The sequence below is a fragment of the Pseudonocardia lutea genome, from assembly GCF_042658055.1.
Taxonomy (GTDB): domain Bacteria; phylum Actinomycetota; class Actinomycetes; order Mycobacteriales; family Pseudonocardiaceae; genus Pseudonocardia; species Pseudonocardia lutea.
This window is the reverse complement of record NZ_JBHSQK010000043.1, coordinates 1-54,139: the sequence shown is the minus strand read 5'-3', so window position 1 is coordinate 54,139 and position 54,139 is coordinate 1. Positions and strand designations below refer to the sequence as shown.

The window sequence follows — 54,139 nt, the reverse complement described above, 5'->3', positions numbered from 1 at the left end:
GTAGAGGATCGCGATGTCCTTGGGGTCCGTCGTCCGCAGCATCCGCACGAACGTCGAGCCCTTCCCGGCCCGTCGTGCCGGGTACGCGCGGGTGGCGGTCGGTCTCGACTCGGTAGCGGTCATGCGTTCGCTCCGTCTCGTGAGTTCCGTCGCGGCGGCGCGACGACTCCCTCGGAGCCGCCGTCGCGGCCGACCGGCCCCCGGGTGAGGTCCGCCCGTGGGCTCGGGTGCGCCCGGGCTGCCGCCCGCGCGCCGACGCTCTACCCCCTCGTCGACGGAGTACTCATCCGCCGGGGGTGCCGGGATCGGGACGGCGCCAGATGTCCCGCTCGTGCAGGAGCTCGATCTGCCTGTCGGTGACCTCCCGCCGGTACTCGTCGTGCGAGTACGGCTTCCGGTCCAGGTAGAGGTTCTTCGGGTAGATCGGCTCCCGGTAGATGACCCGGTACTGCTCCGTGGTGAGGTCCTTGAGCCAGTTGCCGAACTGCGCGCGGGAGCGGAAGTCGCGCAGCGCCTGGATGTCGATCGTGCCCGCGACGTAGGTGGAGTGCCCGGCGTAGCCCACCTGGCCGACGACGGTCCCGCGGTAGTCGCAGACCATGCTGGGGGAGCCGAAGGTGTCGATGGGGATGTCGGACTCGGCGTCCAGGTAGTACGTGCCGACCTGGTTCGCGATCACGTACATGTTGTTGTCCAGCGCCCGGGCCCGGTTCTGGATCTCGAAGAAGCCGTTGCCGGCGTGCGGGTGCGGGTAGGGGCCGCGGTAGGCGACCTCGCAGCCGTTCATGGCCAGTCCGCGCGCGTTCTCCGGGTACGAGGCCTCGTTGGCCATCATCACGCCCAGCCGCCCGATCTCCGTGTCCGCCACCGGGTAGAAGGCGTCGAGGCCGTCGCCGTAGAGCTCGACCCAGCGGTCCCACACGTCGTGCGGGGTGACCGAGTGCTCCACGGGCTGCAGCGGCACCACCTTGTGGTGGACGAGCACGATCTCCTCGGCCGGCGAGATCGCGAAGCCGACGTTGAAGAACCGGCCCGGGAACTCGGGGTGCCGGGCCTTCGCGGTGGCCATGACGTAGGCGCCCCACTTGGCGGCCAGGGCGCCGAGCGCGTCGGTCTCGGGCCCGGGGATGTCGATGGCGCACTCCGCGGCGAACCACTCGTGGTCGTGGTCGAGGACCTCGTCGTTGAAGCCCTGCAGCGCGCCCTCGGGGATGGTGATCAGCCGGACCGGGAGAGCCATCGCCGACAGCCAGGACGCCGCCTTCATCAGGTGGCCGAGATGCTCGATGTTGCGCTTGATCTCGTCGCGGTACCGGATGCCCCGCATCGTCGGGATCAGCCCGACGACCTGGTAGGGCTCGATCACGGCGCTCCCTCCTCTCGCCCCCGCGTCACCCTGGGCGGGGTCGACGAAGTTACGCCGTTCGGCGGCGCACGGCCAGGCCGCTCCGTCCGCGGTGTCGAACTTCCCGATGCCTCTGGGGGACAGGGGTGTCCGGCCGGTTCGGGAGGCGGCGTCCCCGCCCGTGAGCCGACGCCGGACCGCGGGCCTGCAAACGCGCTCCACCGTCGGGTCACGCGGGCGGCGCTGTGCCGACACCGGCGCAAGCCCTCGACCGTCGCAGGGCGAGCGGCCGTCCGCCCGACACGGTCCGGCACGCTCATGGGGTCGCTCGGCGGTGTCCGTGCCGCCGTGCCCTGGCCCAGAGTGGGACCGCGCGGCGGCGCACACCTGCGTCGTGGCCCGACGACATCGGAGGCAGCGCATGGCCACGATCACCACGGTCGACGGGACCGAGATCTTCTACAAGGACTGGGGGACTGGCCGGCCCATCGTCTTCAGCCACGGCTGGCCGCTGTCGAGCGACGACTGGGACACCCAGATGTTGTTCTTCCTCCAGCAGGGCTACCGCGTCATCGCCCACGACCGCCGCGGCCACGGGCGCTCCACCCAGACCGCCGACGGCCACGACATGGACCACTACGCCGACGACCTGGCCGCGCTGACCTCGTACCTCGATCTCCGGGACGCCGTGCACGTGGGGCACTCCACGGGTGGTGGCGAGGTCGTGCACTACATCGCGCGGCACGGCGAGGGCCGGGTGGCGAAGGCGGTGCTGATCAGCGCCGTGCCGCCGCTCATGGTGCAGACCGAGGCGAACCCCGGCGGACTGCCCAAGAGCGTGTTCGACGACCTCCAGGCCCAGCTGGCCGCCAACCGCTCCGAGTTCTACCGCGCCCTGCCCTCCGGGCCCTTCTACGGCTACAACCGCCCGGGGGCGGAACCGTCCGAGGCGATCATCGCCAACTGGTGGCGGCAGGGGATGATGGGCAGCGCGAAGGCCCACTACGACGGCATCGTCGCCTTCTCCCAGACCGACTTCACCGACGACCTCAAGCGGATCACCGTGCCCGTGCTGGTGATGCACGGCGACGACGACCAGATCGTCCCCTACGCCGACTCCGCGCCGCTGTCGGCGGAGCTGGTGCAGGACGGGACCCTGAAGACCTACGAGGGCTTCCCGCACGGGATGCCGACCACCGAGGCGGCGACCATCAACGCCGACCTCCTGGCCTTCATCCGATCCTGACCGGCCCGGAGGACGCGGAGCCCGGCGCCCCGCACCTCGCCCCGGAGGAGAACTCCCGACACGGCCGGCTCGCCTTCCGGCCGCAGCCGCCGCTCGTCCCGTCGGCGGGGCCCGGGCTGCAGGCCTTCACCGACGACGACGGCGGGCAGCTCGGCCTCGCCTACGTCCCGCCGCCGCGCGAGGACCGCCCGCTGCGGCTCGTGCTGCTCCTGCACGGGGCCGGCGGGTCGGCGCGCCAGGGGATCGAGCTGCTGCACCCGCTGGCCGACCGGTACCGGCTGGTGCTGGTCGCGCCGAAGTCGCGGCTCGCGACCTGGGACGTCATCGCCGACGGCTACGGCCCGGACGTGCGCCGCATCGACCGGCTGCTCGACCAGGTCGCGGCGACCCGCCCGGTCGACCGGTTCACCGTCGGCGGTTTCTCCGACGGCGCCTCCTACGCCCTCTCGCTCGGCCTCGCCAACGGCGACGTGTTCGACTCGGTCCTCGCGTTCTCCCCGGGCTTCGCCGCGCCGCTGGTCCGGCACGGCAGCCCGCGGTTCTTCGTCTCGCACGGCACCGAGGACCGCGTCCTGCCCGTCGACCGCTGCAGCCGGCCGCTCGTCACCCGCCTCGAGCGGGCCGGGTACGCCGTCGAGTACCACGAGTTCGACGGCCCGCACGTGGTCCCCGCCGAGGTGGTCGAGCGGGCCGGGACGTGGCTGACGGGGGACGCGGGCGAGACCGGCTGAGGGCCGGGCGCGGCGGGCGAACGGCCTTCCGGAATAACCACGGATCGGCCGTCGCGGCAGGCCGCTTCCCGTCGGATCCTGGGGGTCCCACGACAGCCGACCAGGAGCAGGGATCACCGTGTACGTGCCGACCCACTTCGCCCCCGACGACCGGGACGTGCAGCAGCTGCTGACGCACCACGGCGCCGCCGACCTGGTCACCCACGGGCCGGAGGGACTGGAGGCGACGATGCTGCCGTTCGTCCACGACCGCGACCGGGGCACCCTGCTGGGCCACCTCGCGCGCAACAACGACCACTGGACGCGGGCGGACGGGTGCCGGGCGCTGGTGATCGTCCGCGGTCCGGACTCCTACGTCAGCCCGTCCTGGTACGCCTCGAAGGCCGAGCACGGGCGCGTCGTCCCGACCTGGAACTACGTGACCGCGCACGTGCACGGCACGGTGACCGTCCACGACGACGTCGACTGGCTCGAGGACGTGGTGCGGCGGCTGACCGACCTGCACGAGGCGGGCCGCCCGGCGCCGTGGCGGGTCGAGGACGCCCCGGAGAAGTACTTCCGCGGCCAGCTGCGCGCGATCGTGGGTGTCGAGGTGCACATCGAGCGGGTCGAGGCGAAGTTCAAGCTCAGCCAGAACCGGCCGGCCGCGGACATCGACGGCGTGGTCGACGGCCTGTACTCGGTCGGCGACACCCGGGGTGCGGAGGCGGTCGCCGCGCACCGGCCGTGAGGACCCCGCCCGGCGCCCGGCCGGCTCGGCGGATGAGCCTGCCGGCCGGGGAGCGGGCCCGGCCGTCAGCCGACCAGGCGGGCGACGAGCCGCCGCTGCAGGGCCAGGGCGGCCTCGGGGGCGCCGGGACGGGCGGGGCCGGCCGGCGGGCGGGACCCGTCGCGGGAGCCCCGTTCGACGGGAACGGTGCGGGTGGCGGTGGCGCTCATGGCGGCTCTCCTTCGCACGTGACCGGGGCGATCGCCCCGCACGGAGAACCGTCCCGCGGACCGCGGCCCGGCACCGTCGGCCCGGTGGTCGACGCCGGGGCGGACGCCGGTGTCGGGCGATCGGCCGACATCCGTTCAGGCGCGCGGGACCTGCAGCGCGAACCACAGCTCCGCCCGCACCCCCGGCGAGTCCAGGTCCCGCCCGAGCAGCTCGGCCGCCTTGCCGATCCGGGCGCGCAGGGTGTGCCGGTGCACCCCCAGCGCCGCGGCCGCGGGGTCCCACTGCCCGTGGTGGGCCAGCCACTCGCGCAGGGACGCGACCAGGTCGCCGCGGCCGCGCGCGTCGTGCCGCACCAGCGGGTCCAGCAGCGCCTCCGCGAAGGCCGCGGCGTCCCGGGCGGGCACCAGGTCGCGCAGGCCGCTCCCGGCCAGGTCGGCGAACCGCACCCGGGCGCGCCCGAGCCGGCGGGCCGCGTCGAGCGCCCGGCCGGCCTGCTCGACTGCGGTGTGCAGCGGACCGGCGGGCGGGCCCGCGCCGTGGCCGGGGAACGGGTCCGGGGCCGGGCCGCGCACCGGCTCGGACATCCCCGCGCGCACGTCCGGGACGCGCTCGGCCGCCGCCAGCGCGTCCGCCGCCAGCCCCGGATCGGCGACCACGACGACGGCGCCGTCGAGCTCGGCGGCGAAGAGCGACTCGTCGTCGAGCGCCTCCAGGGCGTCGAGCAGCTCGTCCGCCGAGCCGGAGCGCCCGCGCAGAGCCAGGACCAGCGCACCCTCGCCCGGCGGCCGGCCCCAGAGCGGTTCGGCGATCGTGGCGGCGCCCGCGCCGGGGAGCTCGACCATCGCGCGCAGCACCGCCGTGCGCAGCGCCCGCTCGGCCCGGCCGACGGCGGTCGCGCGGGCGTGCAGCAGCGTGAGCACCGAGACCGCCGCCCCGACGACCTGCAGGTCCACCGGGCTGAACGGTGCCGGGCGGCCGACCGCGAGCACGCCGGGGCCGGGGAGTCGCAGCCGGTGCAGCACCACCTGGCCCGCGCCGTCCGCGCCCTCCGTGGTGGTCGCGCTCGTCGCGCCGTGTCGGCCGCGCACTCGCGCGAGCTCCGGCCGCAGCCCGGACAGCCGCCGGGCCGCGGTGCGCGGCGCGCAGACGCGGACCCGGTCGCCGGCGTCGACCACCGCGGCCCAGCCGCCGAGGAGCTCGGCGAGGCGGCGGACCACGCCCCCGGCCCCGCCGCGGCCCACCGCGGCCGCGGTGAGCGAGCGTTGCGCCTGGTCGGTGCGTACGACCTGGGCGTAGGACTCGGCGGCGAGCGCGGCGGACACCGCCTTCGCGATCGCGAGGAACGGGGTGCGCTCGGGCACCACCAGCAGCGGCAGCCCGTGCTCGGCGCAGGACCGGACGAGCGCCGGGGGAACCTGCGCGTAGCCCAGGTCCGTGCCGAAGCCGAGGCCGGCCAGGCGGTGGGCGGCGAGGCGGGCGGCGTAGTCCTCGGCGGTGGTGCCGGCGAGGGCGAGCCCGGTGGTGAGCAGCAGCTCGCCGCCGTCGAGGTACGGGGTGGGATCGGCCAGCTCGCTGCTGTGCACCCAGCTCACCGGCCGGTCGAGGCCCGCGCCGGCGGCGGCGACCGACAGCCCGAGCCCACGGTCGGCGAGCAGGTCCCCGAGCGTGACCGGCATCGGCCCCCCTCCCCGCGACGGGTGGACGAAACGTCCCGTCACGGCCGGAGAACGGGACGAACTGGACACTAGTGCATCCCGGTGGTGTGGATCACCCTGGCGGGGCCCGCCGTCCCACTCCTCGACCCGCGAAGGACGTGATCCGGTGACCCAGACCGCCGAGCGCTACGTCGGCCGGAGCCTGCCGCGCAAGGAGGACGCGGCCCTGCTCACCGGCCGGGCCACCTGGACGGACGACATCACGCCCGCCGGGACGCTGCACCTGGCGATGGTGCGCAGCCCGGTGCCGCACGCCCGCATCACCCGGACCGACACGGCCGCGGCCCGAGCCGTCCCCGGCGTCGTCGAGGTCCTCACCGCCCGGGACGTCGACGGCGAGTTCGCCGCCGGCATCCCCTGCGGGTGGCCGGTCACCGAGGACATCAAGATCCCGGACCACCGGCCGCTCGCGGTCTCCGAGGTCAAGCACGTGGGGGACGGGGTCGCCGTCGTGCTCGCCACCAGCGCCGCCGCGGCCCGCGACGCGGCCGACCTGGTCGAGGTGGACTACGACCCGCTGCCGGCCGTCGTCGACGTCGAGGCGGCGCTCGAGCCCGGCGCCCCGCTGGTGCACCCGGAGCTGGGCACGAACCACTGCTACACCTGGCCGCTCGCGACCGGGGACGTCGACGCCGCGTTCGCCGCGGCGGACGTCGTGGTGGAGGGCCGCTACCTGCAGCAGCGGGTGATCGCCTCGCCGATGGAGCCGCGCGCGGTCGTCGTGGTGCCGGAGCCGGTCGGCGGGCGCTTCACGATGTACACCTCCACGCAGGTGCCGCACTTCGTGCGGGACATCCTGGCCGCGATCTGCGGGGTGCCGGACACCGCGCTGCGGGTCGTGGCACCGGACGTGGGCGGCGGCTTCGGCGCCAAGCTCAACGTGTACGCCGAGGAGGCCCTCGCGCTCGTCCTGGCCCGGCGCACCCGCCGGCCGGTGAAGTGGACCGAGACGCGCTCGGAGCACCACCTCGCCACCACCCACGGCCGCGGCCAGGTCCAGCGGATGGCGGTGGCCGCCACCCGGGAGGGCCGCATCCTCGGGATGAAGGTCGAGCTGCTCGCGGACATGGGCGCCTACCTGCAGCTGCTCACGCCCGGCATCGCGGTGTTCGGCGCGTTCACCTACTGCGGGCTCTACGACTTCGGCGCCTACTCCTTCACCTGCCGCGGCGTGTTCACCACGCTCACCCCGACGGACGCCTACCGCGGCGCCGGGCGCTCGGAGGCGGCCTACGCCCACGAGCGGATCATGGACGACCTGGCCCGCGAGCTGGACATGGATCCCGCGGAGCTGCGGTTGCGCAACCTGCACCCGAAGTTCCTGGAGCCGCGCACCGTGCCGTCCGGGGTGCTCTACGACTCCGGGGACTACGAGGCGTGCATGCGCAAGGCGCTCGCGCTCGTCGAGTACGAGGCGCTGCGCGAGGAGCAGGCGCGGCGGCGCGAGTCCGGCGACCCCGTCCAGCTCGGCATCGGCATCGGCAACTTCACCGAGAGCGGCGGGCTGTCGCCGTCGAAGGTGGCCGCCGGGGTCCGGCTGCAGTCCGGCGGCTGGGAGGCCGCCACGGTGCGCATGACCACCAGCGGCAAGGTCGAGGTCGTCACCGGTACCTCGCCGCACGGCCAGGGTCACGAGACGGCGTGGTCGCAGCTCGTCGCGGACGAGCTCGGCGTGCACCCGGACGACGTGGTGGTGCTGCACGGCGACACCGCGATCGCCCCGTTCGGCCGGGACACCTACGGCTCGCGCAGCCTGGCCGTCGGCGGCACGGCGGTGCACCTGGCCGCGGGCAAGGTGCTGGCCAAGGCGCACCGGATCGCCGCCCACCTGCTGGAGGCGGACGAGGCGGACGTCGAGTTCGTCGGCGGGCGGTTCTCGGTGGCCGGCACGTCCGGCCCGGGCGTGACGATCCAGGAGGTGGCCGGGGCGGCGTCGCTCGCGGCGGACCTGCCGGAGGGCATGGAGCCGAACCTCACCGCGGAGCACCACTTCGACCCGCCGAACTTCACCTGGCCCTTCGGCACGCACGTGTGCGTGGTCGAGGTGGACACCGAGACCGGCTTCACCCGGATCCGCCGCTACGTGGCCGTGGACGACTGCGGGCACGTGGTGAACCCGCAGATCGTGGAGGGACAGCTGCACGGCGGGATCGCGCAGGGCATCGGGCAGGCGCTCTACGAGCAGGCGGCCTTCGACGCCGAGGGGAACCCGACCACCGGCACCCTCGCCGACTACACCATCCCGTGCGCGACCGACCTGCCGTCCTTCGAGCTGGAGCAGACCGTCACGCCCTCGCCCACCAACCCGCTGGGCGTGAAGGGCATCGGCGAGTCCGGGGCCATCGGCTCCTCGCCGGCGGTCGTCAACGCGGTGATCGACGCGGTCGCGCACCTGGGCGTCCGGCACGTGGACATGCCCGCGACCCCGCAGGCCGTGTGGCGGGCGATCACCGGGGCGCGCGGGCAGACTCACTGACACACCTGCGACAACCCGACCGGGGAGGGAGAGCCGGCGATGGTGGCGATCAACTGCGACATGGGCGAGGCGTTCAGCATCTACCGCTGCGGCGACGACGAGGGGCTGATGCCCTACATCACGGTCGCCAACGTGGCGTGCGGCTTCCACGCGTCGGACCCGCGGGTGATGGCGCGCACCGTGGCGCTGGCCAAGGAGCACGACGTCAAGGTGGGCGCGCACCCCTCGCTGCCGGACCGGGAGGGCTTCGGCCGGCGCGAGATGAAGATGGAGCGCGACGAGCTGACGGCCGCGGTGATCTACCAGATCGGCGCGCTGGAGGGCTTCCTGCGGCGCGAGGGCATGGAGCTCAACCACGTCAAGCCGCACGGCTCGCTGTACGGCATGGCCGCCCGGGACCCGGAGGTGGCGGCCGCGGTGGCCGACGCCGCGGACGTGTTCGGCGTGCCGTTGATGGGCATGTCGGGCACGGTCCACGAGGAGGTCTGGGGCGCGCGCGACGCCGGGTTCCTCTCGGAGTACTACGCCGACCTGGACTACCGGGACGACGGCTCCCTGATCATCACCCGCGAGCACGAGGCGTTCGACCCGGAGACCTCCGCGCAGCGGGCGGTGCGGGCCGTCACCGAGGGCAAGGCCACCTCGGTGAACGGCAAGGAGCTGACCGTGCGCGCGGACTGCGTGTGCGTGCACTCGGACACCCCGAACGCCGTCGAGCTGGCCCGGGCGGTCCACGCCGCCCTCGAGCCCCACCTGTCCTGATCCCCGACCCCAGCAGGAGCGTGCAACGGTGGCCCGACACGAGGTCCGATCCCCGATCCCCGGCGTGTTCTACCGGCGTCCCGACCCCGGCAGCCCGCCGTTCGTCTCCGACGGCGACGAGGTCGGGGCCGACTCCCCGGTCGGCCTGGTCGAGGTCATGAAGTCCTTCCACCAGGTCCCGGCGGGCGCCGGCGGGCGGGTGGTCGAGTTCCTCGTGGAGGACGAGGACGAGGTCGACGCCGGGCAGGTCGTCGCGGTGGTGGAGAGCGGATGAGGACCCTGCTCGTCGCCAACCGCGGCGAGATCGCCGTCCGGGTGATCCGGGCCGCGCGGGACCTCGGGATCCGCACCGTGGCCGTCCACTCGAAGGCGGACGCGGACGCCCTGCACACCCGGCTGGCGGACGTCGCGGTCGCGATCGGGCCGTCGCCGGCGTCGAAGAGCTACCTGGTGGCGGACGCGATCCTGGGCGCGGCGAAGGAGACCGGGGCCGACGCGGTCCACCCCGGGTACGGGTTCCTCTCCGAGCGCGCGTCGTTCGCGGCCGCCGTCGCGGACGCCGGGCTGACCTTCGTGGGCCCCGACGCGGCGGTGATCGAACGCATGGGGGACAAGGTCGCCGCCCGCGAGGTCGCGCGGGCCGCCGGGGTGCCCACGGTGCCGGGCACCCCCGGCGGGGTCGCCGGCGTCGACGAGGCCCTGGCCGCCGCCGACGAGGTCGGCTACCCGGTGATGCTCAAGGCGGTCGCCGGCGGCGGCGGCCGCGGCATCCGCGTGGTGCAGGACGCCGACGCCCTGCGCGCCGCGTTCGGGCAGGCCTCGGCGGAGGCGGAGAAGGCCTTCGGCGACGGGACGATGTACCTGGAGCGGTTCGTGACCCGCGCCCGGCACGTCGAGGTGCAGGTGCTCGGCGACGGCACCGCGGCCGAGCACCTCTACGAGCGGGAGTGCTCGCTGCAGCGGCGCCGGCAGAAGCTGGTCGAGGAGGCCCCGGCCCCCACGCTCGCCGAGGACACCCGCCGGGGCATGACCGAGGCCGCGGTCGCGCTGTGCCGGGAGGTCGGCTACCGCAGCGCGGGCACCGTGGAGTTCCTGGTCGACGACGAGACCGGCGAGTTCTTCTTCATCGAGATGAACACCCGGATCCAGGTCGAGCACCCGGTCACCGAGCTGATCACCGGCGTGGACCTGGTCGCCGCGCAGCTGCGGATCGCGGCGGGGGAGCCGCTGTCGGCGGTGCTGCCCGAGGTCCCCGCGGTGCGCGGGCACGCCGTCGAGTTCCGGGTGCTCGCCGAGGACCCGGCCCGGGACTTCCTGCCGTCCCCGGGCAACGTCGGGCGGGTCGTGCTGCCCGCGGGCCCGTGGGTGCGCTGCGACACCTGGCTGGAGCCGGAGGCGGCGGTGCCGCCCTTCTACGACTCGCTGGTGGCCAAGGTCGTCGTGTGGGGCGCGGACCGGGAGGAGGCCCTGCGCCGGAGCCGCCGCGCGCTCGCCGAGTTCTCCGTCTCCGGCGTCCCCACCACGGCCGGGCTGTTCGGCGAGCTGCTCGACCAGGACTGGTTCACCGCCGGCCGGTTCCACACCGGGACCCTCGAGCGCTGGCTCGCCGAACGGGAGGAGAGCGCGTGAGCACCGCTGTGCAGCCGGCCCGCTACAGCTGGGGCGGCGACGAGTTCGTGTTCGTGGAGCTGGCCGAGGAGATGAGCCTGCAGGCCAACTTCCGAGCCATGGCGATCACCGCGGCGCTGCGCGACGAACGCCCGGACGGGCTGCTGGAGATCTGCCCCGCGAACGCCTCCTACCAGGTCCGCTACGACCCGGACGTGCTCGACCCGGGCAGCCTGCTCGAGCACCTCAAGGAGCTCGAGCGCAAGGTCGGCGACGCCCGGGGCGTGGCGCTGCCCAGCCGGGTGCTCGACATCCCGGTGCTCTACCGCGACCCCTGGACCACCGAGACGCTGCTGCGGTTCCGGGACCGCCACCAGGACCCGGACGCCACGGACATCGAGTACGCGGCCCGGATCAACGGCTTCGCGGACGTCGACGAGTTCATCGCCGCGCACTCCGGCTCGCCCTGGTTCACCTCGATGGTCGGCTTCGTGGCCGGGCTGCCGTTCAAGTACCAGATGGTGCCCCGGGAGCGGCAGATCCTGGTCCCGAAGTACCTGCGGCCGCGCACGGACACCCCGAAGCAGACCGTCGGCTACGGCGGCTGCTTCTCGTGCATCTACTCGGTGCGCGGGGCCGGCGGGTACCAGATGTTCGGCATCACTCCGGCCCCGATCTACGACCCGACCCAGACGCTGCCGGACTTCACCGAGTTCATGGTGTTCTTCCGCCCCGGCGACATCGTGAGGTTCCGGCCGATCGACCGCGAGGAGTACGACGCCGCCGTCGCCGAGGTCGAGGCGGGCCGCTTCCGCATCACCGCCCGCGAGGTCGAGTTCGCCCTGCAGCCCTTCCTCGACGATCCCGACGGCTACAACGCGCGCCTGCTGGAGGTGCTGGCATGAGCGGCACGATCGAGGTCCGCAAGCCCGGACTGGCCACGACCGTGCAGGACACCGGCCGCACCGGCTACTACCACCTGGGCATCCCGCCCTCGGGCGCGCTGGACCAGTACTCGTCGACGGCGGCGAACCTGCTCGTCGGCAACCCCGCCGGCGCCGCCGTGCTGGAGATGGTCTACATGGGGCCGGAGCTGCGCTTCACCGCGGCGGCCACGGTCGCGGTGGCGGGCGCCGAGATGGTCCCGAAGGTCAACGGCGAGGAGCGGCCGGTTTGGGAGTCGTTCCCGGTCGCCGAGGGGGACGTGCTCGACTTCGGCTACCTGCAGGCGGGGGCGCGGGCGTACCTGGCGGTGTCCGGCGGGATCGACGTGCCGGAGGTCCTCGGCAGCCGCTCCACCTACGGGCTCGGCGCCCTCGGCGGCCTCGACGGGCGCCCGCTCGCCGAGGGCGACGTCCTGCCCGTCGGCGGGGGGCCGGGGCGGCCCGGGCTGAGCGTGCCGGCCGAGCTGCGGCCGGCGTTCGGCAAGGAGGTCGAGGTCCGCGTGCTGATGGGGCTCTACGACCACCGGCTCACCGCCGCGGGGCGCTCGACCTTCCTCGACACCACCTGGACCCTCACCCCGGTCGCCGACCGGATCGGCTTCCGCTACGGCGGGGCCGAGCTGGAGACCGTCGAGCGGGAACCGCCGTTCGGCGCCGGGCAGGACCCGTCGAACATCGTCGACGCGCCCTACCCGATCGGCTCGATCCAGGTGCCGGGCGGGGTGGAGCCGATCGTGCTGCACCGCGACGCCGTCTCCGGCGGCGGCTACATGATGGTCGCGACGGTGCTCTCCGGTGACCTCGACGTCGTCGCCCAGTCGGCGCCGCGCACGAGGACCCGGTTCGTGGAGGTGGATCTCGACGGGGCCCTCGCCGCGCGCGCGGAGCGCCGCCGCCGGGTGGAGCGGCTGCGGGAGGCCCTCGCACCCTGACCGCGGCCGCGCTCCGGCCTACAGGAACCGCTGGTCCGCGGTCACCTTCGTCGAGGAGCTCCGGCCGCGGTGGGAGCCGCTCCCCTCGGCGGACTCCTCCGGCAGGACGTCGTGCTGGCTGGGGAGGAGGACGGTGTCCCGGTGGTGCAGGGCCAGGGACCGGGCGTAGCGCCGGGCGATGTCGGGCATCGGGGTGTCGGTGTCGCCCACCCCGAAGACCGTGCCTGCGTAGTCGAGCGGGCCCAGCAGCTCCCGGATGCGTTCGTGCTCCCCGGGGGCGACCAGCTCGGCCGGGTCCCCGCCCGCGAACCAGCCCATCGGCACGAAGGTGCCGGCCGGGACGCGTGTGTTGACGTGCACGACGGCGTGGAAGTCGATCTCCGCGCCGACCTCGACGCGGGCCCCGTTGAACACCACCGCCCCGGTCGCGATCCGGGTGTCCCCCTCGATCACGCAGCCGGTCAGGGACGCGTGCGGGCCCACGAGCACGTGGTCGCCGAGCCGGGCCGGGTGCCGTGCGACGCCACGGACCACGGCGTTCTCCATGATCACGCAGTGGGCGCCGATCTCGACCGGCCCGCCCTCCGCCGTGATCACCGCGCCGAAGAGGACCCGGCTGTGCGGACCGACGGTCACGTCCCCGCACAGCACCGCGTTCGGTGCGACGTAGGCGGACTGCGCCACGCGTGGGCTGTGCAGCCGGTGCCGGATGAACACCGCGTCGCGGCCCACGGGCGGCGGAAGCGGCTGGTACTCCTCGGCCATGTCGGTCTCCCCGTGTACGCGGGACGTGCCGGGGTCCACGCTGTGGCGGGCCCCGGCCGTGCCCTGCCGGTCCTCGCGCGGAGGGCGATTGTCCTCGGGTGCCCCGGGCCCCGACAAGGTGCGGACGGCACCCGGGACGGCACGGCCGGCGACGGGATCAGCAGGACCGCACCCCGGGCCCGACCGAGACCGCCGTCCGGTGCACGTACCCGCCGCCGTCGGCGCCGGAGACACGGAACCAGGTCTGGTTGTTGCCGAGGGCCTGGCCCTCCGTGGAGCAGAGGAGGTGCACGTAGGTGCCGGGCGAGAAGGGCCGGACGGGCACTGCCCGGTCCGACGGACCGGTGTACGAGATCGTCGGCACGCCGACCAGCCCGGTCGGGTCGGCGGGCTCGGTCGCCGCGGCCACAGCGGCCAGTCCGACGACGCCGACGGCGGCCAGTCCGGCGGCCGCCGCGAGGAGGTGACGCCTGGTCATCCGGGGGTCCCTTCGGTCGGTGGGCCCGGCGGGCACCGGGTCCTGGAGAAGGGTGCGGGCGGGCGCCCGCGACCGGGACCGGGTGAGCGGCGGAGGGCGCGGGGGACCCGCGGGTGCCCGACCGGTGGACCCGTGCGTCGGTCCACCGGCCGGCGGGTCAGTCCCGGCGGTAGGCGGGGGCGCGGTGCGGCGCCCGGCGCGGGCCGCTCTCCAGCAGGGGCCGGGTGCGGGGCGGGACGACGACGGAGAGCACGACCACGCTCGTCGAGCGCCCCACCGCCGGGGACCGGTTGAGCGCGAGCAGCGCCTCCTGCAGGTCCTCGTGCGAGGAGGCGGCGAGCCGGCAGAGCACGTCGGACGAGCCGGTGGTGGCGTAGGCCTCGAGCACGGCGGGCTGGGCGGCGAGCTCCGCGGCGACGTCCGCGAGCGCGCCCTGCGCGATCTCCAGGCTGACGAAGGCCTGGACGCCGTGCCCGGTCGCGGCGAGATCCACCTCCGGCCCGTAGCCGCGGATCACGCCCGCGCGTTCCAACCGGTCGAGGCGGGCCTGGACGGTGCCGCGGGCGACGCGCAGGGTGCGCGAGAGCTCGAGGACCCCGACGCGGGTGTGGTCGCGCAGGGCGGCGAGCAGGTCGACGTCGAGCGCGTCGAGTTCCATGCGGGCGGACTGTACAGCGGAGAGCCGGCGAGACCGCCCGGGATGAGCGGAACGGCCAGCTCCGCTCGGCGTGGTTGCCGGGATCCCGCCGACGGGGTGTCCTTGATGTGCAGCGCAGCCCGAGGAGGCCCGTCGTGAGCATCGACCACACCCTCACCAGTCAGGAGCGTCTCGCCGACCTGGACCTCGACCAGCTCCGCCGGCTGGTCGGCCTCGTCGAGTACGACCACGAGGGCGATCCGTTCCCCGTCACCGGCTGGGACGCCGTCGTCTGGGCGGTCGGCAACGCGACCCAGACCGCGCTGCACTACCAGCTCGTGTTCGGGATGGAGCTGGTCGCGTACTCCGGCCCGGAGACCGGCAACCGCGACCACCAGGCCTACGTGCTGCGCTCCGGCGCCGTCCGGTTCGTCTTCCAGGGCGGCGTGGACCCGGCCAGCCCGCTGCTCGACCACCACCGCCGCCACGGGGACGGCGTCGTGGACATCGCGCTCGAGGTGCCGGACGTCGACCGCTGCATCGCCCACGCCCGCGCGCAGGGCGCCACGATCCTCGTCGAGCCGCACGACGTCGTCGACGAGCACGGCACCGTGCGCACCGCCGCCCTCGCGACCTACGGCGAGACCCGGCACACCGTCGTCGACCGCTCCCGCTACACCGGCCCGTACCTGCCCGGCTACGTCGCCCGCACCGCGGACCACGCCGGACCCGAGGGCCGGCCCGAGCGGCTCTTCCAGGCCCTGGACCACGTCGTCGGCAACGTCGAGCTCGGCCGCATGGACGAGTGGGTCGACTTCTACAACCGGATCATGGGCTTCACGAACATGGCCGAGTTCGTGGGCGAGGACATCGCCACCGAGTACTCCGCCCTGATGAGCAAGGTGGTGGCCAGCGGCAACCACCGGGTGAAGTTCCCGCTCAACGAGCCGGCCGCGGGGCGGAGGCGGTCGCAGATCGACGAGTACCTCGACTTCTACGGCGGCCCGGGAGCCCAGCACCTCGCGCTGGCCACCGACGACATCCTCCGCACCGTCGACGTCCTGCGGGCCAGGGGGATCCGGTTCCTGCCCACCCCGGCCTCGTACTACGACGACCCCGCGCTGCGGGCGCGCATCGGTGAGGTCCGGGTGCCGATCGAGGAGCTGCGGTCGCGCGGGATCCTGGTCGACCGGGACGAGGACGGCTACCTGCTGCAGATCTTCACGAAGCCCCTCGGCGACCGCCCGACGGTGTTCTTCGAGCTCATCGAGCGGCACGGCTCGCTGGGTTTCGGGAAGGGCAACTTCAAGGCGCTGTTCGAGGCGATCGAGCGCGAGCAGGCCCGCCGCGGCAACTTCTGACGGCCCGCCGACGGAGTTCGGCGCGCAGCGGCTCACGGGAGCCGCCGAGGCCGTGCCGGAGGCCGGCTACGCCTGGCCGGTGAGCGCGCCCGCCAGCGGCCCGAGCGGCGGCGCCCACTCGCGGATGTCGGCGGAGGCGACCACGCCCGCCGTCGTGAACGGGTCCTTGTCCACGATTCCCTGCACCGCGGCCCTGTCCTCGGCGCGGAAGATCAGCAGCCCGCCGGGCGCCTCGCCGGGCGCCCACGCACCCGCGACGAGCAGGGTGCCGTCGTCGACGAATCCGCGCAGGTAGTCGCGGTGGGCGGGGCGGGTGTCGTCCCGCAGGGCGGTGTCGTCCGTGTAGGTGTAGAGGACGGCGAAGGTCGTGGCCATGTCGCCGATCCTCGCACGCGGCGCCGCCGGTGACTCCCGACCCGGTCGTCGGGGAGGACGGCCGCGTGCCGCGCGTACACCTCGCGTGGCGGGGAACCCCGCGAGATCGGCGGTCGTTGAGCGATCGTGCCCGTTTAGCCCGGAAGGTCCGGGTAGGGCGTGGACTGCCGTCGTACGTGGAGAAGGAGAACGCGAGTGGGCCTGTTCGACAAGCTCAAGGAGCGGTTCGCACCGTCCGGACCCGCCGGGCCCCAGGGCGGGTACGGGCAGGGCGGGTACGGGCAGGGCGGGTACGGGCAGGCCGGCTACGGGCAGGGCGGGTACGGCGGGTCGTCGCGGGCCGCGCAGGACCCGGACGAGGCGGCGATCGAGCGCTACCGGTACATGCTGCGCACCGCGCCGCCGGAGACGGTGGAGCAGGCCCACGCCGAGGCCTTCGCGAAGCTGACCCCGGAGCAGCGGCAGAAGGTGCTGGCCGAGCTGAGCGACCAGGTGCCGCCGGCGGAGCGCGCCACCTCGGACGACCCGCGGGCCCTGGCCCGCATGGCCACCCGCGCCGAGATGCGCCGGCCGGGCACGATGGAGCGCACCCTGGGCGGCGGCCGTGGACCGGGGATGGGCGGCATGATCGCCGGCACGCTGCTCGCCAGCGTGGCCGGAGCCTTCATCGGCACCGCGATCGCCGACGCCCTCTTCGACGACCCGGGCCTCGACGGCGATCTCGCCGCCGGCGCGGAGGAGCCCGTGGACGAGGGCGGGTTCGACGGCGGTTTCGAGGACGGCGGGGACTTCGGCGAGTTCTGACCGGCCCCCCCCGCGCCACAGCCGTGGAACCGGGGCCGGGCTCCGGCGGCGGCGATCACGGGTCGGAGGGTGGTCGGGGCCGGTCGGCGCGGCCCTCCGCCCGTGATCACGGGTCACCGCCGTCGTCCCTGCACGAGGGATGACGCGGGTGCCGGCCCCGGAAGGGCGATGCCACGAGGAACGCATCCAGCAGGCCGGCGCCCCGCTGCGCGGTGCAACGAGCGACTCCCGCCCCGGATACTGCGTCGTCCGGCTCGTCGACCGGACGGGGGACGCGCTCCGCGGACCCGTCGGCGTCCCGGCAGGTCGGCACCCCGGAGTCGCCCGGCACATTGACTGTGACGCCATCGTCAACAACGCTCCCCGGTGACGACGCCGTCGCGGTCCGGCCGCGCTCGACCGATTGCCGAGGTTCTGCCCAGCGTGTTCACCCGCCTCCTGATCGCCAACCGCGGCGAGATCGCCGTGCGGATCGCCCGCGCCGCCGCCGACCTGGGTGTGCCGACCGTCGCGGTCCACACGACCGACGAGCCGGACGCCCCGCACGTGGTGAAGGCCGACGCCGCCGTCGCGTTGCGGGGCGCGGGCGTGGCCGGCTACCTCGACGTCGACGACGTGCTGCGGGCCGCCGAGGAGGCCGGCGCGGACGCGATCCATCCCGGCTACGGGTTCCTCAGCGAGAACCCGCGGTTCGCCGAGGCGTGCGCGGAGCGCGGGATCGGGTTCGTCGGGCCGCCGCCGGAGGTCCTCACCGCGCTGGGCGACAAGACCCGCGCCCGCGCGCTCGCCGAGGCCGCCGGGATCCCGGTGCTCGCCGCCGCCGACCGCGACGGGGCGCACGCCCTGCTGGCCCGGACCGGCGCGGTCATGGTCAAGGCGGTCGCCGGCGGGGGCGGCCGGGGGATGCGCCGCGTCACCGACCCGGAGCAGCTCGACGAGGCGCTGGTCCGCTGCGCCTCGGAGGCCGGCGCGGCGTTCGGGGACGACCGGGTCTACGCGGAGGAGCTGCTCGCCCCCGCGCGGCACGTCGAGGTGCAGATCCTCGGCGACGGCACCGGCGCGGTCACCCAGCTCGGCGAGCGCGACTGCTCCGTGCAGCGCCGGCACCAGAAGATCGTCGAGGTGGCCCCGGCGCCCGGTCTCGACCCGCAGGTCCGGGAGCGGCTGCTGGCCGCGGCGGTGCGGCTGGGCGAGTCCGTGCGCTACGCCGGCCTGGGCACGGTGGAGTTCCTCGTCAGCGCCGAGCGCCTCGCCTTCATCGAGGTCAACCCGCGGCTGCAGGTGGAGCACACGATCACCGAGGAGGTCACCGGGGTCGACCTCGTGCAGACCCAGATCCGGCTGGCGGCGGGGGCCACGCTCGCGGAGCTGGGCCTGACGCAGGCGGAGGCGCCGCAGCCGCGGGGCGCCGCGCTGCAGGCCCGGATCACCCTCGAACACACCAACCCCGACGGCACCACCACCCCGTCGGCGGGCGTGCTCACCGTCTTCGAGCTGCCCACCGGCCGCGGCATCCGCGTCGAGGCCGCCGGCCACGCCGGCTACCGCACCAGCCCCCGCTACGACCCGCTGCTCGCCAAGCTCGTCGTGCACTCCTCGGACTTCGCGACCGTCGCCGCCCGGGCGCACCGGGCGCTGTCGGAGGTGCACATCGCGGGCGTGGGGACGAACGTCGACGTGCTCGCGGGGATCGTCGGGCATCCCGCCTTCACGGCCGGCGCGCTGAGCACCGACTTCCTCGACGCCCACCTCGCGGAGATCCTCGCCGCGCCCCGGCCGCGCCGCTACGTCGAGACGGCGGCCGAGGCGGGGCCGGAGCAGCGGCGGGAGGTCGACGGGGAGGCGGTCCGGGTCGAGGCGCCCGGCACGATCGTCGCCGTCGAGGTCGCCGAGGGCGAGGTCGTGCGGGCCGGCACGACCCTGGTCGTCGTCGAGTCGATGAAGATGGAGCACGTCGTGACCGCGCCCGCGGCCGGCCGGGTCGGCGCGGTCGTCGTCGCGCCGGGGGACACCGTCGCGCCCGGCGACGCGCTGCTCGCCTTCACGCCCGACGCCGCGGCGGCCGAGGAAGCCGCGGCCGGCGCCGTCGTCGACCTCGACCACGTCCGCCCGGACCTGGCCGAGGTGCGCGAGCGGCACGCCCTCGGGCTCGACGACCGCCGCGGGGCCGCCGTGGACAAGCGGCACCGCACGGGCCTGCGGACCGCGCGGGAGAACCTCGCCGACCTCTGCGACGAGGGCAGCTTCGTGGAGTACGGGCCGCTGGCCATCGCCGCCCAGCGGCTGCGCCGCTCGCTCGACGACCTGATCGAGCGCACGCCCGCCGACGGCATGCTCGGCGGCACGGCCACGATCAACCGCGACCTCGTCGGCGAGGAGAACGCCGATGCCGTCGTGCTGTCCTACGACTACACCGTGCTCGCCGGCACCCAGGGACACACCAACCACAAGAAGAAGGACCGCCTCTTCGAGCTCGCGGAGCGGCGGCGCTGGCCGCTGGTGATCTACGCCGAGGGCGGTGGCGGCCGGCCCGGCGACACGGACGGCAGCTGGGCCTCCATGCTCGACGTCCCGGCCTTCGAGCTCTTCGCCCGGCTCTCGGCGCGGGTGCCGCTGGTCGGCGTGGTCGCGGGCCGGTGCTTCGCGGGCAACGCCGCGCTGGCCGGGCTGTGCGACGTGATCATCGCGGTCGAGGGCGCGAGCCTCGGCATGGGCGGCCCCGCGATGATCGAGGGCGGCGGGCTCGGCGTGGTCGCGCCGGACGAGGTCGGGCCGATGTCCGTGCAGGCCGCCAACGGCGTGGTCGACGTCCTGGTGCCCGACGAGGCCGAGGCCACCCGCGTCGCACGGCAGTACCTGTCCTACTTCCAGGGCCCGGTGCGCGAGTGGGAGGCGCCCGACCAGCGCGCGCTGCGGCACGTCGTGCCGGAGAACCGGGTGCGGGTCTACGACATGCGCGCCGCGATCGAGGGCCTGGCCGACGTCGGTTCGGTGCTGGAGCTGCGCCGCGGCTGGGCCGCCGGCATGATCACCGCGCTGGTCCGCGTCGAGGGCCGGCCGATGGGCCTGATCGCGAACGACCCGACGCACCTGGGCGGCGCGATCGACCACGACGCCGCGGACAAGGCCGCGCGGTTCCTGCAGCTCTGCGACGCCTTCGGGCTCCCGGTGGTCTCGCTCTGCGACACCCCCGGGTTCATGGTCGGCCCGGAGTCCGAGACGCACGCGACCGTGCGGCACTTCAGCCGCATGTTCTCCGTCGGCGCCAACCTCTCGGTGCCGATCGGGCTGGTGGTCACGCGCAAGTGCTACGGCCTCGGGGCGCAGGCGATGATGGGCGGCTCGCTCAAGGCGCCGGCCTTCGCGGTGGCCTGGCCGACCGGGGAGTTCGGCGGGATGGGCCTGGAGGGCGCGGTGCGGCTGGGCTACCGCAAGGAGCTCGAGGCCGTCGCCGACCAGGCCGAACGGGAGGAGCTGTTCCGCAAGTACGTCGCGGCCGAGTACGAGAAGGGCAAGGCGCTGTCCGTGGCGACCGTCTTCGAGATCGACGACGTCATCGACCCGGCCGCGACCCGGCGCTGGATCGTCTCGTCGTTCCCGGAGCGGAAGGTGGGACCGCAGCCGGAGAAGGTGCGGCCGAACATCGACACCTGGTGAACCGGGCCGGCACGGTTGCGCCCGCTCGGTAGCGTGGGCGCGGTGACCGACCCGACGCTGGGCGAGCTGACGGTCGGTGTGGAGGGCCTGGCGCTGCTGCGCCTGCTCCACGCCGACGACCCGGGGGCGGCCCAGGTCGCCCGGGCGGCCCGGATGGCCGAGACCCGGGAGGTGCTCGGACGGCTCGGGCGGGAGCCGTCGCTGCGGGGGCCGCTGGGCGTCGAGCTCGACCTGCGCGAGGGGTACGCGCGGTGGGCCGCGACCTACGACGGCCCGCTGCGGCTGTTCTCGATCGAGGAGCCGCCGGTGCGGCGCCGGCTCGACGCCTGGCCGGCCGGCGAGGTGCTCGACGCCGCGTGCGGGACGGGCCGCCACGCCGTGCGGCTGGCCGAGCGGGGGCACACCGTCGTCGGGGTCGACCAGTCCGCGGCCATGCTGGAGCGGGCGCGGGCCAAGATCCCCGCCGGCCGGTTCCTCGAGGGCACGCTCACCGACCTGCCGCTGCCCGACGCGTCCGTCGACGCCGCCGTGTGCGCATTGGCGCTGGTCCACGTGCCCGACCTGGCCCCGGCCGTCTCCGAGCTGGCGCGCGTGGTCCGGCCGGGCGGCCGCATCGTGATCAGCGACGTCCATCCGTTCCTGGTGCAGCTGGGCTGGCAGGCGCAGTTCCCGGTCGGGGAGGCCCGGGCGTTCGTGCGGCTGCACCGGCACCGGGTCACGGACTACGCGGCGGCCGCGCTGGCGGCGGGGCTGGTCGTGTGCGGGGCCGAGGAGCCGGCCCTCACCCCCGAGGCCGCCCTGACGCCGACCGCGGAGCTCGTGCCGGAGGCGACGCGGGCCGCCTACGTCGGCCTGCCCGGCGTGGTCGTCTGGGAGTTCGCCCGCCCCTGACGCCCCGCCACGCCGGCTGCCCGACGTCCGCTCCCGCCGCCCCGAAAGCGCCCGCCTGCCCGGTGGCTCAGCCCTGCTCGCCGCGCATCCGCCAGGCGTCGACCACCAGCTCCTCCAGCCGCTCCGGCGTGACCCGCTCCAGCCGCACCATCACCAGCGGCAGCCCGTCGTAGCTCGGGACGGTGAAGAACAGCTCGGGCTCGCCCAGCAGCAGCGCCTGCTTCTCGGCCTCGTCCCCGACGTAGAGCACCGCCACGTCCGTGCGGATCACCCGGCGCCGCCCCGGCAGCCGCTCCGGATAGGACCAGACGAAACCGCGCCCGCCCACCCGGAAGTCGAACCCGTCGCTGTCGATCTCCTCGACGCCCGTGAGCGAGAGCGCCAGCCGGCGCACGTCCTCCGCGTCAGCCACCGCCCCTCCTGCGCACGCCGGGAGCGTAGCGGGCAGGACCGACATCTCCGGCACGCCGAGAGCCCGCTCCTCGACCCTGCGGATCACCCCCGGGGCGGTGCGGTGGTCGCGCGGACGACGAGGTGGGGTGGGACCACCTGTTCCCGCTCGGAGGCCGGGGCGGTGTCCTCGAGCCGGGCCGTGGCGCGGGCGACGGCGAGGGCCGTGAGCCGGTCGGTGTCCTGGGCGACCGTGGTGAGCGCGACGTGGGAGAGCCGGGCCAGGCTGCTGTCGTCGAATCCGACCACGGACAGGTCGCGCGGCACGGAGAGCCCGCCGCGGCGGAGGACGTCGAGGACACCGGTGGCGCAGCGGTCGTTGAACACGGTGACCGCGGTGGGCCGCGGTGCGGCCGCGAGCAGGGTCCGGGCCGCGGCGGCCCCCTCGTCCTCGGTCAGCCCGCCGGGCAGGACCCGCTCCTCGGCGTCGAGGCGGTGCCCGCGCAGGGCCTCGCGGTAGCCGCGGCGGCGCTCGGCGGCGCCGGGGGCGCGGCCGCCGTCGACGTGGGCGATGCGGGTGTGGCCGAGCTCGACCAGGTGGTCGACGGCGAGGTGCAGGCCGGCGGCGTCGTCCGTGCGCACGACGTCCACGGCGCGGCTCCGGACGGCGCGGGCGACCACGACCACCGGCATCCGGGCCGCGAGCTCGGCCAGGTCCGAGGTCGGCAGCTGGGGGCCGAGCAGGATCAGCGCCTCGCACCGGTCCTGCAGCAGGCTCGCGACGGCCCGGCGTTCGTCCCGGCCGGGGGTGACGGCGCTGAGCGCGAGCTCGTACCCGGCCGGGTCGGACGCGGTGTACAGGCCGCTGACCAGGTCGCCGTGGAAGGGGTGCTGCACGCCGAACACGACGCCGATCAGCCGGCTCCGGCTCCGGCGCAGCAGCCGGGCCCGGAGGTCGGGCCGGTAGCCCAGCTCCTCGGCGGCCCGCCGCACCCGCTCCCGGGTCGCCGCACTGGCCCCGGGGGCGTCGCGCATCACGATGGACACCAGGGGGACGGACACTCCGGCGCGGGCGGCGACGTCGGCGAGGGTCGTGCGGCGACCGCCGGCCGGCCCGGACGCGTCCGTCATGCGCGCGAGTCTAACCCGCGATTCCTAGAACGTTATAGCAGCGCATCGTTGACGGGCGGCGCCGGCCGACCGCATACTCCCGTCGCTATAACGTTCTAGTTCGCGGTGTCGTGCGACCCGAGGGGGAATGGATGAGCCAGGTCGACGAGGGTGCACCAATCGGTGTGGCCCTGATCGGATCGGGTCGCATGGGCGCATATCACGGGGAGACGCTGGCGCGGCGGCTGCCCGGCGCGCGGCTGGTGGCCGTCGCGGACCCGGCTCCCGGAACCGCCGAGACGCTCGCCGCCGAGTGGGGTGCGCCCTCGGCCTTCGCCGACCCGGCGGAGGCGTTCGCCGACCCGGCCGTCGCCGCCGTCGTCATCGCCGCGCCGGCCCGCTTCCACGCGGAGTTGATCGTCGCGGCGGCGCAGGCCGGCAAGGCGGTCTTCTGCGAGAAGCCGGCCGCGCCGGCGTTGGCCGACCTGGACCGGGCGATCGACGCCGTCCGCGCGGCCGGGGTGGTGCTGCAGGTCGGGTTCAACCGGCGCTTCGCCCCGGACTGGGCCGCCGCGCGGGCGCTGCTCGACCAGGGCACGCTGGGCACGCCGCGGCTGCTGCGCTCGGTCACCCGCGACCCCGGCGGCTTCGACCCGGCCCGGGTCCCCGCGGGCACCATCTTCAACGAGACCCTGATCCACGACTTCGACACGCTGCGGTTCCTCAACCCCGGCGCCGAGGCCGTCGAGGTCTACGCCATCGCGGACGCCCTCGTCGAGCCCACCTGGCGCGACCGCGGCCTGCTCGACACCGCCGTTGTCACGGTGCGGTTCGACAACGGCGCGACCGGTATCGCCGAGGCCTGCTTCCAGGCCGCCTACGGCTACGACGTCCGCGGCGAGGTGTTCGGCTCCGGCGGCATGGCCACCCTGGGCGACGGGCGCCGCACCGGTATGGTCTTCTCCGGCCCGGCCGGCCGGGTGATCGACACCGCCCGCAGCGACCAGGAGCTGCTCGCCGGCGCCTACGTCGCCGAGCTGGCCGCCTTCGTCGACGCCGTGCGCACCGGCGCGCCGGCGCCGGTCGGCGGGGAGGACGCCCGCGCCGCGCTCGCCATCGCCACGGCCGCGGCCCGGTCGGTCCGCGAGCACCGCCCCGTGACGATCGCCGAGGTGGCCGAGTGAGCGGGGCCGACACCGGCAGCACGTACCGGCTCGCCGTCTCCGCGGAGATGGTGTTCCTCGACCTGCCGATCGAGGAGCGCGTCCGGCGGATCGCGGACCTCGGGTACGAGGTCGAGATCTGGGACTGGACCCGCAAGGACGTCGCCGCCCTGGCCGCGACGGGGGCGACGTTCTCGTCGATGACCGGCTACGTCACCGGCACCCTCGCCGACGCGGACGGCGCCGAGGAGCTGCTGCGCACCGCGGAGCAGTCGCTGACGGTGGCCGAGCAGCTCGACTGCCTGCGGCTGAACCTGCACGGCACCGGCCTCGACGACCGGGGCCTGCCCGTCGTCGCCGCCCCGGTCGTCACCCCGCAGATGTGGCTGACCGCCGCGCGGACCCTGACCCGGCTCGCCGGGCTGGGCGAGCGGGCCGGGCGGGTGTTCACGCTGGAGAACCTCAACACCGCCGTCGACCACCCCGGCGTCCCCTTCGCCACCGCCGCGGACACGATCGCCCTGGTCGAGGCCGTCGACAGTCCGCACCTGCGGCTGAACCTGGACCTCTACCACGCCCAGATCGGCGAGGGGAACCTCGTCGCACTCGTCGAGCGCGCCCTGCCGCTGGTCGGGGAGATCCAGGTCGCGGACGTCCCGGGTCGCTGCGAGCCCGGCACCGGCGAGATCCACTACCCGGCCGTCGCCGCCGCCCTGGACCGGCTCGGTTACCCCGGCGTCGTCGGGCTCGAGGGCTGGGCCTCCGGCGATCCCGACCGGGCGCTCGACCGGTTCCGCGACGCCTTCACCGTGCGCCGCTGACCCCGTCCGGCCGCGGCGCGCCCGCATCTTGTGTCCGGGCGCGCCGCCGAGGTGAGGCGTCAGTCCTCGGTGACGCTCAGGGGCCGGTCGTGGCCCCCCAGGACGAGCGCGATCACCAGCCCCACCACTGCGCTCGCAACACCGAGGACGGCGAGGGCGCCCTGCAGCCCGCCGACCCCGGCGCCGACCGCGGCCAGGACGAGCGGGCACAGGAACTCGCCGAGGAACAACACGCCCGTCCACAGGCCGGTGCCGCGGCCGCGCCGGTCGAAGCTGAGCCGGTTGACCGCCCACGTCAGCAGCGTCGGCAGCAGCATCCCGGTGTCGAACCCGGTGAGGACGACGCCGACGGTGATCACGACCGGCGAGACGGTGGCGAACACGAGCACCAGGCCGACCGCCGACAGCCCGAACTCCAGTGGGAGGAGCCGTACAGCCGCGGAGCAGATGGGCTCAGCCAGCCGGCGGTGTCCGCGATGCGGTTCACCGCGAACACCCCGGCCGCGCGCTGACCCGGGGCCCGGCCGCACGGCTCACGGCAGCGAGGTCGACGTGCGCCCGGACCTCGCCCGTGAGCCGGGGCCAGAGGGCCTCCGGCAGGTCGTGCCCGACGCCCGGGAGGACGACCAGCCTGGCCGCCGGGACCGCCCGCGCGACGGCGCGGGCGGCCGACGGCCGGACGACGGGGTCCTGCGCCCCGTGGAGCACGAGGGTGGGTGTGCGCAGGTCGGCCAGCCGCCCCCCGCTCCACGGGGCAGCCGTCTGCCGCCCTTGGGCGGCCGCATCGTCGAAGCCGCCGCCCCCGGAGGCCATCTCGCGCTCGACGGTGCGGCGCGCGGCGGCCTCGTCGAACGGGTAGCCGGGCGAGGAGATCCGCCGGGCCAGCGCGATCCCCGCGCCGACGCGGCCGTCGTCGGTGTCGGGCACCTCGAGGCGCGACGCCCAGGCCACGAAGCCGAGCCGGACGTGGCGGAGCTGCGCGAGACCCCGTGCGTCGCTTGGGCATGGCCCCGGACACCGTGATGCTCCGGATCCGGTCCGGGTGGCGGAGCGCGATCCGTTGCGCGAGCAGGCCTCCCAGCGAGTGACCGAACAGGTTCGCGCTCTCCCACCCCATCGCGTCGAGCACCGCGACGGCGTCGTCGGTCATGTCCTCGGCGTACCGCGTGCTCATCGGCTCCCCTCCGCGGTCGTCGTTCGCGGACACTCTGCCTGCCGGAGCTGCGGCGCGTCCTCCGCGGTGTGCCGGACCCCGACCTCGAGCGGTCCGGGCGGCGGTGCCCCGGCCGCGCTCACCCGACGAGCGGCCGCAGGACCCGGTGGGCCCACTCGGCGAGGCCGGTCGGGGTCGTGGTGAGCACGGAGCGGGACGGGTCGGGGACGTGGCCGCGGGTGCCCGCCGTCATGCCGACGATCCCCTCGACGGCGGCCGCGCCGAGGCCCGCCGCGCGGAGGGCGGCGCGGACCTCGTCGTCGGAGAGGCGGTGGTACGCCACGGGTCGGCCGAGCACCTCGGTGAGGATCCCTGCGACCTGGGTGGAGGTCAGGTCCTCGGGCCCGTGCACGCCCTGGACCACCCGGCCCGCCCAGTCGCGCGCGAGCAGCCGGGCCGCGGCGACCTCCCCGATGTCCCGCGGGTCCACCCACGGCACGGGTTCCTCCGGGTCGCGGGTACCGGTGAGGACGCCCTGCCGCAGCCCGTCGAGGTCGAGGAGCAGGTTCGTGAAGAAGTAGCCGCAGCGCAGGTGGGTGACCGCGGCCCCGGTCGCGTCGAGCAGCTCCTCGATGCGGGCGAGCCCGTCGATGTGCCCGGCGCCGGACCGCAGCTCGGCGCCGACGCTGCTCAGGAAGACGTTGCGGCCGACCTCGCGGGCGGCCTCCGCGAACACCTCGCCGAGCGCGGCGGACTCCTTCACCGGGTCGTCCGCGGTGTGCGGGGTGACGTCGAGCCAGAACGCGGCCTCCGCCCCCGCGGCCGCCTCGCGCACGAACCCGGGATCGGTGAGATCGCCCTGCCGCACGTCGGCGGCGGCCCGGACGGCGGGATGCAGCCGCGCCGGGTCGCGGACGAGCAGGGTCGGACGGGTCCCGGCCTGCAGCAACAGCGGCACGACCCGGCTGCCGACGTGGCAGGTGGGAGCGGTGACGACGATCCGTTCGGTCATCTCGCCTGCCTACGCGGGAACCATGACAGGTCCGGTCAGGGACCGCGTCCGGGCCCTGATACAGGTCCGGGCGGGCCTGTGTACGTAGTTCTCCCCGCTGTGCAGGAGCAGCCCGGACGCGCACCCTTCCTGCATGACGATCCGACTGGTCACCGGGCCGCCCCGGCTGACCGGGACCGCGGCGGAGCTGGCGCCGCCCGACCGGTCGCGCTTCCGGGCCGCGGCCCACCACGCGCGGCGGGTCTACCCCGGCTGTGTCGGCGAGCTCCTCCACCGTGAGCTGACCGCCTTCGCCGAGTTCGGGCACCGCTTCGACCGCGACGGCCTGGTGCCGCGCCTCGCCACCGAGATCCTCGCCCGCCCCCTGCGGGACGCCGACGGGCATCAGCCGGGGGCGTAGGAGCTCCAGTCCGGCATCGCGGTGTCGTGCAGGGAGGCCCCGAGCCGGTCGAGGTACCAGTTCCACCCGGCCTCGACGTCGGCTTCCTCGAGTCCCGGGACCAGCCGCTGGACGAAGAGCAGCTCGGTGCCCGCGCCGGCCGGGGTCAGGCTGACCTCGAGGAGCCAGGCCCGTCCCTCCGGGCCCTCGGGGACCTCGACGACGAGCCGGTGCGGCGCCGCGCACTCGTGGATCGTGACCGTGACGGGGTCGGCCACGGCGCCGCCCGCGTCGACCTCCCCGGTCACCGTGAGCTCCACGGTGCCGCCCGGGCGGCCGGTGCCGGTGTACGAGCCGAACCAGCGGGCCAACCGGGCGGAGTCGGTGAACGCCGCCCAGACCTCGTCGACCGGGTCCGGGTAGCTGCGGCGCAGTGTGAGGGTGCGGGGCTCGGCGTCAGGCGCTGCCACGGTGTTCTCCTGTCCGGTCGGCGGGCGCGCCGCGCCGGGCGCGGCGCCCGCGGTGCAGTTCGGTCTCCAGGGCGTCGAGCCGCGCGGCGGGCCCGGCCGGCGCCGCGTCCGCGAGCGGACGGAAGCGGTCCAGCCAGCGGTCCAGGTCGACGAGCCCCGCGCGGCGGAGCGTGTAGACGCGGTGCTGGCCCCGCACCTCGGACTCGACGAGTCCCGACTCCCGCAGCACGCGCAGGTGCCGGCTCACCGCCGGGCGCGTGACCGGGAAGCGGGCCGCGATCTCGCCCGCGGTGACCGGGCCCTCGGCGAGCAGCTCGACCACCTGCCGGCGCAGCGGGTCGGCCAGCACGGCGAAGGGGTCCACGACCGGATACGTAACCGTAGGCGTACGTAAAACGCAAGTGCACACATCGACCCGCGAAGGAGCGTGCTCGGTGGGCCGGGGGAGCGGGAGGGGCCCGATCGGCTCAACGCGATCGCACAGTGTGACGAAACCGCCGGGACGAGGATCACGATCGTGTTACCTGCCCCGACGGCGGGGTAGGCCGAGCGTTCGTGCTCCCCGCACGGCCGAACCGAGAAAGAGGAACGCTCCCCGTGTCGTTGGCCCCCTCCCCGGCCCGTCGTGTGCCCTTTCCCCCCGACGATCTCCCCGCCCCTCCGTGGTCGCGCCTGCACCACGTCGTCGAGACCACCGCCCGCCGCTCGCCGCGGGCCGTGGCCGTCGACGACCACGGTGAGCTGCTGACCTACGCCGAGCTCGACGCCCGCGCCGACGGACTCGCCCACCTGCTCCGCGACCGTGGGGTCGGCCCGGGTGGCCGCGTCGGCCTGCTCCTGGAGCGGTCGTGGCGGACCTACGCCGCGCTGCTGGCGGTGCTCAAGGCCGGCGCCGCGTTCGTGCCGATCGACCCGGCGTCGCCGGCGGACCGGGTCGCCTACATCGCCGGCGACGCCGGCCTGGACCTGCTGGTCACGACGTCGGACCTCGCCCCCGGTGGCCGGGTCCCGGAGCTCTGCCTGGACACCGTGGAGCTGCGCCCGGCCGAGGGGCCCCCGCCCGTCGACGACGCCGCCACCGGCGACGACCCGACCTGCTACGTGATCTACACGTCCGGCTCCAGCGGCCGGCCGAAGGGTGTGGAGGTCGCGCACTCGAGCATCACGAACTTCCTGCGTGTGGTCCCCGGCGTGTACGACGTCCGCCCCGGCGACCGCGTCTACCAGGGCATGACGATCTCCTTCGACTTCTCGATCGAGGAGATCTGGCCGACCTTCGCCGTCGGCGCGACCCTGGTCGTCGGCCCGAACGACGAGCGGCGCCTCGGCGCCGAGCTGGCCGAGTTCCTCGACCGCACCGGCGTGACCATCCTCTACGCGGTGCCGACCCTGCTGGCGACGATCCCGCGGGACCTCCCGGCCGTGCGGGGGCTGATGGTCGGCGGCGAGGCCTGCCCCGCCCATCTCGTGGAGCGCTGGGCCCGGCCGGGCCGCCGGATGCTGAACACCTACGGGCCCACCGAGGCCACGGTGACCGCGACCTGGGGCGAACTGCTGCCCGGGCGCCCGGTGACGATCGGCCGCCCGCTGCCGACCTACACGATCCACATCCTCGACGAGGACCTGCGCGAGGTCGCGGGCGGCGCCGCCGGCGAGATCTGCATCGGCGGGCCCGGGGTGGCGCGCGGGTACGTCGGGCTGCCGGAGAAGACGGCCGACCGGTTCGTCGGGTTCCGCGGCGAGCGGATCTACCGCACCGGCGACCTCGGGTGCTGGGACGGGTCCGGCGAGATCGTCTACCTCGGCCGCGCCGACGACGAGGTCAAGATCCGCGGCCACCGGGTCGACCTGGGCGAGATCGACAGCGTGCTGCTCGGCGACCCCGCGGTCGGCAGCGCCGTGGCCGCGATGGTCGACGACGAGCTCGTGGCCTACGTGACCACGGACGGCGACCCCGATGACGGCGGCCCCGGTGACGGCGGGCTGCGCGAGCGGCTGCACGCGCGGCTGCGGGAACGGGTGCCGGACTACATGGTCCCCGGGTACCTGGAGGTGCTCCCCGAGCTGCCGACGATGCCCAGCGGCAAGGTCGACCGCAAACGGCTGCCCGCACCGGCCTCGCCCCGGCTCGTCACCGTGACGGGCGCGGTGGTGACCCCGGCGACGCCCGCCGAGGAACGGGTCCGCGACGCCTGGGCCGAGGCCTGCGGCATCGACCCGGCCCAGCTGTCGGTCACCGCCGACTTCTTCGCCGAGCTCGGCGGGCACTCGCTGCTCGCGGCCACCGCCGTCTCGCTGATGCGCGAGCGCGGGATGGCGACGGTCGCCGTCCGCGACCTGTACGAGAACCCGACGGTGCGCGGGCTCGCCGCCACCCTCCCCGCCGCGGCCACCACCGACGGCGCCGGCCCGCGCCCGGAGCCCGAGAAGGCCTCGCCGCTGCGCTACGGGCTGGCCGGCACGGTGCAGGCGGGCGTGCTCTACGCGCTGCTGATGCTGCTCGCCGCGCCCGTCGCCGCGGTCTACGTCGTCGAGGACGGCCAGGTGTCGCTCGGCGTGCTGTCCGCCATCGCGCTCACGGCGACCGCGGTCTACCTCGCGACCCGCTGGGTGCTCGCCCCGCTCGGGATCCGGCTGCTCGGCCGGGGGATCCGGCCGGGCCGGTACCGGCTGTGGGGCCGGGTGCACCTGCGGTTGTGGGCGACGGACCTGCTGCTGTCCTTCACGCCGCTGCCGGTGCTGAGCGGATCGGCGCTGATGCCGGGCTTCCTGCGCCGGCTCGGTGCCCGGGTCGGGCCGGAGGCGCACCTCGGGACCTCCTCGCTCTCCCTGCCGCAGCTGATCGAGATCGGCGACGACGCGAGCATCGGGTACGGCGCGGCCCTGCGCCCGTGGGTCGTCGAGGACGGCCGGGTGGTCGTCGGGCCGGTCCGCGTGGAGGCCGGGGCGTTCGTCGGGGCCGGGGCGCTGCTGCAGCCGGGCGCCGTCGTCGGCGCCGGCGCGGTGCTGGGGGAGCAGGCACTGCTGGCCGGTGCGGTGCCGGCCGGGCAGTACTGGTCCGGCTCACCGGCCGTCCGGCTCACGGACCGGCGTCCGGACGACGCGGTGGCCGAGCTCGCCGCGCTGCCGCCGGCCCAGCCCTGGGGCGCGGCCGGGCGGCTCGGCACGCTCGCCGGCCTCGCGCTGCTCGACCTGTTGCCGATCCTCATGCTGGTCCCGACCCTGCTGCTGGTCTGGGGTGCGCTGCTGCAGTACGGGCAGACCGTCGGGCTGCTCGCGGCGCTGTGCGTCGGACCGGTGTTCGTGGCCACGGTCTGCCTGACGATCGCGGCCACCCGCCAGGCGGTGCTGCCGTCCACCCCGACCGGGATCCATCCGGCGCGCTCGACGCTCGGGGTGCGCAAGTGGGTGGCCGACAAGCTCCTCGACATGAGCCTGGAGATCACCAACTCGCTCTACGCCACGCTCTACACGGTGTCGTGGCTGCGTGCGCTGGGGGCCCGCGTCGGACCCGGTGCCGAGGTGTCGACCGTCGCGCACGTCGATCCCGACCTGCTCACCCTGGGCCGGGAGAGCTTCGTCGCCGACATGGCGAGCGCGGGCGGGGCGACCTTCCACCGCGGCTGGGTCTCCTTCCGGACGACCGAGGTGGGCGAGCGCGCGTTCGTCGGGAACGCGGCGCTGCTGCCGCCGGGATCGCGGCTCGGCCCCGGCTCCCTGGTCGGCGTGCAGACCGTGCCGCCACCCGGGGGCGTGCCGGCGGACAGCGCGTGGCTCGGCTCGCCCGCGATGCACCTGCCGGTCCGGCAGGACAGCGGCGACTTCGCCGAGGGACTGACCTTTCGGCCCTCCCGCCGGCGGGTCGCCGAGCGGCTGGGGATCGAGTTCCTGCGGATCTGCCTGCCCTCGTCGCTGATCGCGGTGGCGATCTACCTCTACCTGCTGGCGCTGTCCACGATCGCCGCCGCGGGCGCGCCGCTGTGGGCGGCACTGCTCGTCGCGCCGCTGCTGGCGGTGCTGTTCGGGGTGCTGGTCACCGGCGCGGTCGCGGCGGTGAAGTGGGTCGCCGCCGGTACCTACCGGCCCCGGGTCGAACCGTTGTGGAGCCGGTTCGTGCGCAGGTCGGAGTTCGTGACCGGGTTGTACGAGGCCGCGGCGGTCCCGGCGATGCTGCAGCTCTTCCGGGGGACCCCGCTGCTGCCGCCGGCGCTGCGCCTGCTCGGTGCCCGGATCGGTCGGCGCACCTACCTCGCCACCACCTACCTGACCGAGTTCGACCTGGTCGACATCGGTGACGACGCCGCGATCGGCCGGGACGCCTCGCTGCAGACGCATCTCTTCGAGGACCGGGTGATGAAGATGTCCACGGTGCGGATCGGCGCGGGCGCCACCGTCGGGGACCGGGCCGTCGTGCTCTACGACGCCGCGATCGGTGAGGGGACCGCGCTCGAGCCGCTGTCGCTGGTCATGAAGGGCGAGTCGCTGCCCGCGCACACCCGTTGGCGGGGCATTCCCGCCCAGGGCGTGGCCGAGGAGCCCCTCTCGGACCCGGTCACCGAGCCCATTGCGCTCGTCGGCTCGGCACCGACCCGGCACCACCGAGCTCGGCACCGCCGCGGGGCGCACCGGGACCGGGCCGCCTGATGCGGGCCGTGGTCTACCGCGGCCGGGCCTCCCGCCCGGCCGGGTGCGCCGAGGCCGTCGGCGCGCTGCTGGAACGGCACGGCCTGCAGGTCCGGTTCGTGGGCCGGCGGCAGCTCACCCCCGAGGTGCTCGCCTCCGCCGACGTCTACGCCCAGCCGGGCGGCGGCACCCTCGCCGCCGGCTGGCGGCACCTGCGCGGCCGTCGGTACGTGATCCGGGACTACGTCGCCGGCGGCGGCCGCTACCTGGGCTTCTGCCTGGGCGGCTACCTGGCGGGCGCGACCCCCGGGTTCGCCCTGCTGCCCGGCGACACCGACCGCTACGCCGGCTCACCCGGCGCCGCGACGGACGACACCGGCGACCTCGTCCTGCCGGTCTCCTGGCGGGGCCGGCCGCGCCGGGTCTTCTTCCAGGACGGCCCGCTGTTCCTCCTCGACCCGGGGGTCGTGGCCGGGGCCGACGTCGAGATCCTCGCCCGCTACCCCGAGGGCGGCGTCGCGGCGCTGGCCTGTCCGTTCGGCGCGGGCCGGGTCGCCGTCGCCGGCCCGCACCCGGAGGCCGGGCCGGACTGGTTCACCGACGCCGGCCTGCCCGTCCCCGACCCGCTGCCCACCGACCTCGGGCACGACCTGATCGACGAGGTACTCGCATGACCGCCACCGCTCCGACCGCGAGCACGGCTCCGGGGCCGGCCACGACACCTGGGGCGGCCCCGTCGCGCCTGCTCGGCATGGACGCCGCCCGCGGCGTCGCCGTGCTCGGGATGATGGCCGTCCACTCGCTCTACGACACCACCCCGGACGGCGCGCCGACCGGGACGTACCTGGTCACCGCCGGGCGCTCGGCGGCGGTCTTCGCCGTGCTCGCCGGGGTCGGCATCGCCCTCACCACCGGGCGGCGGCGGGTCGGGTGGGGCACCGAGGGCCGGTCCGCCGCCGCGTCGCTGGCCGCCCGCGCCGCCGTCGTCGGGGTGATCGGGCTCGCTCTGGGCTGGGGCTCCGCGGAGATCGCGGCGACCATCCTCCCGTACTACGCGGTGATGTTCCTGCTCGCGATCCCGCTGGTGTTCCTCCCGACCCGCGCGCTGGCCGCGGTCGCGGCGCTGCTCGCGGCGGGGGTGCCGGTGCTGAGCCAGTGGGTCCGGCCCGGCCTGCCGACGCCGTCGCTGGAGAACCCCACGGTGGCGCAGCTCGTCACCGACCCGCTCGGGCTGCTCACCGAGCTCGCGCTCACCGGGTACTACCCGGCGCTGCCCTGGCTGGCCTACCTCGCCGTCGGGATCGCGGTCGGCCGGCTGCGGCTCGGCGCGACCCGCACGGCGGTGCGGCTGGCCGCGGGCGGCACCGCCCTGGCGGTGGCGGCCACACTGGTCTCCCGCTGGCTGATGGGCCCCCTCGGGGGGCACGCCGCGATCGCCGCCGTCACCCCGCCCGCGCTGCTCGCGTCCGCGCCGACGGTCGACGACTTCGTCGCCGTGGCCCCGGAGGGCACCACCCCGACGACGACGTGGTGGTGGCTCGGCACGGACGCCCCGCACTCCGGGACCCCGCTCGACCTGGCCCAGACCATCGGCTCGGCGCTGGCCGTGCTCGGGGTGATGCTCCTGCTCGGCCGTCCGGCGAACCCGCTGGTGCAGGCGGTACTGCGGCCGCTCGCCGCGGTCGGGGCGCTCACCCTCACCGTGTACACGCTGCACCTGGTGTTCCTGAACTCGCCGCTCGACACCTTCGACGCCCTCCCGGGCTACCTCGTGCAGGTCGTGGTGGCGGCCCTCGGCGCGCTCGCCTGGCGACGCGCCGTCGGCCGGGGCCCGCTCGAGTCCCTCGTCCGGGTGGTGGCGCGGGCCGCGGGACGTGCCGCCGCGTGACCACGACGAGGATCCGGGCCGTGGGGCTCGGGGCGCTGCTCGTGACGCTGCTCGCGGCGTGCACCGCCACGGTCCCCGCACCGGACGCCGCCGAGGACCGGCCGGCCCCGCCGGCGGACCGGCCGGTCGTCGACGTCGCCTTCGACATGGCGCCCGACCTCGCCTCCGCGACCGGCATCGAGACCGTCCGGTTCACCCCGGACCGGCAGGTCTGCGAGCTGGTCTTCCGGACCTGGCCGAACAAGCCCACGGCCACCCGGGACGGCAGCGCCCTGGAGATCACCGGCGCCCGGGTCGGGGACACCGCGCTCGCGCCGCAGGTCGCGCCCGACCCGACCCTGGTCACCCTGTCGCTGCCCGCGTGCGTGCCGGCGGGCACCCCGGTCACCGCCGACCTGACCTTCCGGCTGACGCTCGGGCCGGACTCGGGCGAGCGCGTCGGGTACGCGCCGGCAGCCGGCACGGCGTGGTTCGGCACGGCCTTCCCGCTGCTGGCGTGGGTCCGCGGGGAGGGCTGGGTCCGCGACGGCGCCGTCGACCTCTACGGCGAGACCGCGACCAGCGAGGACGCCGCGCTGACCCTCGCCGTGACCGCCGCGGAGGGCCAGGAGGTCGTGGCCACCGGGTCCGCGGCCGGCACCGCGACCCCGGCCCCCGGCCGCGTGACGCACCGGTTCACGGCCGAGGCCGTGCGTGACGCCGCCGTGTCGGTCGGCGCCTACGACGTGACCACGCGGGAGGTCCGCGGTGTGCGCGTGCACGTGGCGACCCCGCGCGCGGGCAGCCGCGCCACCGGCGACGAGTGGATCGACGAGCTGGACCTCGCCCTGGAGCGGCACGGCGCGTTGCTCGGCGCCTACCCCTACCCCGACCTGACCGCGACGGTCGTGCCCACCCAGAGCGACGGCGTCGAGTTCCCGATGGCGCTGCAGTTCGCCGACGACCGCCGCGCCGAGATCCCGGGCCTGGTCGCCCACGAGCTCGCCCACCAGTGGTTCTACTCGCTGGTGGGCAACGACCAGGCCACCGACCCGTGGCTCGACGAGTCCTTCGCGACCTGGGCGCAGGCGCTGGCCACCGGGCAGGAGGACCGCTACCGGCTCGACCGGGTCCCGCGCGGGCTGCGCGGGCGCACCGGCGAGCCCATGGAGTACTGGGCCCGCACGGGCGACTTCACCCGGTACGTCCGCGGCGTGTACGACCAGGGCGCCGCGGCCCTGCTCGACGCCCGCCGCCGTGCCGGCGCCGACCGCTTCGACGCCGCCGTGCGCGGGTACCTGCGCGACCACGCCCACGGCGTCGCCGGGCCGGCCGACGTGGCCGCGGCCTTCCGCGACGTCCCCGAGGCGCTCGAGGCCCTCCGGGACGTGGGTGCCCTGCCCGCCGACTGACGGAGCGTCCCCGGGAGGCGTTTCACCCCGTGCGGGCCGGGGCACGCCGCCGGTGTCCGCGCCCGACGACCCAGGGAGGACCCGTGCCCAGGACCGACCCCGACCCGACCGGCGGCGACGAGGCGGCCCGCCCCACCGCGGAGCCCGTCGACGCACCGACCCGTGAGGTCGACCCCGGCAGCGCCCGCCCGACCGACGACGGCCGCGACGAGCGCACGGACGCCGAACGCGAGGCCACGGAGTTCGGCGGGGAGTAGCGCTCAACCGGCCTCGTGCGGGTGCACGGCCACGATCGACCCGTCCGGCCGGGCCTCGAGGTAGCCGGTCTCGCCGTGGTCGTTGGAGGCGTAGACCGCGATCTGCGGGCCGTCGCCCTCGTCGTCGACGATCAGGTAGCGGCTCGTCGGGTCGGCCACCTTCAGGCTCTCCGGCGCCCCGGCGACCAGGCCGAGCGCGGTCCGCGCGTCGATCTCCGCGAGGTCGACGAGCGGCTGGTCGGGATCGCGGGTGCCCGCCGGGCCGGGCCAGTCGAGGCCGCCGCGGTAGGTGTAGGACTGCGCCCGGCCCGGTGTCCCCTCGACGGGCACGGTCAGCACCGCGTAGTCCGGGTAGATCGTCGCGTCGGCGACGCGTGCGCTCCCCAGCCTCGACCGGAGGTCGTCGACGAGGCGGCCGAAACCCTCGGGGGTGTGCAGCCCGGCCGGGGTGACGACGACCGGGGCGACCGGGCTGCCCGCCGCGACCGCGGGCCCGTTCGCGGCCGCGGGCGGGGTGCTCGTGCGACCCACCGCGTGCCCGACGCCGAACCCGACGCCGAGCAGGGCGAGCGCGACGAGCAGGCCGGCCCGGCGCGCCCCGCGGGAGCGCGGCGGCCGGTCCGGGGGCAGCAGCGCGATCGGGCGTTCGAGCTGCAGGTCCGCCACCAATGCCTTGAGCTCGCCGAGCGTGGTGGCCCGCAACGCGGTGGCCGTGCGCTCGCGGTGCTCGGTCCCGTCCATCTGCCCCTCCGCGTAGGCGGTGTCGAGGGCGTTGCACAGCGCGTTCCGGTCCGCGTCGCGGGCCCGGGTGCGGAGGGAGGACACGGCCGGATCGTAGGGCCGCGATCACACCACATCGGACCGGCCCCGCCTGAGGCGATCAGGACAGTTCGGAGGGCTCCTGCCACGGCGGGAGCCGTGCCGGATCGAGATTCAGGTCACGGGACCCGCTCGAGGAGGTCGACGGCGACCGGGCCCGGTGCCCGCCCGGCGACCAGCAGCGCCCGCCCCCGCAGCTCGACGACGGTCGCGATGGCGCCGACGCGGGCCCGGTAGCGGCCGTCGGGCGGCAGCACGACCCGGCGGGGACCGTCATCCGGTCCCCGCCCGGCAGTGCGGGCACCCGGTGCGGGCGGCCGAGGACGTTCCGGGCGCCGATGAGGTCGCCCACGGCGACCAGCGCGCGGACGCGGGTGGAGGAGCAGCCGGGCAGCAGCGGGACACCGTGCGCGGTGAAGCCGTGCCGGGCGCCCAGGCGGCGGAGCAGTCGGACGTCGCCGGCGCCCCGGTGGCCGAAGCGGAAGGCCTCCCCGACGACGACGTCCCTGGCCCGCAGGGCGCGGACCAGCACGTCCCGGGCGAAGTCCACGGCCGGGGTGCGGGCCACGTCCGCGTCGAAGGGCAGCACGAGGACGGCGTCCGCGCCGTGCGCGCGGGCGAGCTCCGCGCGGCCGTCGAGCGTGACGACCGGGGTGGTGTCGCGGGCGGGCCCGGCCACGGTCGCCGGGTGCGGGTCGAAGGTGGCGAGCACGACCGGGAGGCCGCGGCGCCGGCCCAGCTCGGCCGCCCGCTCGAGCAGCCGGGCGTGTCCGCGGTGCAGCCCGTCGAACACGCCGAGGGTGACCACGGACCGGCCCCACCACGAGGGGATCTCGCCGAGCCCACGCCAGTACCCGGTGCCGGTGCCGGTCGCCGGGCGGCTCCCGGTGGTTCCGGTGCGTTCGAGCGTGACCGTCATGGCGGCCTCCCGGGGTCGGTGCGGGCGTCCGCCCGGTCCGGGCACGTGGGCCGGGCGGACGCCGTGGTCGGGACCGGTCAGGCCCGGTTGCGGAGGAAGGAGACGTCGTCGTTGCCGATGAGGTCGGGCACGGTCCAGCCGTCGAGGTCGTACTCGGCCAGGCATTGTTCGGCCAGGCCCTTCATCTGGGCGGTGGTGCCCTGGGCCTCGGCGGCGAAGAGCAGCTCGGCCTTGACGTTCTCGTGGTTGCCGGAGTAGTTGCGCTCGTAGAGCTCGTGGCGCCCGCCGAACTCCGAGCCGACGGCGTCCCAGAGCGCCTTCATCACCTTGACCCGGTCCACGGCCTCGTAGCCGTTCGAGCCGCGGACGTACTTGTCCAGGTAGGGGCGGACCTCGGGGGTCTTGAAGTCGATGGCGTGGGAGTTGAGGTAGATCAGCCCGGACGCGACGTCGGACTCGATGATCTCCTTGATCCGCGGGTAGGCCTGGATCATCAGCATCCGGTAGGTCAGCCCGTAGTCCAGCTTGGGCAACAGCGCCCCGCCGGTCCACTCGTCGGGGTTGCGGGCCATCGCGTCGGCCAGGGCGAAGAAGGTGTTGCGCCAGCCCACGACCTCCCCGACGCGGCTCTGCACGCCGCGGAAGTCCTTGCTGCCGGTGATCTCCAGGGCCTTGAGCAGCAGCCCCGCAATGAAGTCGATCTTCGTGGCGAGCCGGATGCAACCGTGGAAGGTGAACCGCGGGATGAACCCGGAGACCGGGAAGAAGCCGTTGATCTTCTCGATGTCGCCGTAGCAGAACACGTTCTCCCAGGGCACCAGGACCTTGTCGAACACGAAGATGGTGTCGTTCTCGTCCATCCGCGAGGACAGCGGATAGTCGAACGGGCTGCCCATCACCGCGGCCTGCTGGGTGTAGGAGGTGCGGCAGATCAGCTTGACCCCCGGCGCGTCCATCGGCACCGTGCAGATCAGCGCGAACTCCTTGCGCTTGATCGGCAGCCCGTAGTGGGCGATGAAGTTGTAGTTGGTGATGGCCGAGCCGGTGGCCACCACCTTCGCGCCGGACACGACCAGCCCGGCGTCGGTCTCGCGCTCGACCTTCATGAACACGTCACCGACCTCGTCGGGGGGCAGGTTGCGGTCCACCGGCGGGTTGATGATGGCGTGGTTCCAGTACAGGACCTTCTCCTGCGACTCGCGGTACCAGCGCCGGGCGTTGTCCTCGAACGGGGCGTAGAACTCGGCGTTCGCGCCCAGCGTGCCCAGGAAGCTGGCCTTGTAGTCCGGCGAGCGGCCCATCCAGCCGTAGGTCATCCGCGACCAGGTCTCGATCGCGCGGCGGTCGGCGAGCAGGTCCTCGACGGTGTGCGGAGAGCGGAAGAACGGGTGCGTGACGCCGCCGTTGCCGGTGTCGGTCGGCACGGTCAGCTTGTCGCGGGTGGCCGGGTCGTGCAGGGCGTCGTAGAGCCGCGCGGTCATCCGCACCGGGTTGCGGAAGGCGGGGTGGGTGGTCACGTCCTTCACGCGCTCGCCGTAGATCCACACCTCCCGGCCGTCCCGGATCGAGGAGAGGTACTCCTCACCGGTCATCGGGGCGGTCGCGGTGGAGGCGTCCTGCCCTGCGTCGGTGGCGGTGTGGTCCTGCTGGAGCGTCATGTCTGGCCCTTCTTCTGCGGTGAGGACGGGTCGGGACGTGCTGGTCGGGCGGGTGCGGGACGGGCTGGTGCGGGACGGGCTGGTGCGGGACGGGCTGGTGCGGGACGGGATGGTGCGGATCAGGCGGCCTGCGGCTGCAGGGGGGTGAAGCGGGTGGCGGCGTCGAACCAGCCGGCCTCGGGGCAGTCGAGCGAGCCGCCCCAGTGGGTGCCGGTCTCGCGCGGGCCGATCTCGCGGAAGGCGCCGGCGTAGAACAGCAGCGGCTCGGCGTCGGTGACCTCGATCTGGACGACCTCGCCGACGACGATCAGGTGGTCCCCGCCGTCGTAGGTCCGCCACGGGCGGCAGGAGTAGACCGCCGCGGACCCGACGAGCACCGGCGCGGTCGGGCCCTCGGTCCACTCGGGTCCGGGGTCTGAGGGCCTTCCTGCGAAGTGCCACGCGGTGTCGACCTGGCCGGCGCCGAGCACGTTGACGGCGAACGGTGCGGCGTCCAGGTAGCCGCACGCCTTCGACCTCCGGGTCAGCGTCACCTGGCACAGCGCCGGCTCGAGCGACACCGCGGTGAACGCGTTCACCGTGGCTCCGTGCGGGGTCCCCTCGTCGTTCCGGCAGGTCACCACGGTGACCCCGGTGGCGAACCGGCCGAAGGCGTTGCGCAGTTCCCGGGACGGAACCGTCATCTCGCACCTCCCTGTGCGGTTGTCGTACGCTTTGCGTACAGGCTGCACGCTTTGCGTTCAACGCTGTCGAGGGTGCCCCAGGTCACGTGACGCGGTCAAGCCCCGTCCCCGAAAGCCGTACGGAAGGATGGGGAGCGTGAGCACGGGGGACGCCGAGCGCGGGAGCGAGCGGGACTACGTCCAGAGCCTCGAACGCGGCTTCGCGGTGCTGCTCGCCTTCGACGAGGAGACGACGAACCCGACCCTCGCCGAGCTGGCCGCGAAGACCGGCTTCTCCCGCCCCGCCGTGCGCCGGCTGCTGCTCACGCTGCAGCGGCTCGGCTACGTGGCCAACCACGGGACCCGCTGGTCGCTGACCCCGCGGGTGCTCACGATCGGCCAGCACTACACCGCGACGAACGCGCGCATCGAGCTCGCCCAGCCCCACCTGCTCCGGCTCGCGGAGCGCACCGGCGAGTCCGCGTCCCTGGCCGAGCTGGACGAGTTCGACGCCGTCTACGTCGCGCGTGTGCCGGTCCGGCGGATCATGAGCATCAACGTCGCCGTCGGGTCCCGCGTCCCGGCGCACGCCACCTCCATGGGGCGGGTGCTGCTGGCCTGGGCCGGTCCGGCGCGCATCACGCGCTTCCTCGAGGAGGCGCCGCTGCGCCGGCACACCCCCCGGACGATCACCGATCCCGCCGAGCTGCGGATGGCCCTCGCGACCGTCCGCGAGCAGGGCTGGTCGATCGTCGACGGCGAGCTGGAGGAGGGACTCGTCTCCGCCGCCGCGCCCGTGCGCGACCAGAGCGGAGCCGTCGTCGCCGCGCTCGCCTCCTCGACCTCGGCGGGCCGGCTGGCCCCCGAGCGGCTCCGCGAGGAGACCGTGCCCGTGCTGCTCGAGACCGCCGCCGCGATCTCGACCGAGCTGGGCTGGTCCCCGCGCACCCCGCCCGTCGTCCGCGACGGGTTCTTCTGACCGGCGCCGAGCGACGGCCTGAGCGCCGACCTCAGTCCCCGCGGGCGTCGTAGCGCTCGCGCGCGGCGGACATCTCGGGGACCGAGGCCTCGAGCAGGTCCGCGAGGCCGCGCAGGCGCTCGGCGACCTTCCCACCGAGCGCGGTGAGCGAGTACTCGACGCGCGGTGGGATCGTGCTGTGCACCTCGCGGGTCACCAGGCCGTCCCGCTCGAGGGTCTGCAGGGTCTGGGACAGCATCCGCTCGCTCACACCGTCCACGCGGCGGCGCAGGGCGTTGAACCGGTACGCGCCCTCGCCGAGCGCGAGCAGGGCGAGGATGCCCCACTTGCTCCCGATCTCCTCCAGGGCCGTGCGCGAGGCGCAGTTGCGGGCGAACACCGAGGTCACGAGCTCGTCCGACGGTCCGCCGGCGGGTGCCGGCCCGGGGGCTCGGGAGGTCACGCGCCCAGGATATCGCGCCCACGGGAATGCAGCCGCTTCCGAATAGTTAGTACTAGCGGAGCCAATACCACCGCAGGAGGCGACAGGACATGACCACCTACGCAGTCACCGGAGCGACCGGGCACCTCGGCAGCCTGGCTATCGAGGCCCTGCTCGAACGGGGCGTCCCCGTCGGCGAGATCGTCGCGGTCGTCCGGGACCCGGAGAAGGCGGCGCCGCTCGCCGGCCGGGGCGTGCAGGTCCGGCGGGGCGACTACGCCGCTCCGGAGACGCTGCGGGCCGCGCTCGCCGGCGTCGACCGGCTGCTGCTCGTCTCCGGTAACGAGGTCGGGAAGCGGGTCGACCAGCACCGCAACGTGATCGACGCGGCGAAGGGGGCCGGTGTCGCGCTGATCGCGTACACGAGCATCACGCGTGCCGACACCACCGGCAGCCCGCTGGCGCCCGAGCACAAGGCCACCGAGGAACTGCTCGCCGCCTCGGGCGTGCCGCACACCCTGCTGCGCAACAACTGGTACGTCGAGAACTACACCGCCCAGCTCGCCGACTACCTGTCGCGCGGCGCGATCGTCGCCGCGGCCGGCGAGGGCCGGGTCGCCGGTGCCGCCCGCCGGGACTACGCCGAGGCGGCCGCGGTCGTGCTCACGGGCGAGGGGCACGCCGGGAAGGTCTACGAGCTCGCCGGCACGCCGTTCACCTTCAAGGAGCTCGCGGCCACGATCACGGAGGCCGGCGGCCGGGAGGTCGAGTACCGCCCGGTGAGCCCGGCCGAGCTGACCGGCGCCCTCACCGCCGCCGGGCTCGACGAGGGCACCGCCGGGTTCGTCGTGGCGCTCGACGAGAGCATCGCCCGCGGGGAGCTCGACATCGAGCGCACCGACCTGCCCGAGCTGCTCGGCCGCCCGCTCACCCCGGTGGCCGACGTGGTCCGCGCCGCGCTCTGAGAGGGGCACCGGGAGCGGCGCCGGGAGCGGCACCGCCCCGGCGGCCGGCTCAGGTCCGGTCGGCCGCCGGGAGCAGGATCCGTCGCCCGCGGACGGGGTTCGCGACCCGGATCCGGACGTGGTCCCACGGGTCCGGCCGGGCGTCGCCGGGGACCAGGACGAGCGGACCCGAGCCAGGCGTGCGGTGTCCGGGCGGGTCGAGCACCGCGCGCGCCCGCAGCCGCTCCCCGACGCGCCGATAGAAACGCAGCTGGCTGTGCCGGCCGAACAGGCCCCAGCCCGGTCCGAGGACCGGGCCGAGCCGCGGGTCGGCCTTCCAGCGCACGCTCGCCCGGAACTCCACCCGGCCCGTCGCGCGGTGCTTGGCCACCCGGTACAGCACCTGCCCGCGCTGCAGGTGGCCGTCGAGGGTCGCGTAGGCCCAGCCCCAGGTCCGCCAGCCGTCCTCGTCGGCCCGGTCGACCACCTCGGTGATCCGCACACCCATGAGGAACCGCAACGGGCCGAAGCGGCCGTCGAGGAGGATGTCCCGGCCGAGCAGCTCCGAGTCGCGCAGGTAGGCCGCGCGCAGCAGCTCGGGCGGGGTGAAGTCGTAGTCCCGCACGAGCGCGGTCGCCCGCTCCCAGATCCCGTCCGGGACCGGCTCGCCCGGCGGCTCGGTGCCCAGCTCGTGCACGTGCTCGTCGACCGTCCAGCCGCCCTCCGCCTCCGGGTCGTCCGTGACCGCGCGCTCGCGCAGGCCCTCGACGACGGCGAGCAGCACGCTCATCCGACGGCGAGGGCGGGACTCGGCGAGGTCGCGTCGTCGACCACGCCCTCGAGCAGGATCCGCAGCGCCTCTGCGGTGCCGACCTTCGGCTCCCAGCCCAGCTCCAGCCGGGCCCGTCCGGTGTCCATGACCGGCGTGCGCACCGCGACGTCGAACCATCCCGCGGACATCCCGAGCGCGTGCAGCCGGAACAGCACCTCGACGACGATCCGCGCCAGGTCCTGCGGCACCGGGACCGGACGGGCGCCGACCACGGCGGTGAGCTCGCGGGCGTCGAGCGCGTCGGCGGCGATGTTGAACGCGCCCCGCGAGCGCCGGTCGAGGATCGCGACGAACGCCCGGCCGAGGTCGTCCGCGTGCACGAACTGCAGCACGGTGCCGGTCGGCATCGGGAACAGCGGGATCCTCCCCCCGGCCAGCAGGCCGAACAGCGCGCGCGGCACGATCGGGCCGAGGAAGAGCCGGGACATCTCGCGCGCGGCCTCGCGCTGCACGACCAGGGTCGGCCGGACGCGCGCGACCGCGACGCCCGGGTTGTCCCGCTCGAAGGCGTCGAGCATCCGCTCGACGATCAGCTTGTCCCGGCTGTAGGCGGAGCGCGGCTGCCCCGTCACGGGCCAGCTCTCGTCCACCGGGGTGGTGGGGTCCTCCGGGCTCGAGGCGTAGGCCCCCAACGAGGACGCGAAGATCAGGTGACCGACGCCGGAGCGCCGGACCGCCCGCAGCAGCGCCGCGGTGCCGTCGACGTTCACGCGGCGCAGCGCCCCCTCGTCGCGCACCGGCTGGATGGCCCAGGCGAGGTGGACGACGGCGTCCGCGCCGGTGCAGAGCTCGGTGAGCCGCGCCTCGGCGTCCGCACGGGTGATGTCGAGTGCCTGCCACTCGACCCCGTCGTAGGGGGGTACGGGTGGCGGCGGGCGCCGGCAGACCGCGCGCACCCGCACGTCGGGCACCTCCTGCAGCACCCGCAACAGGCCGGTCCCCACGTTCCCCGACGCCCCGACCACCACCACGGTGGGCTCGGGCGTGCCTCGCTGCTCCGGCATCGTGCTCCTCCCGTCGACGTCGGGAGCATTACCGGTACGGGGCCGCTCAACCCCCGGGCATGCGGAGGGCCCCCGACCCGTGGTCGGAGGCCCTCCATTCGGTCCCGTTCTCCGGCGGTCCTTCTCCGGCCGCCGTTCCTCAGCCCGCCGCGACGGCCTTCTTCCGGGTGCGTCGCTTCGGCTTCGCCCCGGATTCCGCGGCCGGTTCCGGAGTGGTCACCGCGGCGGCCTCCTTCTCGGGTTCCGGTGCGGCCGACGAGGTCCCGCGATTCGCGTACGCCTCGAGTACGTTCGACGGGATACGCCCGCGCTCCGAGACCGGGAAGCCCGCCGCGACCGCCCACTCGCGAATGGCGGCGTTCTCCTCCCGGGTCTTGCCCGACGACGAGGGGACCCGCGCGTAGTTCCTGCGCCCGGCGCCGGACGAGGCCCGGCGGGCGGCGCCGACGAACGGGGCGAACGCCTCCCGCAGTTCCGAGGCGTGCTGCGCACTGAGGTCGATCTCGAATTCCTTGCCGTCCAGCGTGAACGTGACCGTTTCGTCCGCCCGGCCGCCGTCGAGGTCGTCCACCAGGGTGATATTCGTAACCTTCGCCATCGCTCACGTCCGATCGCCGTACTCGCGGGTCGGCCCGATTCTCCACGGAATCCACGGAAAGTCGAGCACGGTCACGCGGGAGTGGTGATTCGTGCACCGCGCGTGCCATTTCCGCGCCCGTTGTCGGGAGGTCCGCGCGGCCGCTGCGCCGAATCAGGCCGCGCGGAACTCCACGGGACGTTCCCGGGTCGCCTCGGCGAGGGCCGCACGGGTGCGCTCGGCGTCGTAGTCCTTGCCGTAGACCGGGGTGCCGGGCTGCTGGCGCCAGGACTCCTCGAGCGGCCCGGCGTCGACCGGGTCGAAGCCGAGCTCGTCGACGAGCGCGAACACGGTGTCCTTGCCCGGCCCGTCCGCCCCGGCGACCGGCAGCGCGATGCGGCCCTCGGCGCCGCGCGGCTTGCCGCCCTCGAGCAGGCGCTTCCACCAGATACCGTTGAACACCTTGTAGACCGGCGTGCCGAGGAGCCCGGCCACCCACACGCTCTCCGGGGTGCCCTCCTCGAGGGCCGCGATCCGCCCGTCGCGCTGCTGCGGGTAGTAGTTGTTCGTCTCGATGACGGGCGCCCCCGGCCTGGCCGAGGAGACGATGCCGGGCTCGAGGTCCGGGGTGTTCTTCTGCGGGATGCTCACGATCACGACGTCCGCGTCGACCGCCGCCTCGCGGGCCCACACCGGCGTCGCGCCGGTCTCCGCGGCCAGCTCCGCCAGGGTCTCCGGGGCCCGGGAGTTCGCCACCCGGACCTCGTGGCCCAGGGCGGTGAGCCGCCGGGTCAACGTGCCGCCGATGTATCCCGCACCGATGATTCCGATCCTCATGTCCGCGGCAACCGGTCCCGCCGGGGGCACCATTCCCTGAACGTGATCCACGTTACTGACGGCGAGGGGCCGAGTGTGCCGTGACGGGCTCGACCACGAGCTCGCGGAGCTCCGGCCGACTCCGAAACCGCACCGATCGATCGTGTTGGACTGCTTGTCGCATGCGCCCCGCTCGGAGGTGAGGCCGTGTGGTGCTAACCGCCGAGGGGCGGCGCGCGGACCCTCGGCCCGGTCCCGATGACCCGATGGGAGACGTCATGGGCCAGATGTACATGCAGAAGTTCGTGTATCGCGACGGCGCGACCAAGGAAGCCATCGACGCGGCGTGGGGCGAGGGGTTCAAGGCGGTGGCGCGCACCGGCAACTGGGGCGATGCCACGAAAGGCGTCCTGCACCAGCGCACCTACGGCACGTCGTGGGGCGGTTACGTCCTGATCGAGGTCGAGGACGCAGACGCCTTTGCCGCCTACCAGCTCTTCCACCTGCAGAACTACGCCCACGTCGTCCACGTCACCTACGAGCCGGTCTACGACATGGACAGGGCGTTCGCCGGCGCCGTCGACGCCGCTCGCTGAGCGGCGGCGCGCCGTCGTTCGTGAGCCGACATCCGGTGTGGCGCACGAACCGCTCTGGCGCGGCTCGTGCAGCCCTCACGCGGAGCAGCACGCGCTCGACCGACGATGATCACCGGGAGTGGAACGCCCTCCACGCTCACCGCGGGTTCCGCTCCACTCCCGGCGATCCCGCACGGTCGGCGCACCGCGTCGCCGTGATCACCGGGACCACTACAGCACTCCGGGGTAGGCGCCGCCGTCGATGAGCAGGCTCTGGCCCGTGACGAAGCCGGCCTGCGCGGAGCAGAGGAAGGCGCAGGCCGCGCCGAACTCGGCGGGTTCGCCGAAGCGGCGCGCCGGGATCGTCGCGCGCCCGTTCGCGGCCACCTCCTCCACGCTGACGCCCTGCTGCTCCGCCGTCCGCTGCTGGAGCGACGCGAGCCGGTCGGTCGCGAACGACCCGGGCAGCAGGAAGTTGATCGTCACGTTCGCGTGCGCCACGGACCGGGCGACGCCGGCGAGGAACCCGGTCAGTCCGGCCCGGGCGCCGCTGCTCAGGTCGAGGCCGGCCAGCGGCATCTTCACCGAGCCCGAGGTGATGTTGACGATCCGGCCGAAGCGCCGCTCCACCATCCCGTCGACCACGGCCTGGACCAACCGGATCGGCGTGGCCATGTTGGCGCGCACCCCGGCGAGCAGGGCCTCCTCGTCGACCTTCCGGAAGTCCCGCGCCGGCGGGCCGGCGTTGTTGTTCACCAGGATGTCCACCTGCGGCACCGCGGCCAGCAGCCGCTCCGGGCCCTCCGGAGCCCCCACGTCCACCCCCACCGGGACGACCTCCGCCCCGGTGGCGGCGGAGATCTCGGCGGCCGCCCGGTCGGCGGCGGCCTGCTCCCGCCCGTTGACGACGACGGTGCAGCCGGCCCGGGCCAGCTCCTCGGCGCACGCCCGGCCCAGCCCGCGGGTGGAGGCGCAGACGACGGCGGTGCGACCGGCGATCCCGAGGTCCATCAGACGGGCCGCCGCTTCGGGGTGGACCGGGCGACGAGCGCCGGGTCGCGGGTGACGGCCTCGCCGAGCACGTCGTCGATCGCGGCCAGGGCGTCGGCCGGGATGCGCACGCCCGCGGCCTTGACGTTCTCCTCCACCTGCTCGGGCCGGGAGGCCCCGACCAGCGCCGCGGCGACGTTGCGGTTCTGCAGCACCCACGCCACCGCGAGCTGGGCCATCGTCAGCCCGAGGTCGCCCGCGATCGGGCGCAGCTTCTGCACCCGGCCCAGGGTGTCGTCCGAGAGGAAGCGCTTGATCGCCTCGCCGCCGCCGCGCTCGTCGGTGGCCCGCGAGCCCTCCGGCCAGGCCTCGCCGGGCAGGTACTTCCCCGTCAGCACGCCCTGGGCGATCGGCGACCACACGATCTGCCCGAGCCCCAGCTCCTCGCAGGTGGGCACGACCTCGTCCTCGACGATCCGCCACAGCATCGAGTACTGCGGCTGGCTCGAGACCAGCGAGATCCCGAGGTCGACGGCCAGGGCGTGGGCCCGGCGGATCTGGTCGGCGGTCCACTCGCTGACGCCGATGTAGAGTGCCTTGCCCGCCCGCACGACGTCGGCGAACGCCTGCATCGTCTCCTCGAGCGGGGTGAACAGGTCGTAGCGGTGCGCCTGGTAGAGGTCGACGTAGTCGGTGCCGAGCCGGCGCAGGCTCCCGTCGATGCCCTCCAGGATGTGCTTGCGGGACAGGCCCTGGTCGTTCTTCCCGCGCGGCCCCACCGGCCAGTAGACCTTGGTGAAGATCTCCAGCGACTCGCGCCGCTCGCCCTTCAACGCGGCCCCCAGCACCTCCTCGGCCCGGCCGTTGGCGTAGACGTCGGCGGTGTCGAAGCTGGTGATCCCGTGGTCCAGGGCGGCGCGCACGCACTGCGTCGCGACGTCGTTCTCGACCTGGGAGCCGTGGGTGAGCCAGTTGCCGTAGGTGATCTCGGAGATCTGCAGGCCGGAACGGCCGAGGTGGCGGAAGTGCATGGCCCCCATCGTGCACCCGCCGAGGTTCGCCCTCGGCGGGTGAGGCCCGCCCGGGCGGCGGCGGCGACAGTCGCTCTCCCGACGACATCTCGAGGAGAGGCGGATCCATGGCGACCCTGACCGTCTGGAAGTTCGACGAACCGGGCGGCGCCCGGCGCGCGCTGGACGTGGTGGAACGGCTGCAGAAACAGGAGCTGCTGACGCTCGAGGACGCGGCCGTCGTGACGTGGCCGGCGGACCGCAAGAAGCCGAAGACCGAGCAGCTGCACAGCATGAAGGGCGCGGGCGCCCTCGGGGGCAGCTTCTGGGGTCTGCTGTTCGGGCTGCTGTTCTTCGTCCCGCTGCTCGGCATGGCGGTCGGTGCGGCGATGGGCGCCCTGGCCGGCTCGATGTCCGACGTCGGCATCGACGACCGGTTCATCAAGGAGGTCCGGGAGAAGGTCACGCCGGGCACGTCGGCGCTGTTCCTGATGACCTCGCGGGTGGTGCAGGACAAGGTGCTGGACGAGTTCCGCGGCACGCAGGCCGAGCTCATCTCGACGAACCTCTCCAAGGAGCAGGAGGAGAAGCTCCGGGAGGTCTTCGCCGAGGAGCACGAGACCGTCTGAGGCGAGGTGCTCGGCGTGGCCTCACCTCCCCGGGCACGGACCTGGGCGTACGAGGCGGTCCTGGCCGTGCTGTCGGACGACCTCAACGCCGAGCAGGGCACCGAACGGGCCCGCGCCGTGGCCGCCGCGGTGCTGGCCGAGGCCGGCGAGCCCGGTCTCACGGAGACGGTCGTGGTCCTCTCCTCGACCCTCGCCGAGGCGCTGGAGCGGATCGCCGCCGAGCGCGGCCTGCTCGCGGCCGACCTGGCCGAGATCTGGTTCGTGGACTGACGGGAGGCCGGGCATGGTTGCGACGGCGGAGGGTGCGCAGGAGGCAGCGCGGCCCGGCGCGCGGCGGCGCCTCGCCGCGGCGGCCGCCCTGCTGGCCGCGCTCGCGGCCATCGCGCTGGTGGTCGTGGCACTCCTGCAGAACCCGCTGCGGCTCGCCGCGGCGCCGCTGCTGGTCGGCGTGGCGGTCGCCGCGGGCTGGACCGCGCTCGTCCGGCGCGGGGCGTGGCGGATCGCGGCCTGCGCGGTCGCGCTGCTCGCCCTCGTCGGCGTGGTCCTGCTCGTGGTGACCGCCTCGGTGCTGCGCACCGTGGTGGTCGTCGTCCTCGTCCTGGTGGCGGCGGGCCTGGCCCGGGTCGCCCTGGGCCGCGACCTCGTCCCCGAGCCGTCGGGGCTGCGGCCCGTCCCGGCGGCCGGGCACGGGGTGCTGCTGATGAACCCGCGCTCGGGCGGCGGGAAGGTGGCGCGGTTCGGGCTGGAGGAGGAGTGCCTCCGGCGCGGCGTCACCCCGGTCGTCCTGGAGCCGGGTGACGACCTGCGGGCCCTCGCCGAGGCCGCCGTCGCCGAGGGCGCGGACGTCCTGGGGATGGCCGGGGGCGACGGGTCCCAGGCCCTGGTGGCCGACGTGGCCCGGCGGCACGACCTCCCGCTGGTCGTGGTGCCGGCGGGCACCCGCAACCACTTCGCGCTCGACCTCGGCCTGGACCGCGACGACGTGGTGGCCGCGCTCGACGCGTTCGGCGCGGCCCTGGAGCGGCGCATCGACCTGGCCGTGCTGGGCGACCGGGTGTTCGTCAACAACGCCTCGCTCGGCGTCTACGCGGGCGTGGTGCAGTCCGAGGGCTACCGCGACGCCAAGCTCGCGACGACCGCCCGTATGGCCCCCGACCTGCTCGGGCCCGGCGCCGAGGGCTCGCACCTGCGGTTCCGCGGCCCGGACGGCGCGGTCGGCGGCCCCGCGGCCATGGTCCTGGTCTCCAACGGCGACTACCGGCTGGACCGGCTCGACGGCTTCGGCACGCGGGCGCGGCTCGACGGCGGGGTGCTCGGCGTCGTCACCGTGCGGGTGGAGAAGGGCCGCGACGTCACCGAGATGCTGGCCGCGCAGGCCACCGGGCGGCTGCGCTCCTTCCACGGCTACCGGCAGTGGAGCGCGCCCGAGTTCGAGGTCGACTCCGACAAGCCCCTGGTCGAGGTGGGGGTCGACGGCGAGGCGCTGCGGCTCCCACCGCCGTTGCGGTTCCGGGTGCTGCCCGGGGCGCTGCGGGTGCGCGTCCCCGCCACCTCACCGGGCGCGGCGCCGGCGGCGGTCGCGCCGGCCGGCCCGGCGGAGGCGGTCGCCGGTCTGGTCCGGGTGCTGGGTGGGCACCCCGCGCAGAGGCGGACGGGCTGAACGTGAAGCTCCGCCGTTCGGCGTCGTCGGCTGCGTCCCCGGCCGCCCGGGAGCAGGGACCTTCGTCCCGTCGTGCCGGGCCGCACGCGGGGCGCCGGGCCGCCGCCGCCCGGTCCAGCATGGACCGCGGTCGCCGGTTCAGCAGCGTGCCGGCGCGCCGTCGGGGGTGACGCGTCCATGCCGTTCCTGCAACCCGTGCCCGAGGCGAAGATCCGGGTCCCTGCCCGCGTGCCACAGGCCGTCCGTCGGGCCGCGGTGCGCGCGGCGCTCGACCGGGTCGTCGACGTCGGTCTGGTGCGCGCGCCCGCGGGCTTCGGCAAGACGCTGGCCGTGGCGGACTGGGTGCGGACGAGCCCGGGGCCCGGGACCGCGTGGGTCCGCCTCGACGCCGAGGACGAGGACCCGGGCCGGCTCTGGTCCGCGGTGCTGGCCGCGCTCGCCCGCTGCCCCACGGTGCCGCCGTCGAGCCGGCTGCGGGAGACGCACGGGTGGCCCGCCGCGGGCGGGCCGGAGTTCCTGGCCGCGCTGACCGCCGCGCTCGACGCCCTGCCGCGGCCGCCGCGCCTGGTGCTCGACGACGTCGGCGAGCTGGCCGGGACCGCGAGCCTCCAGGGCCTGCGTACCTTCCTGCGTGACCGCCGTCCCGACCTGGCCGTGGTGCTGTGCGGGCGGAACGAGCCGCCGCTCGGCCTGGCCCGGCTGCGGGTGGCCCGGCGGCTGCGCGAGATCGGCCCGGACCTGCTGCGCTTCACCCCCGGCGAGGCCGAGGAGCTCCTCCGCGGCGTGGCGCCGAAACTGGGGCCGGCCGAGGTCACCGTGCTGCAGGCGCGCACCGCCGGCTGGCCCGTCGCCCTCCGCCTGGCCGCGACGGCCTGCGGCGATCCCTCCGACCCCGGGGCGGTGCACGCCTTCTCCGGCGAACACCCGCTCGTGGCGGACTACCTCGAGGGCGAGGTGCTCGCGGACCTCGACAGGACCGAGCTCGACCTGCTGCGCCGGGTCGGCGTCGTGAACCCGGTGCCCACCGGCCTCGCCGCGGTGCTCTCCGGGCGGGCCGACGCCGGCGGGGTGCTCGACGCGGTCGGCCGCCGGACGGGCCTGGTGCGTGCCCAGGGCCGTGACCGGGAGTTGCACCGGATGGAGCCGCTGCTGCGCGACCACCTGCTCGGGGAGCTGTACCGGTACGCGGCCGGGGCCCCGGCGCGGCTCGAGGCTGCCACGGCCCGGTGGTACGCGGCCGCCGGCCGGCCGGACGCCGCGGCCGAGCACGCGGCCCGCAGCGGTGACGCGCTCGTCGCGACCGAGATCCTGCGCGACGCCGGACCGTCGCTCCTGCTCTCGGGCCGCCACCGGCCGCTGCGCCGCGCGCTGGAGACCGCCGGCGAGGTCGCGCTGGCCCGCGAGCCGGGCCTGCTGGCGCTCGCCGCGCTGGCCCGGACCGCCGCCGGGGGACCGCCCGCCACCCGGGCGCCGCGGTGGCCCGAGGACCCGTCCGTCGAGCTGGCCGCGCTGCGGGCCGCGGCCGAGGAGCTCGGCGCGATCCCGGTCACCCCCGACCGCCACGATCCCGACGTGCTGCCCACCGAGCCGGGCGTGCGGGCGCTGGGCCTGCTCGCCCGGGCGCTCACGGCCGTGCGCGTGAACGATCCGGGCGCCGCACGTCCGCTGCTGGCCGAGGCGCTGGAGCTCGCCGACCGGCACGGCTTCGTGCACCTCGCGGTGCAGGCGCTGGCCCTGCGGGCGGTCGCGGCGACGGCAGGGGGCGACGCCGCGGAGGCGCGGCACGCGGGGGAGTCCGCGCTGGCCCGCGCGGAGCGGTCCGGGCTGCGGCACTCCGCCTGGGCGGCCGGGGCCGCAGCCGTCCTCGCGCACGCCGCCCTGCTGCGGGCCGAGCCCGCCGAGGCGCTGCGACTCGCCGAGGCCGGGCTCGACCACACCGGCCGCACCCCCGTCGAGCTCTGGTTCGGGCTCGCCGTGCTGCGGGCCGCGGCCGACGTCGACGGTGCGGGTGGGGCCCGCAGCGACCGCGCCCGCGGCCTCGACCGGCTGCAGCACGCCCGGGCGGAGCTGGGCGACGAGCCGCTCGATCCCCACGTGGCGGCCGTCGCGGCGCTGCTCGAGCACCGCGCGGCCCTCGACCTCGGGCATCCGACGGCGGCCCGCAGCGTGCACGGCTGGCTGGTCCAACGTGTGGGGGAGACCGCCGAGAGCGCGCTGCTGCGGGCGTGGACCGAGTTCGCCGCGGGCCGCGACGACCGGGCCCGCGCCGCGGCGCACCGGGCCCTGGTGGAGTGCGGGACGCCGCTGCTCGACGTCACCGAGGTCGAGGTGCGGCTGATCGAGGCGACCCTGGCTGCCGAGGCGGGGGAGCGGGCCCCGGCCCGTGAGGCCCTGGAACGGGCCCTGGCCCTGGCCGAGCCGCTGCAGGCGCTGCGCCCCTTCGCGAGGGCCCATCCCACGGTGCGCCGGCTGCTCGTGCAGCTGCACGGGGGCCCGGGTGCGGCCGGCTCCTTCGCCGGTGCCGCCCTGGCCGTGTCCGCGACCACCGAGGCCCCGGCCGCCGCGCTGAGCGAGCGTGAGCGGGCCGTCCTCGCGCTGCTGCCCTCCCTGCTCTCGCTCGAGGAGATCGGGGCCGACCTGTCCGTCTCGGTGAACACGGTGAAGACCCACGTGCGCTCGATCTACGGGAAGCTCGGCGTGAGCAGCCGCCGGACCGCCGTGCTCGCCGGTTACGAGCGCGGGCTGATCGCGCCGGCGCCCGCGCTCACCCCCCGCGGATGATCCCCGCGCCGGCGGAGCCGGACGCGGCAGGCGATCCGCGCCGGACGTCCGGCACGGGGGGACGAAGTCACACGGAGCGGGCGAGGCGCCACGGGCCCGGAGCGCCGACCGTAGGTGATCCACGGCTCGAGGAGGGAACCGTCATGAGTGACACGAGCACCCGCCCGCCGACGGCACCGTCGACGCGCGCCGCGGCCTGGTCCACCGGGTTCGCGATGTTCGCCGGCACGGTGCTGATCGTGGTCGGCATCTGCCAGGCGTTGGCCGGCATCGCCGCGCTGTTCCGCGACGAGGTCTACGTGGCCACGCCGAACTACATCTACTCCTTCGACGTCACCGCGTGGGGCTGGGTCCACCTCATCCTCGGCGCGGCGATCGCACTCACCGGGCTCGGGGTGATCCAGGGCCAGACCTGGGCCCGCGTCGTCGGCATCATGCTCGCCTCGCTGAGCATCATCGCCAACTTCCTGTTCATCCCGCACTACCCGATCTGGTCGCTGGTGATCATCGCGCTCGACATCGCCGTGATCTGGGCGCTG

Annotated in this window: 54 protein-coding genes and 1 pseudogene; 29 read left to right on the top strand and 26 right to left on the bottom strand. The window is 75.2% G+C overall.

The annotated features are described in order from the left end of the window. Positions 1-283 precede the first annotated feature (283 nt). Complete coding sequence (locus ACFQH9_RS17515; protein WP_379567212.1) at positions 284-1,366, bottom strand: nitrilase-related carbon-nitrogen hydrolase; 1,083 nt, start codon at positions 1,364-1,366, stop codon at positions 284-286. Positions 1,367-1,766: 400 nt separating this feature from the next. Here ACFQH9_RS17515 and ACFQH9_RS17510 point away from each other — a divergent pair, with 400 nt between their 5' ends. The 3 genes from ACFQH9_RS17510 (at position 1,767) to ACFQH9_RS17500 (ending at position 4,052) form a co-directional block, all read left to right on the top strand. Further along, the gene (locus ACFQH9_RS17510) at positions 1,767-2,591 is read left to right on the top strand and encodes an alpha/beta fold hydrolase (protein ID WP_379567211.1); all 825 of its coding nucleotides are present in this window, start codon (positions 1,767-1,769) and stop codon (positions 2,589-2,591) included. Positions 2,592-2,791: 200 nt separating this feature from the next. After that, positions 2,792-3,322 carry an alpha/beta hydrolase gene (locus ACFQH9_RS17505; protein WP_379567210.1) on the top strand — a complete coding sequence of 177 codons (531 nt, stop codon included), beginning with the start codon at positions 2,792-2,794 and terminating at the stop codon, positions 3,320-3,322. A 118-nt stretch (positions 3,323-3,440) separates the two neighbouring features. Next, positions 3,441-4,052, top strand: a complete 612-nt coding sequence (locus ACFQH9_RS17500) for an FMN-binding negative transcriptional regulator (RefSeq protein ID WP_379567209.1) — start codon at positions 3,441-3,443, stop codon at positions 4,050-4,052. Positions 4,053-4,117: 65 nt separating this feature from the next. Here ACFQH9_RS17500 and ACFQH9_RS17495 read toward each other — a convergent pair whose 3' ends face one another. Together ACFQH9_RS17495 and ACFQH9_RS17490 are read right to left on the bottom strand one after the other, a co-directional pair. Further along, complete coding sequence (locus ACFQH9_RS17495; RefSeq protein ID WP_379567208.1) at positions 4,118-4,261, bottom strand: hypothetical protein; 144 nt, start codon at positions 4,259-4,261, stop codon at positions 4,118-4,120. Between the two features lie 135 nt (positions 4,262-4,396). After that, entirely contained in the window at positions 4,397-5,938 is a 1,542-nt protein-coding gene (locus ACFQH9_RS17490) for a helix-turn-helix domain-containing protein (protein ID WP_379567207.1), read from the bottom strand. 145 nt (positions 5,939-6,083) lie between these two features. On the opposite strand from ACFQH9_RS17490, the gene ACFQH9_RS17485 reads away from it, so the two are divergent. From ACFQH9_RS17485 to ACFQH9_RS17460, 6 genes are read left to right on the top strand one after another with little or no spacing between them, the layout of a single operon-like run. Then, positions 6,084-8,453 carry a xanthine dehydrogenase family protein molybdopterin-binding subunit gene (locus ACFQH9_RS17485; RefSeq protein ID WP_379567206.1) on the top strand — a complete coding sequence of 790 codons (2,370 nt, stop codon included), beginning with the start codon at positions 6,084-6,086 and terminating at the stop codon, positions 8,451-8,453. A 39-nt stretch (positions 8,454-8,492) separates the two neighbouring features. After that, a complete protein-coding gene (locus tag ACFQH9_RS17480; RefSeq protein WP_379567205.1) occupies positions 8,493-9,215 on the top strand; it encodes a LamB/YcsF family protein in 723 nt (240 codons plus the stop codon). Between the two features lie 28 nt (positions 9,216-9,243). Next, on the top strand, positions 9,244-9,489 hold the full coding sequence (locus ACFQH9_RS17475) for an acetyl-CoA carboxylase (protein WP_379567204.1): 246 nt from the start codon (positions 9,244-9,246) through the stop codon (positions 9,487-9,489). Continuing rightward, positions 9,486-10,844, top strand: coding sequence for an acetyl-CoA carboxylase biotin carboxylase subunit (locus tag ACFQH9_RS17470; protein WP_379567203.1), 1,359 nt, complete (start codon positions 9,486-9,488; stop codon positions 10,842-10,844). The genes ACFQH9_RS17475 and ACFQH9_RS17470 overlap by 4 nt, the downstream gene beginning before the upstream one ends. Next, entirely contained in the window at positions 10,841-11,728 is an 888-nt protein-coding gene (locus ACFQH9_RS17465; RefSeq protein ID WP_379567202.1) for a 5-oxoprolinase subunit B family protein, read from the top strand. The genes ACFQH9_RS17470 and ACFQH9_RS17465 overlap by 4 nt, the downstream gene beginning before the upstream one ends. After that, on the top strand, positions 11,725-12,699 hold the full coding sequence (locus ACFQH9_RS17460; protein ID WP_379567201.1) for a 5-oxoprolinase subunit C family protein: 975 nt from the start codon (positions 11,725-11,727) through the stop codon (positions 12,697-12,699). Before ACFQH9_RS17465 ends, ACFQH9_RS17460 begins: the two co-directional genes overlap by 4 nt. A gap of 18 nt (positions 12,700-12,717) precedes the next feature. On the opposite strand, the gene ACFQH9_RS17455 is transcribed toward ACFQH9_RS17460, so the two are convergent. The 3 genes from ACFQH9_RS17455 to ACFQH9_RS17445 form a co-directional block, all read right to left on the bottom strand. Continuing rightward, complete coding sequence (locus ACFQH9_RS17455; RefSeq protein ID WP_379567200.1) at positions 12,718-13,464, bottom strand: gamma carbonic anhydrase family protein; 747 nt, start codon at positions 13,462-13,464, stop codon at positions 12,718-12,720. A gap of 157 nt (positions 13,465-13,621) precedes the next feature. Further along, complete coding sequence (locus ACFQH9_RS17450) at positions 13,622-13,942, bottom strand: immunoglobulin domain-containing family protein (protein ID WP_379567199.1); 321 nt, start codon at positions 13,940-13,942, stop codon at positions 13,622-13,624. Positions 13,943-14,099: 157 nt separating this feature from the next. After that, positions 14,100-14,600 (bottom strand): Lrp/AsnC family transcriptional regulator, encoded by a 501-nt coding sequence (locus ACFQH9_RS17445; RefSeq protein WP_379567198.1) that lies wholly within the window; start codon positions 14,598-14,600, stop codon positions 14,100-14,102. A 134-nt stretch (positions 14,601-14,734) separates the two neighbouring features. Here ACFQH9_RS17445 and hppD point away from each other — a divergent pair, with 134 nt between their 5' ends. Then, entirely contained in the window at positions 14,735-15,940 is a 1,206-nt protein-coding gene (gene hppD / locus ACFQH9_RS17440; RefSeq protein WP_379567197.1) for a 4-hydroxyphenylpyruvate dioxygenase, read from the top strand. A 66-nt stretch (positions 15,941-16,006) separates the two neighbouring features. Here hppD and ACFQH9_RS17435 read toward each other — a convergent pair whose 3' ends face one another. After that, positions 16,007-16,315 carry a YciI family protein gene (locus ACFQH9_RS17435; protein ID WP_379567196.1) on the bottom strand — a complete coding sequence of 103 codons (309 nt, stop codon included), beginning with the start codon at positions 16,313-16,315 and terminating at the stop codon, positions 16,007-16,009. Positions 16,316-16,510: 195 nt separating this feature from the next. Between ACFQH9_RS17435 and ACFQH9_RS17430 the strand changes: the two genes are divergently transcribed. The 3 genes from ACFQH9_RS17430 (at position 16,511) to ACFQH9_RS17420 (ending at position 21,667) form a co-directional block, all read left to right on the top strand. Continuing rightward, entirely contained in the window at positions 16,511-17,119 is a 609-nt protein-coding gene (locus tag ACFQH9_RS17430) for a hypothetical protein (protein ID WP_379567195.1), read from the top strand. A gap of 423 nt (positions 17,120-17,542) precedes the next feature. Then, positions 17,543-20,776 (top strand): acetyl-CoA carboxylase family protein, encoded by a 3,234-nt coding sequence (locus ACFQH9_RS17425; protein WP_379567194.1) that lies wholly within the window; start codon positions 17,543-17,545, stop codon positions 20,774-20,776. A 42-nt stretch (positions 20,777-20,818) separates the two neighbouring features. Beyond that, the gene (locus tag ACFQH9_RS17420; protein ID WP_379567193.1) at positions 20,819-21,667 is read left to right on the top strand and encodes a class I SAM-dependent methyltransferase; all 849 of its coding nucleotides are present in this window, start codon (positions 20,819-20,821) and stop codon (positions 21,665-21,667) included. A gap of 67 nt (positions 21,668-21,734) precedes the next feature. Here ACFQH9_RS17420 and ACFQH9_RS17415 read toward each other — a convergent pair whose 3' ends face one another. Both ACFQH9_RS17415 and ACFQH9_RS17410 read right to left on the bottom strand, forming a co-directional pair. Continuing rightward, complete coding sequence (locus ACFQH9_RS17415) at positions 21,735-22,079, bottom strand: MmcQ/YjbR family DNA-binding protein (RefSeq protein ID WP_379567192.1); 345 nt, start codon at positions 22,077-22,079, stop codon at positions 21,735-21,737. Positions 22,080-22,162: 83 nt separating this feature from the next. Then, on the bottom strand, positions 22,163-23,188 hold the full coding sequence (locus tag ACFQH9_RS17410) for a LacI family DNA-binding transcriptional regulator (RefSeq protein ID WP_379567191.1): 1,026 nt from the start codon (positions 23,186-23,188) through the stop codon (positions 22,163-22,165). A 131-nt stretch (positions 23,189-23,319) separates the two neighbouring features. Between ACFQH9_RS17410 and ACFQH9_RS17405 the strand changes: the two genes are divergently transcribed. Both ACFQH9_RS17405 and ACFQH9_RS17400 read left to right on the top strand, forming a co-directional pair. After that, the gene (locus ACFQH9_RS17405; protein WP_379567190.1) at positions 23,320-24,351 is read left to right on the top strand and encodes a Gfo/Idh/MocA family oxidoreductase; all 1,032 of its coding nucleotides are present in this window, start codon (positions 23,320-23,322) and stop codon (positions 24,349-24,351) included. Further along, the gene (locus ACFQH9_RS17400; RefSeq protein WP_379567189.1) at positions 24,348-25,151 is read left to right on the top strand and encodes a TIM barrel protein; all 804 of its coding nucleotides are present in this window, start codon (positions 24,348-24,350) and stop codon (positions 25,149-25,151) included. Before ACFQH9_RS17405 ends, ACFQH9_RS17400 begins: the two co-directional genes overlap by 4 nt. A 59-nt stretch (positions 25,152-25,210) precedes the next feature. On the opposite strand, the gene ACFQH9_RS17395 is transcribed toward ACFQH9_RS17400, so the two are convergent. The 4 genes and pseudogenes from ACFQH9_RS17395 to ACFQH9_RS17380 all read right to left on the bottom strand — a co-directional run bounded on the left by ACFQH9_RS17395 (position 25,211) and on the right by ACFQH9_RS17380 (position 27,316). After that, positions 25,211-25,681 carry an MFS transporter gene (locus ACFQH9_RS17395; RefSeq protein ID WP_379567188.1) on the bottom strand — a complete coding sequence of 157 codons (471 nt, stop codon included), beginning with the start codon at positions 25,679-25,681 and terminating at the stop codon, positions 25,211-25,213. After that, entirely contained in the window at positions 25,635-26,102 is a 468-nt protein-coding gene (locus ACFQH9_RS17390) for an alpha/beta fold hydrolase (RefSeq protein ID WP_379567187.1), read from the bottom strand. The genes ACFQH9_RS17395 and ACFQH9_RS17390 overlap by 47 nt, the downstream gene beginning before the upstream one ends. 67 nt (positions 26,103-26,169) lie before the next feature. Beyond that, positions 26,170-26,325, bottom strand: a pseudogene (locus tag ACFQH9_RS17385) (alpha/beta fold hydrolase); the annotation flags it as partial. Positions 26,326-26,443: 118 nt separating this feature from the next. Next, positions 26,444-27,316: an NmrA family NAD(P)-binding protein gene (locus ACFQH9_RS17380; RefSeq protein ID WP_379567186.1), complete on the bottom strand. Its 873-nt coding sequence runs from the start codon at positions 27,314-27,316 to the stop codon at positions 26,444-26,446. A 133-nt stretch (positions 27,317-27,449) separates the two neighbouring features. Here ACFQH9_RS17380 and ACFQH9_RS17375 point away from each other — a divergent pair, with 133 nt between their 5' ends. Then, the gene (locus tag ACFQH9_RS17375; protein ID WP_379567185.1) at positions 27,450-27,716 is read left to right on the top strand and encodes a hypothetical protein; all 267 of its coding nucleotides are present in this window, start codon (positions 27,450-27,452) and stop codon (positions 27,714-27,716) included. Here the strand turns inward: ACFQH9_RS17375 and ACFQH9_RS17370 are convergent. Next, on the bottom strand, positions 27,701-28,165 hold the full coding sequence (locus ACFQH9_RS17370) for an SRPBCC domain-containing protein (RefSeq protein WP_379567184.1): 465 nt from the start codon (positions 28,163-28,165) through the stop codon (positions 27,701-27,703). The two genes, ACFQH9_RS17375 and ACFQH9_RS17370, sit on opposite strands and share 16 nt — an antisense overlap. Further along, positions 28,152-28,529, bottom strand: a complete 378-nt coding sequence (locus ACFQH9_RS17365; protein ID WP_379567183.1) for an ArsR/SmtB family transcription factor — start codon at positions 28,527-28,529, stop codon at positions 28,152-28,154. Before ACFQH9_RS17365 ends, ACFQH9_RS17370 begins: the two co-directional genes overlap by 14 nt. A 263-nt stretch (positions 28,530-28,792) precedes the next feature. Between ACFQH9_RS17365 and ACFQH9_RS17360 the strand changes: the two genes are divergently transcribed. From ACFQH9_RS17360 to ACFQH9_RS17340, 5 genes are all read left to right on the top strand, one after another. Next, entirely contained in the window at positions 28,793-32,809 is a 4,017-nt protein-coding gene (locus tag ACFQH9_RS17360; protein WP_379567182.1) for a Pls/PosA family non-ribosomal peptide synthetase, read from the top strand. Then, positions 32,809-33,462, top strand: a complete 654-nt coding sequence (locus ACFQH9_RS17355; RefSeq protein WP_379567181.1) for a BPL-N domain-containing protein — start codon at positions 32,809-32,811, stop codon at positions 33,460-33,462. Before ACFQH9_RS17360 ends, ACFQH9_RS17355 begins: the two co-directional genes overlap by 1 nt. Next, complete coding sequence (locus ACFQH9_RS17350; protein ID WP_379567180.1) at positions 33,459-34,676, top strand: heparan-alpha-glucosaminide N-acetyltransferase domain-containing protein; 1,218 nt, start codon at positions 33,459-33,461, stop codon at positions 34,674-34,676. Before ACFQH9_RS17355 ends, ACFQH9_RS17350 begins: the two co-directional genes overlap by 4 nt. Beyond that, positions 34,673-36,067: a M1 family aminopeptidase gene (locus ACFQH9_RS17345; protein ID WP_379567179.1), complete on the top strand. Its 1,395-nt coding sequence runs from the start codon at positions 34,673-34,675 to the stop codon at positions 36,065-36,067. Before ACFQH9_RS17350 ends, ACFQH9_RS17345 begins: the two co-directional genes overlap by 4 nt. Positions 36,068-36,150: 83 nt before the next feature. Further along, the gene (locus ACFQH9_RS17340) at positions 36,151-36,324 is read left to right on the top strand and encodes a hypothetical protein (RefSeq protein ID WP_379567178.1); all 174 of its coding nucleotides are present in this window, start codon (positions 36,151-36,153) and stop codon (positions 36,322-36,324) included. 3 nt (positions 36,325-36,327) lie between these two features. Here ACFQH9_RS17340 and ACFQH9_RS17335 read toward each other — a convergent pair whose 3' ends face one another. The 4 genes from ACFQH9_RS17335 to ACFQH9_RS17320 all read right to left on the bottom strand — a co-directional run bounded on the left by ACFQH9_RS17335 (position 36,328) and on the right by ACFQH9_RS17320 (position 40,403). After that, positions 36,328-37,149 carry a DUF1707 SHOCT-like domain-containing protein gene (locus ACFQH9_RS17335; protein ID WP_379567177.1) on the bottom strand — a complete coding sequence of 274 codons (822 nt, stop codon included), beginning with the start codon at positions 37,147-37,149 and terminating at the stop codon, positions 36,328-36,330. A 55-nt stretch (positions 37,150-37,204) separates the two neighbouring features. Then, positions 37,205-38,062, bottom strand: a complete 858-nt coding sequence (locus tag ACFQH9_RS17330; RefSeq protein WP_379567176.1) for an adenylyltransferase/cytidyltransferase family protein — start codon at positions 38,060-38,062, stop codon at positions 37,205-37,207. 77 nt (positions 38,063-38,139) lie between these two features. Continuing rightward, positions 38,140-39,720 (bottom strand): 4-hydroxyphenylacetate 3-hydroxylase family protein, encoded by a 1,581-nt coding sequence (locus ACFQH9_RS17325; RefSeq protein WP_379567175.1) that lies wholly within the window; start codon positions 39,718-39,720, stop codon positions 38,140-38,142. 119 nt (positions 39,721-39,839) lie between these two features. After that, positions 39,840-40,403, bottom strand: a complete 564-nt coding sequence (locus ACFQH9_RS17320; protein ID WP_379567174.1) for a flavin reductase family protein — start codon at positions 40,401-40,403, stop codon at positions 39,840-39,842. 136 nt (positions 40,404-40,539) lie between these two features. Here ACFQH9_RS17320 and ACFQH9_RS17315 point away from each other — a divergent pair, with 136 nt between their 5' ends. Further along, a complete protein-coding gene (locus ACFQH9_RS17315; RefSeq protein WP_379567173.1) occupies positions 40,540-41,361 on the top strand; it encodes an IclR family transcriptional regulator domain-containing protein in 822 nt (273 codons plus the stop codon). A gap of 31 nt (positions 41,362-41,392) precedes the next feature. Here the strand turns inward: ACFQH9_RS17315 and ACFQH9_RS17310 are convergent, their stop codons facing one another. Further along, positions 41,393-41,803: a winged helix-turn-helix transcriptional regulator gene (locus ACFQH9_RS17310; RefSeq protein ID WP_379567172.1), complete on the bottom strand. Its 411-nt coding sequence runs from the start codon at positions 41,801-41,803 to the stop codon at positions 41,393-41,395. 89 nt (positions 41,804-41,892) lie between these two features. Here ACFQH9_RS17310 and ACFQH9_RS17305 point away from each other — a divergent pair, with 89 nt between their 5' ends. Further along, a complete protein-coding gene (locus tag ACFQH9_RS17305; protein ID WP_379567171.1) occupies positions 41,893-42,747 on the top strand; it encodes an SDR family oxidoreductase in 855 nt (284 codons plus the stop codon). Positions 42,748-42,796: 49 nt separating this feature from the next. Here ACFQH9_RS17305 and ACFQH9_RS17300 read toward each other — a convergent pair whose 3' ends face one another. The 4 genes from ACFQH9_RS17300 to ACFQH9_RS17285 all read right to left on the bottom strand — a co-directional run bounded on the left by ACFQH9_RS17300 (position 42,797) and on the right by ACFQH9_RS17285 (position 45,976). Beyond that, positions 42,797-43,516: a DUF1990 family protein gene (locus tag ACFQH9_RS17300; protein ID WP_379567170.1), complete on the bottom strand. Its 720-nt coding sequence runs from the start codon at positions 43,514-43,516 to the stop codon at positions 42,797-42,799. Continuing rightward, positions 43,513-44,562, bottom strand: coding sequence for an NAD-dependent epimerase/dehydratase family protein (locus tag ACFQH9_RS17295; protein ID WP_379567169.1), 1,050 nt, complete (start codon positions 44,560-44,562; stop codon positions 43,513-43,515). The genes ACFQH9_RS17300 and ACFQH9_RS17295 overlap by 4 nt, the downstream gene beginning before the upstream one ends. Positions 44,563-44,701: 139 nt before the next feature. Then, the gene (locus ACFQH9_RS17290) at positions 44,702-45,160 is read right to left on the bottom strand and encodes a histone-like nucleoid-structuring protein Lsr2 (RefSeq protein WP_379567168.1); all 459 of its coding nucleotides are present in this window, start codon (positions 45,158-45,160) and stop codon (positions 44,702-44,704) included. Between the two features lie 153 nt (positions 45,161-45,313). Continuing rightward, positions 45,314-45,976: an NADPH-dependent F420 reductase gene (locus tag ACFQH9_RS17285; protein ID WP_379567167.1), complete on the bottom strand. Its 663-nt coding sequence runs from the start codon at positions 45,974-45,976 to the stop codon at positions 45,314-45,316. A gap of 257 nt (positions 45,977-46,233) precedes the next feature. Here ACFQH9_RS17285 and ACFQH9_RS17280 point away from each other — a divergent pair, with 257 nt between their 5' ends. Continuing rightward, positions 46,234-46,551, top strand: coding sequence for a hypothetical protein (locus ACFQH9_RS17280; RefSeq protein WP_379567166.1), 318 nt, complete (start codon positions 46,234-46,236; stop codon positions 46,549-46,551). A 210-nt stretch (positions 46,552-46,761) separates the two neighbouring features. Here the strand turns inward: ACFQH9_RS17280 and ACFQH9_RS17275 are convergent, their stop codons facing one another. Both ACFQH9_RS17275 and ACFQH9_RS17270 read right to left on the bottom strand, forming a co-directional pair. After that, positions 46,762-47,541, bottom strand: coding sequence for an SDR family oxidoreductase (locus tag ACFQH9_RS17275; RefSeq protein ID WP_379567165.1), 780 nt, complete (start codon positions 47,539-47,541; stop codon positions 46,762-46,764). Further along, the gene (locus tag ACFQH9_RS17270; RefSeq protein ID WP_379567164.1) at positions 47,541-48,551 is read right to left on the bottom strand and encodes an aldo/keto reductase family protein; all 1,011 of its coding nucleotides are present in this window, start codon (positions 48,549-48,551) and stop codon (positions 47,541-47,543) included. Before ACFQH9_RS17270 ends, ACFQH9_RS17275 begins: the two co-directional genes overlap by 1 nt. Positions 48,552-48,658: 107 nt before the next feature. Between ACFQH9_RS17270 and ACFQH9_RS17265 the strand changes: the two genes are divergently transcribed. The 5 genes from ACFQH9_RS17265 to ACFQH9_RS17245 form a co-directional block, all read left to right on the top strand. Then, positions 48,659-49,159, top strand: a complete 501-nt coding sequence (locus ACFQH9_RS17265; RefSeq protein ID WP_379567163.1) for a DUF1269 domain-containing protein — start codon at positions 48,659-48,661, stop codon at positions 49,157-49,159. 15 nt (positions 49,160-49,174) lie between these two features. Continuing rightward, positions 49,175-49,429: a hypothetical protein gene (locus ACFQH9_RS17260; RefSeq protein ID WP_379567162.1), complete on the top strand. Its 255-nt coding sequence runs from the start codon at positions 49,175-49,177 to the stop codon at positions 49,427-49,429. A 13-nt stretch (positions 49,430-49,442) separates the two neighbouring features. Then, positions 49,443-50,819 (top strand): diacylglycerol/lipid kinase family protein, encoded by a 1,377-nt coding sequence (locus tag ACFQH9_RS17255; RefSeq protein WP_379567161.1) that lies wholly within the window; start codon positions 49,443-49,445, stop codon positions 50,817-50,819. Between the two features lie 177 nt (positions 50,820-50,996). Further along, entirely contained in the window at positions 50,997-53,600 is a 2,604-nt protein-coding gene (locus tag ACFQH9_RS17250; RefSeq protein WP_379567160.1) for a winged helix-turn-helix domain-containing protein, read from the top strand. 143 nt (positions 53,601-53,743) lie between these two features. Next, positions 53,744-54,139: DUF7144 family membrane protein (locus ACFQH9_RS17245; protein WP_379567159.1), on the top strand; the 396-nt coding region annotated here is incomplete at its 3' end.

Coding starts and splice junctions, on each gene's coding strand:
- ACFQH9_RS17510 (WP_379567211.1), top strand. CDS start 1,767: ATGGCCACGATCACCACGGTCGACGGGACCGAGATCTTCTACAAGGAC.
- ACFQH9_RS17495 (WP_379567208.1), bottom strand. CDS start 4,261: ATGAGCGCCACCGCCACCCGCACCGTTCCCGTCGAACGGGGCTCCCGC.
- ACFQH9_RS17490 (WP_379567207.1), bottom strand. CDS start 5,938: ATGCCGGTCACGCTCGGGGACCTGCTCGCCGACCGTGGGCTCGGGCTG.
- ACFQH9_RS17480 (WP_379567205.1), top strand. CDS start 8,493: ATGGTGGCGATCAACTGCGACATGGGCGAGGCGTTCAGCATCTACCGC.
- ACFQH9_RS17470 (WP_379567203.1), top strand. CDS start 9,486: ATGAGGACCCTGCTCGTCGCCAACCGCGGCGAGATCGCCGTCCGGGTG.
- ACFQH9_RS17460 (WP_379567201.1), top strand. CDS start 11,725: ATGAGCGGCACGATCGAGGTCCGCAAGCCCGGACTGGCCACGACCGTG.
- ACFQH9_RS17455 (WP_379567200.1), bottom strand. CDS start 13,464: ATGGCCGAGGAGTACCAGCCGCTTCCGCCGCCCGTGGGCCGCGACGCG.
- ACFQH9_RS17450 (WP_379567199.1), bottom strand. CDS start 13,942: ATGACCAGGCGTCACCTCCTCGCGGCGGCCGCCGGACTGGCCGCCGTC.
- ACFQH9_RS17445 (WP_379567198.1), bottom strand. CDS start 14,600: ATGGAACTCGACGCGCTCGACGTCGACCTGCTCGCCGCCCTGCGCGAC.
- ACFQH9_RS17435 (WP_379567196.1), bottom strand. CDS start 16,315: ATGGCCACGACCTTCGCCGTCCTCTACACCTACACGGACGACACCGCC.
- ACFQH9_RS17410 (WP_379567191.1), bottom strand. CDS start 23,188: ATGACGGACGCGTCCGGGCCGGCCGGCGGTCGCCGCACGACCCTCGCC.
- ACFQH9_RS17405 (WP_379567190.1), top strand. CDS start 23,320: ATGAGCCAGGTCGACGAGGGTGCACCAATCGGTGTGGCCCTGATCGGA.
- ACFQH9_RS17380 (WP_379567186.1), bottom strand. CDS start 27,316: ATGACCGAACGGATCGTCGTCACCGCTCCCACCTGCCACGTCGGCAGC.
- ACFQH9_RS17375 (WP_379567185.1), top strand. CDS start 27,450: ATGACGATCCGACTGGTCACCGGGCCGCCCCGGCTGACCGGGACCGCG.
- ACFQH9_RS17355 (WP_379567181.1), top strand. CDS start 32,809: ATGCGGGCCGTGGTCTACCGCGGCCGGGCCTCCCGCCCGGCCGGGTGC.
- ACFQH9_RS17350 (WP_379567180.1), top strand. CDS start 33,459: ATGACCGCCACCGCTCCGACCGCGAGCACGGCTCCGGGGCCGGCCACG.
- ACFQH9_RS17330 (WP_379567176.1), bottom strand. CDS start 38,062: ATGACGGTCACGCTCGAACGCACCGGAACCACCGGGAGCCGCCCGGCG.
- ACFQH9_RS17325 (WP_379567175.1), bottom strand. CDS start 39,720: ATGACGCTCCAGCAGGACCACACCGCCACCGACGCAGGGCAGGACGCC.
- ACFQH9_RS17320 (WP_379567174.1), bottom strand. CDS start 40,403: ATGACGGTTCCGTCCCGGGAACTGCGCAACGCCTTCGGCCGGTTCGCC.
- ACFQH9_RS17305 (WP_379567171.1), top strand. CDS start 41,893: ATGACCACCTACGCAGTCACCGGAGCGACCGGGCACCTCGGCAGCCTG.
- ACFQH9_RS17300 (WP_379567170.1), bottom strand. CDS start 43,516: ATGAGCGTGCTGCTCGCCGTCGTCGAGGGCCTGCGCGAGCGCGCGGTC.
- ACFQH9_RS17295 (WP_379567169.1), bottom strand. CDS start 44,562: ATGCCGGAGCAGCGAGGCACGCCCGAGCCCACCGTGGTGGTGGTCGGG.
- ACFQH9_RS17290 (WP_379567168.1), bottom strand. CDS start 45,160: ATGGCGAAGGTTACGAATATCACCCTGGTGGACGACCTCGACGGCGGC.
- ACFQH9_RS17285 (WP_379567167.1), bottom strand. CDS start 45,976: ATGAGGATCGGAATCATCGGTGCGGGATACATCGGCGGCACGTTGACC.
- ACFQH9_RS17280 (WP_379567166.1), top strand. CDS start 46,234: ATGGGCCAGATGTACATGCAGAAGTTCGTGTATCGCGACGGCGCGACC.
- ACFQH9_RS17275 (WP_379567165.1), bottom strand. CDS start 47,541: ATGGACCTCGGGATCGCCGGTCGCACCGCCGTCGTCTGCGCCTCCACC.
- ACFQH9_RS17270 (WP_379567164.1), bottom strand. CDS start 48,551: ATGCACTTCCGCCACCTCGGCCGTTCCGGCCTGCAGATCTCCGAGATC.
- ACFQH9_RS17265 (WP_379567163.1), top strand. CDS start 48,659: ATGGCGACCCTGACCGTCTGGAAGTTCGACGAACCGGGCGGCGCCCGG.
- ACFQH9_RS17255 (WP_379567161.1), top strand. CDS start 49,443: ATGGTTGCGACGGCGGAGGGTGCGCAGGAGGCAGCGCGGCCCGGCGCG.
- ACFQH9_RS17250 (WP_379567160.1), top strand. CDS start 50,997: ATGCCGTTCCTGCAACCCGTGCCCGAGGCGAAGATCCGGGTCCCTGCC.